This is a genomic window from Streptomyces rubellomurinus (genome assembly GCF_000961885.1).
GTDB lineage: Bacteria > Actinomycetota > Actinomycetes > Streptomycetales > Streptomycetaceae > Kitasatospora > Kitasatospora rubellomurina.
Map to the genome: position 1 here is coordinate 1 of NZ_JZKH01000056.1, position 51855 is coordinate 51855.

The following is a 51855-nucleotide window of genomic DNA, read 5'->3' on the forward strand; positions in this document are numbered from 1 at the left end:
ATCCGATAAAACGCGCACACCGAATAAGCACCCTGCCGCGACGCGAAAACGCAAACGCGACCCAGTGCGAACCAGGAAGTGGTGTTTCGAAGGATTGGCTACCCCGGGACCGTCCGCGCAGATGCGTGTCCGGTGCTCCCTGCCAGGCAGCTCGAAGAACTCTACGCGCTTCGGCCATCGGATGCAAACGAGGCGCAAAGGGCGCAGGCCGGGCCCCCGAGGGAGGGTCCGGCCTGCGGAGGTGCGGCTCAGCTGTTGGTGGGGAAGCCGAGGTTGATGCCGCCGTGGGACGGGTCCAGCCAGCGCTGGGTCACGGCCTTGCCCCGGGTGAAGAAGTGCACGCCGTCCGGCCCGTACGCGTGGGCGTCGCCGAACAGGGAGGCCTTCCATCCGCCGAAGGAGTAGTAGGCGACCGGAACCGGGATCGGCACGTTGATACCGACCATCCCGACCTCCACCTCGAACTGGAAGCGCCGGGCCGCGCCGCCGTCGTTGGTGAAGAGGGCCGTGCCGTTGCCGTACGGGTTGGCGTTGATGAGCGCCACGCCCTCCTCGTAGGAGGCGACCCGCACGACGGAGAGGATCGGGCCGAAGATCTCGTCGTTGTAGACGGACATGCCAGGCTTCACGTGGTCGAACAGGGTGGGGCCGAGCCAGAAGCCGTCCGCGGTGGGGGTGCCGTTCGCGTCCTCGGCGGTGACGGGGTGCTTGCGGCCGTCCACGGCGAGCTCGGCGCCGTCCGCGATGCCGGACTCGACGTACGAGGTGACCTTGTCCCGGTGCTGGCCGGTGACCAGCGGGCCCATCTCGGAGTCGCCGTTGCAGCCGGGGCCGACCTTGAGGGTCGCGATCCGCTGCTTGATCTTGTCGACCAGTTCGTCGCCGATCGGGTCGACCGCGACCAGCACGGAGACGGCCATACAGCGCTCGCCGGCCGCGCCGAAGCCGGCGTTGACGGCGGCGTCGGCGGCGAGGTCGAGGTCGGCGTCCGGCAGGACGAGCATGTGGTTCTTGGCGCCGCCCAGAGCCTGCACGCGCTTGCCGTACCGCGTGCCGGTCTCGTAGACGTAGCGGGCGATCGGGGTGGAGCCGACGAAGCTGACGGACTTGACGTCGGGGTGCTCCAGCAGGCGGTCGACGGCCACCTTGTCGCCGTGCACGACGTTGAAGACGCCGTCCGGCAGGCCGGCCTCCTTCCACAGCTCGGCGAGGAAGTTGACCGCGGACGGGTCCTTCTCCGAAGGCTTCACCACGACGGTGTTCCCGGCCGCGATGGCGATCGCGAAGAACCACATCGGCACCATGGCCGGGAAGTTGAACGGCGAGATGATCGCGACCGGGCCGAGCGGCTGGCGGATCGAGTAGACGTCGATGCCCGTGGAGGCCTGCTCGGTGAAGCCGCCCTTGATGAGCTGCGGGATGCCGCAGGCGTACTCGACGACCTCCAGACCGCGGGCGATCTCACCGAGCGCGTCCGAGTGCACCTTGCCGTGCTCGGACACGATGATCGCGGCCAGCTCGTCGCGGCGTGCGTTCAGCAGCTCGCGGAAGGCGAAGAGCGCCGTGGTCCGCCGGGCGACCGAGGCGGTGCGCCAGTCGGTGAAGGCGGAGGCGGCGGCGGCCACGGCCTGGTCGACCTCAGCGGTCCCGGCGAAGTCGACGTGGCCGGCGACCTGGCCGGTGGCCGGGTCGAAGATCTCACCGCGACGGGGCGCGGCACCGGCGGTGGCGACGGGCTTGCCGCCGATCCAGTGGATGATGTGCTTGCTCAAGGTCCGTCTGCCTCCGAAGTCCCGGGCGGCGTCCTGCCTCCGGTCCGGCGCCGCCGACTCGTGGGCCGGTCGGCGGGGGTTCGCGGGGCCACCGCGCTCGTCTCCCAGTCTGGTCGCCGCCCCGGCTCGGCTCAACGAACAGGCTGACGGAGATCAGGGATTCAGCCTTACAGGTCGTCCGGTCGGCTCAGGACTCCTCGTCCTCCAGGTACGGGTCGTGCAACCCGTCCGCCGCCTCCTGGGTCTCCAGCAGGTCCAGCCGCAGGTCCTGCGCCCACTCCAACGCCCACCGCTTCAACCCGTCCACCTGCCCGGCCGGAACACCCCGGGCACGGAACCGGCCGTCCGCCGCCTCGGCCAGCGTCTCCAGCCGGTCGGCGAGCGCGGAGGGCTGGAAATCCGGGTCCAACTCCCGTGCCATCGCGAGAAGTTCGCCCTCCCGGTAACAGGCGGTGAGGGCCCGGACGTCGACCAGGTCGCGCGGCATGCCCCGGTCGACGAGCAGCGTGGTGGTGAGCGCCGCCGCGTCCTCCAGGGCGACGACCGGCAGCGTCACCGCGTCGTCGTCCGGCCCGGGGGCGCCGAGGTCGAGCCGGACGGGCTGGTGGCCGAGCGGCTCCTTCCGCAGCTCGACCGAGTGCGTGCGCGCGCCGAGCGCCAGCCGCACGGTGAGCTGTTCCAGCCGGGGCGTGCCAGGGCGCTCGGCGACGCCGCCGCCGGCCGCCCGGTAGGCCTCGGCCAGCGCGGCGGCCACCTCCGGCAGGTCGGCCCCGCCGGTGGCCAGGGTCAGTCCGTCCTGCGCGCACGCCGTCACGCCGTGGGCGCGCAGCGCGTGCCCACCGGCCAGCGCGAGCCCGTACCGCTCGCAGACGGGCGCGGCGAGGGCGGCGAGGCGCAGCTGGGCCGGGCCCGGGCGCAGGGACGGGTCGACGGCGTGCGGGGCGGTGGTCACGCCTCCAGTCTGACGCGACCGCCCGCTCCGCGCGCCGCCGGACGATCGCCGCCGCCGGTCGGGCGCGCGGCGATCGGGCGCGCGGCGATCGGGCGCGCGGCGATCGGGCGCGCGGCGGCGGGCGACCCGGCCGGACTCAGCGGCCGCAGAGACCGGCCGCCGCCTCGTGCAGCGCGAGCTCCAGCAGCGCCGGGTCGGTGAGCCGGCCGGACCCGTCCGGCGGCACCAGCCACCGCACCCGGCGCCTGACCCGCCCGGGGTGCGGGACGACGATCCAGGTGCCCTCCCCGGAGCCGCGTACGCCGGTGCCGACCCAGCGGGCGGCGGTGCCGACCGGCACCAGGAAGCTGACCAGGTCCTCGTCGAAGTCGGCGAGGACCGGGCCGCACGGGCCGGCGTCCATGATGTCCACGGTCGGGTGCCCGAGCTGCCCGGGTACGGAGAGGACGTCCCAGCACCGGCCGGCCGGCATCGGCATCAGTCCCAGTCCGCTGCGCTGCCAGTGCGCCCGGAAGGCCGCCGGGTCCGGCATCACCTGGGTGAGCCAGTGCAGTCCGGTGTTCGCCATGTCGTTTCTCCCCGCTTCTCGCCACTCGTACCGATCGGGTGCGGCGGGGCGTTCGCGACCCGCCGCACCAGGGAGAGGCGGGCGGCCGGTGTCTCTTACACAGGTCCGGGAGGGCGGTCCCCCCGGGACGACGGTCGGACGACAGGTCGTCGCCGGGAGGGATGATTCACCTGACACCTTGTTCACCTCCCCCGCTCCCGCCTGGAGGCCCGCGATGCTCCCCACCGTCGCCCGCGTGCTCGACCTGGAGGTGATGCGGCGCGGCCTGCCCCTGGTCGTGGCCGGCGGCGACCACCTGGAGCGGCCGGTCCGCTGGGTCCACGTCATCGAGCTGCCCGACGTCGCCGGCATGCTGCGGGGCGGCGAACTGGTGCTGACCACGGGCATCGCGCTGCCGGAGGACCGCGACGGGCTGTCCCGGTACGTCCGGGACCTGGACGAGCTCGGCGTGGCCGGGCTGGTGGTCGAGTACGGCCGGCGCTACCTCGACGCGCTCCCCCGCGCGCTGGTGCACGCCGCCGAGCAGCGGGGGCTGCCGCTGGTCGCCCTCCGCCGCGAGGTGCGGTTCGTCGCCGTCACCGAGGCCGTGCACGCCCTGGTGGTGAACGCCCAGCTGGAGCAGCTGCGGATCTCCGAGTCCGTCCACCAGGTGTTCAACGAGCTGGTGGTGGAGGGCGCCGAGCCCCCCGAGGTGATCCGCCAGGTGGCCCGGATGGCGGGTGCGCCGGTCGTGCTGGAGAACCTGGCGCACCAGGTGCTCGCCCACGACACCGCCGGGCGCCCGGAGGCGGAGGTGCTGGAGGACTGGGAGCGCCGCTCGCGCGGGGTCCGCCCGTCCGGCCGCACCGGTCACGACCCGCGCAGCGGCTGGCTGGTGACCGCGGTCGGCGCCCGCGGCCAGGACTGGGGGCGGCTGGTCCTCGTCCAGGAGCCCGGCCCGCTGCCCGGGGGCGAGCCGCACCCGCACGCCATGCTGCTGGAGCGCGGCGCGTCCGCGCTGGCGCTCAACCGGCTGGTGGTGCGCGACCGGGAGAGCCTGGAGCGGCAGACCCACCGCACCCTGCTCTCCGGCATCCTCACCCACGCGCTGACCGTCTCCGAGGTGGCGCTGCGCGCCCAGGCGCTCGGCGTGCCGCTGGAGGGCCGCCGGCTGGTCGGGGTGGTGCTGCGCCGGCGGCACGGGCCGATCCCCGCCGCGCTGGAGGCGCAGGCCCGGTTGCGCGACTTCACCGAGCTGGCGGCCGGCGCCGTCCGGGCCTGCGGGCTGTCCGCCCTGGTCGGTTCGCTGGACGACGAGGGCGTCGGCCTGCTGATCGCGCTCGGCGCGCAGCAGGACGAGCACGCGGCGCTGGACTCCTTCTCGGCCGCGCTGCGGCGGATGTCGGCCGAGGCCGGGTGGGCGGAGGGCGGGGCCGCGGGCCCGGTGGTCGCGGTCGGCTCCTCGGTCGGCGCGGTCCGGGACGCCCGGCGCACCCTGCTGGAGGCCACCCAGGTCGCCGACGCCGCGCTGCACGACGCCCCCGGCGGCGCCCGGGCCGCCTCCTACTACCGGCTGCCGGACGTCCGGCTGCGCGGCCTGCTGCACCTGCTGCGCGACGACGCCCGCCTGCAGACGTACGTGGAGCGGGAGTTGGGGCCCCTGCTGGCCCACGACGCCGAGCACAACGGGCAGTTGGTGCAGATGCTGCGGATCTACCTGGAGCAGGGCCGGAACAAGTCGGCGGCGGCCGACGCCGCGCACCTGTCCCGCCCGTCCTTCTACGACCGGCTGCACAAGGTGGAGCGCATCCTCGGCGTGGACCTCGACCAGGTGGAGTCCTGCCTGTCCCTGCACGTCGCGCTGCTGGCCCTGGACGCCGTCCGCCGGTAGCGCGGAGCGCGCCCGGGCCCCGGGCGAACGAGCGCGCCCGGGGCCGGAGGTGACGAATCGTCAGACCGTGTGCGCGTCGGTGAGCGAGAGCACCTCGTCGAGCACCGCGAGGCCCGCCTTCGCCTCCTCCTCGGTGACGGTGCACGGCGGGACGACGTGGAAGCGGTTCATGTTGACGAACGGCCACAGCCCGCGCCGCTTGCAGGCGGCGGCCAGCTCGGCCATCGGCGCGTTGTCGGCGCCGGCCGCGTTGTACGGGACGAGCGGTTCGCGGGTCGCCCGGTCCTTCACCAGGTCGAGCGCCCAGAACACGCCGAGCCCGCGCACCTCGCCGATCGAGGGGTGCCGTTCGGCCAGTTCGCGCAGTCCGGGGCCGAGCACGGTCTCGCCGATGTGCGCGGCGTTCTCGACGATGCCCTCCTCCGCCATCGCGTTGATGGTGGCGACGGCCGAGGCGCAGGCGAGCGGGTGCCCGGAGTAGGTGAGCCCGCCGGGGAACGGCCGCTCGGCGAAGTCGGCCGCGATCTCGGCGCTGATCGCGACGCCGCCCAGCGGCACGTAGCCGGAGTTGACGCCCTTGGCGAAGGTCAGCAGGTCCGGGGTGACCCCCCAGTGGTCGGCGGCGAACCACGCGCCGGTGCGCCCGAAGCCGGCCATCACCTCGTCGAGGATGAACACGATGCCGTACCGGTCGCAGATCTCCCGCACCCCGGCCAGGTAGCCCGGCGGCGGGACGAGGACGCCCGCGGTGCCGACCACCGTCTCCAGGATGATCGCCGCGACGGTGCCGGCGCCCTCGAAGGCGATCACCTGCTCCAGGTGCGCCAGCGCGCGCTCGCACTCCTGCGCCTCGTTCTCCGCGTGGAAGTTGGAGCGGTAGGGGTACGGCCCCCAGAAGTGCACCACGCCGGAGACGCCGGTCTCGTTGGGCCAGCGCCGCGGGTCGCCGGTGAGGGCGATCGCGTTGGCGGTGGCGCCGTGGTACGAGCGGTAGGTGGCGAGCACCTTCTGCCGGCCGGTGTGCAGCCGGGCCAGTCGGACGGCGTTCTCGTTGGCCTCGGCGCCGCCGTTGGTGAAGAAGATCTTGTCCAGGTCGCCGGGGGTGCGCTCGGCGATCAGCCGGGCGGCCTCGCTGCGCGACTCGACCGCGAAGCCGGGCGCGAGGGTGCAGAGCTTCGCCGCCTGCTCCTGGATCGCGGCGACCACCTTCGGGTGCTGGTGGCCGATGTTGGTGTTGACCAGCTGCGAGGAGAAGTCGAGGTAGCGGTTGCCGTCGTAGTCCCAGAAGTACGAACCCTCGGCGCCGGCCACCGCGAGGGGGTCGATCAGCGCCTGGGCGGACCACGAGTGGAAGACGTGCGCGCGGTCGGCGGCCTTGACCGCCCGGCCGGCGGCTGGGTCAGCGGTGGGGATGCTCATGGCGGTAAGGCTAGGGAGTTCCGGCCGCCGCGGGCAGGTCCATGCTGTCAGCCGCTCGCGCGCCGGGCCGACAGGGTGCAAAGGCCGCGGGCCCGGGTCGTGTCGACCCGGGCCCGCCGCCTACTCACAAGATCATCAGATCGTCAGATCGCGGTCATGACGTGCTTGACCCGGGTGTAGTCCTCGAAGCCGTACGAGGACAGGTCCTTGCCGTAGCCCGACTTCTTGAAGCCGCCGTGCGGCATCTCGGCGACCAGCGGGATGTGGGTGTTGATCCAGACGCAGCCGAAGTCCAGGCGGCGCGACATCCGCATGGCCCGGGCGTGGTCCTTGGTCCACACCGAGGAGGCCAGCGCGTACTCGACGCCGTTGGCGTACTCGACGGCCTGGTCCTCGTCGGTGAACTTCTGCACGGTGATGACCGGGCCGAAGACCTCCTGCTGGATGATCTCGTCGTCCTGGTTCAGGCCGGAGACGACGGTCGGGGCGTAGAAGTAGCCCTTGTCGCCGACCCGGTGGCCACCGGTCTCGACCTTGGCGTGGGCGGGGAGGCGCTCGATGAAGCCGGCGACCTGCTTCAGCTGGTTGGCGTTGTTCAGCGGGCCGTACAGCACGTCCTCGTCGTCGACGCCGCCGGTCTTGGTCTCGGCCGCGGCCTTGGCCAGCGCCTCGACGAAGGCGTCGTGGATCGACTCGTGCACCAGCACGCGGGTGGCGGCGGTGCAGTCCTGGCCGGCGTTGAAGAAGCCCGCGACCGAGATGCCCTCGACGGCCTCGGCGATGTCGGCGTCCTCGAAGACCACGACCGGGGCCTTGCCGCCGAGCTCCAGGTGGACGCGCTTGACGTCCTTGGAGGCCGACTCGGCGACCTGGATGCCGGCCCGGACGGAGCCGGTGATGGAGGCCATCGCCGGGGTCCGGTGCTCGACCATCAGCTTGCCGCTCTCGCGGTCGCCGCAGATGACGTTGAAGACGCCGGCCGGCAGGTCGAGCTCCTTGAGCACGCCGCCGATGATCTCGGCCAGCAGCACGGTGGAGGCCGGGGTGGTGTCCGAGGGCTTCAGCACCACGGTGTTGCCCGCGGCGATGGCCGGGGCGAACTTCCAGACCGCCATCATCATCGGGTAGTTCCACGGCGCGACCTGGGCGCAGACGCCGACCGGCTCGCGGCGGATGATCGAGGTCATCCCGTCCATGTACTCACCGGCGGCCTTGCCCTCGAGCAGGCGGGCGGCGCCGGCGAAGAAGCGGATCTGGTCCACCATCGGGCCGATCTCCTCGGAGAGGGTCAGCCCGCGCGGCTTGCCGGTGTTGCGCACCTCGGCGTCGACGATCTCGTCGGCCCGGGCCTCGACGGCGTCGGCGATCTTGAGCAGCAGCTTCTGGCGGGTGCTCGGGGTGGCGTCGCGCCAGATCGGGAACGCGGCGGCGGCCGAGGCCATGGCGGCGTCCACGTCAGCGGCGCCGGACAGCGGCGAGGTCGCGTACACCTCGCCGGTGGTCGGGTCGACGATGTCGAGCGTGCGGCCGTCGGCCGCGTCGACGAACTCACCGTTGATGTAGTTGCGCAGCGTGCGAAGGTCGCTCACGGATCTTCTCCTCGGTCTGGGCCTGCGGCATTGCAGATTCCGGCGCCATGGTACGTCGGCGGGTCCGCCGTACGAAGGGGGCCGAGTGGCCGGGCCTGGGGCGTCGCGGTCCACTGGTGGCGGTACGCGCGCGATGCCGCGGGGCGGCGCGCGTACCGTGCCAGAGTAACCGCACGACTGCCGTGATCGACAGGCCGAGTCCGGGATGGCGATGAAATCCGTACGGGTTTTCCGAGATATCGACGAAATCAGCAGTTTCCGCGCTTGCGAACGAGGGAACGATCGGGCACAGTGGCCGCGTGGCCAACCGCGACCGGAACGCGAGTGTTCCCCTCGACGCCGCCTCCAAGGCGATCATCGAGCAGCTCCAGGAGGACGGGCGCCGCCCGTACGCCGCCATCGGCAAGGCCGTCGGCCTGTCCGAGGCTGCCGTGCGTCAGCGCGTCCAGAAGCTGCTCGACCAGGGCGTGATGCAGATCGTCGCCGTCACGGACCCGCTCACCGTCGGCTTCACCCGCCAGGCGATGGTCGGGATCCGGGTCGAGGGTGACATCGAGCCCGTCGCCGACGCGCTGGCCGCCCTCGACGAGGTCGACTACGTCGTCTGCACCGCAGGCTCGTTCGACCTCCTGGCCGAACTGGTCTGCGAGGACGACGAGCACCTGCTCGAAATGATCAACAAGCGCATCCGCGCGCTTCCCGGCGTGCGGAGCACCGAGAGCTTCGTTTACCTGAAGCTCCGGAAACAGACCTACACCTGGGGCACCCGATGACAGCCGACCCGGCGCAGAAGGACCTTTCCAAGACCGCCTACGACCACCTGTGGATGCACTTCACCCGCATGTCGTCGTACGAGAACTCCCCCGTGCCGACCATCGTCAAGGGCGAGGGCACCTACATCTGGGACGACAAGGGCCGGAAGTACATCGACGGCCTCGCCGGCCTGTTCGTCGTGCAGGCCGGTCACGGCCGCACCGAACTCGCCGAGGTCGCCGCCAAGCAGGCCAAGGAACTCGCGTTCTTCCCGATCTGGAGCTACGCGCACCCCAAGGCCGTCGAGCTGGCCGAGCGCCTGGCCAACTACGCCCCGGGCGACCTGAACAAGGTCTTCTTCTCCACCGGCGGCGGCGAGGCCGTCGAGACCGCCTGGAAGCTGGCCAAGCAGTACTTCAAGCTGATCGGCAAGCCGACCAAGTACAAGGTGATCTCCCGCGCGATCGCCTACCACGGCACCCCGCAGGGCGCGCTGTCCATCACCGGCCTGCCGGGCCTGAAGGCCCCGTTCGAGCCGCTGGTGCCGGGCACCCACAAGGCCCCGAACACCAACATCTACCGCGCCCCGCACTACCTGGAGGGCCCGGACGGCACCGTCGACCCCGAGGCCTACGGCCGCTGGTGCGCCGACCAGGTCGAGGAGGCCATCCTCTTCGAGGGCCCCGAGACCGTCGCCGCCGTCTTCGTCGAGCCGGTGCAGAACGCCGGCGGCTGCTTCCCGCCGCCGCCCGGCTACTTCCAGCGCCTGCGCGAGATCTGCGACCGCCACGACGTGCTGCTGGTCTCGGACGAGGTCATCTGCGCCTTCGGCCGCCTCGGCACCATGTTCGGCGCCAACAAGTTCGGCTACGTCCCGGACATGATCACCTGCGCCAAGGGCATGACCTCGGGCTACTCCCCGATCGGCGCCACGATCATCTCGGACCGCATCGCCGAGCCGTTCTACAAGGGCGACAACACCTTCCTGCACGGCTACACCTTCGCCGGCCACCCGGTCTCCTCGGCCGTGGCGCTCGCCAACCTCGACATCTTCGAGCGCGAGGGCCTCAACCAGCACGTGCTCGACAACGAGTCCGCCTTCCTGGGCACCCTCAGCAAGCTGCGCGACCTGCCGATCGTCGGCGACGTCCGCGGCAACGGGTACTTCTACGGCATCGAGCTCGTCAAGGACAAGGTCACCAAGGAGACCTTCAACGACGAGGAGACCGAGCGCGTGCTCTACGGCTTCCTCTCGAAGGCCCTCTTCGACAACGGCCTGTACTGCCGCGCCGACGACCGTGGCGACCCGGTCGTCCAGCTGGCCCCGCCGCTGATCTCCGACCAGTCGACCTTCGACGAGATCGAGCAGATCCTGCGGACCAGCCTCACCGACGCGTGGGCGAAGCTCTGATCCCCTGAGGATCCCCGAGCCCTCTTCCCCACCCTCCGCCGAAGGGCGGTCCCGCTTCCCGCGGGGCCGCCCTTCGGCGTTCGCGGCGGACCCCGCCGCCCGGCGGCACGGCCCCAGGACGGCCCCGGACGGCCCCGGACGGCCCCGGACGGCAGCACCCCGGGATCACCCGGGATCACCGTCTGATCACAGTCGTACGACCAAACATGCCTGAATGCGGGTGATTTGCCCGTGATGGACCAGAGCGCCGCAACCGCGCCCGTCCCCGGTCGTTCTAATCTGACGACTGTCATATCCCTGCGGCCACCCAGGATGGAACCCCATGCCAGCGGCACCGCCCGACAACGACGTGCTGTGGGCCCGAGGGATCGTCAAGTCCCACGACGGCACCCCCGCCCTGCGCGGCATCTCGATCGGCGTCCGCGAGGGCGAGGTGCTCGCCGTCACCGGCCCGCGCGGCTCCGGCAAGAGCACCCTGCTCGGCTGCCTCTCCGCCCAGCTCCCGGTCGACGAGGGCGAGGTCTGGTTCAACAGCGCCCCCGTGCACACCCTCGGCCGGACCGGCCGCGAACGGCTCCGCCGCGACCGCTTCGGCTTCGTCGGCTCCGAGCCGCACCTGGTGCCCGAACTGACCGCCCGGGAGAACGTCGCCCTGCCGCTGCTGCTCGCCGGCGCCGGTCACAAGGCCGCCTACACCGCCGCCGGCGAATGGCTGGAGCGCCTCGACGTCGGCGACGCCGCCCGGCACCGCCCCGACCGGCTGGTCCAGAGCCAGCGCCAGCGGATCGCCGTCGCCCGCGCGCTGGCCCCGCTGCCGCCCGTCGTCTTCGCCGACGACCCCACCGCCCCGCTGCACCGCGAGGCCGCCGACCAGGTCCTGCGGATACTGACCAGCGCGGCCCGCTCGCACCAGCTCACCCTCGTCCTGGCCACCCACGACCCCGAGCTCGTCCGGTTCGCGGACCGCGCCGTCGCCCTCGTCGACGGACGGCTCACCGCGCCCGCCGCCCCCGTCCCGCGCGGCGCCGCCGCTCCGGGCACGGCCGGGGCGTCCGCCGTCACGGCCACCCGCCGCTGACCGCACCGAACCGCCGAGCCGACGAGCCGCCGGCGCCGAGCCGCTGAAAGAGTCGCCGTGTTCTACCTCCGCCTGGCCCGGGGCTACCGGGTGTCCGACCTCGGCCGCTGGCTGCTCACCACGCTGGCCGCCGGCCTGGTCGCCGCCTTCCTGCTGCGCTCCCTCGGCCGGGCCATGAGCGACCCGCACGGCGGCGCCGACCCGCTGGTCCGGCTGCTCTGGTGCCTGCCGCCACTCGTCGCCGTCGCCTGGTTCGCCGCCGTCGCCGCCCGCTCGGTACCCGCCCGGCGGCCCGCCCGGATCGCCGGACTCACCGCCGCCGGCGCCGGCTCCGGCCGCATCCGGGCGCTGATCGCCGGCGAGGTCGCCCTCGCCTGCACCCTCGGCAGCGTGCTCACCCTGCTGCTCTTCCTGGTCCTGCGCAACGACATCGCCGGGCCCTCGCTCGCCCCCGACCTCGGCATGGGCGTCCCGCTGCCGGCCGCCGCGCCCGTCACCCTGCTCGCCCTGGTGCCGCTCACCTCCGGGATCGCCGCCGCCTGCGCGGTGCCGCACCCCGCGGCCATGCCCGGCGCCCGCGTCCACGACCGCACCGGCTTCGCCGCCTGGCGGATCGCGCTTCCGGTCGGACTCGTCGTGATCGGCGCCGCCCTCGAACTCATCGCCCTGCGGCCCGGCGCCGCCGAGGACGGCCGCCCCATCCACCTGCCCGCCGGGCTCGGCTCCACCAGCACCGCCGCCCTCGGCGGCTGGGCCGCCAGCGCCCTCGGCCTCGCCCTGCTCACCGGCCCGCTGCTCGGCTGGACCGGCCGGCTGCTCGCGCTCGGCCGGCCCACCCCGCTGCGACTGCTGGCCGGCCGCGGGCTCACCGCCCAGGCCCGCCGGCTCGGGCCGCCGCTGGCCGTCCTCACCCTCGTCCTCGCGGTGGTGCTCACCACCATCCGCTACTGGATCGGCACCCCGGACAGCGCCGACGCGCTGCCCGCCGTCGAGGCCTGCCTGGTGCTCGGCTGCGCGGCCGCCGCGGTGGTCGCGCGCCTCGCCGAGGTCCGCACCGACCGCCGGGCCGTCACCGGCGCGCTGCTGCGCCTGGGCACCTCGCCCCGGCTGCTGGTCGGCGCGGTCGCGCTGCGCACCCTGGCGGTCGGCACCACCCTGCTGCTCACCGGCGGGGCGACCGCCGCACTGGCGGCCGCCGGGCTGCGGTAGGGCCCGGCTCCGCTCAGCCGGCCGCGGCGAGCTGACCGCAGGCGCCGTCGATCTCCTGGCCGCGGGTGTCGCGGACGGTGGTCGGCACGCCGTGCGCCTGCAGCCGGCGGACGAACTCGCGCTCGTCCTCGGGCCGCGAGGCCGTCCACTTGGAGCCGGGCGTCGGGTTCAGCGGGATCAGGTTCACGTGCACCCGCTTGCCCTTGATCAGCCGGCCGAGCAGGTCCGCGCGCCACGCCTGGTCGTTGATGTCCTTGATCAGCGCGTACTCGATGGAGATCCGGCGGCCGGACTTCTCCGCGTAGTTCCACGCGGCGTCCAGCACCTCGGCGACCTTCCACCGGGTGTTCACCGGCACCAGCTCGTCGCGCAGCTCGTCGTCCGGGGCGTGCAGCGAGAGCGCCAGGCGGCAGCTCAGGCCCTCGTCGGCGAAGCGGTGCATCGCCGGCACGAGGCCGACCGTGGAGACGGTGATGCCGCGCTGGGACAGGCCGAAGCCGTCCGGCGCCGGGTCGGTCAGCCGGCGGATCGAGGCCAGCACCCGGTTGTAGTTGGCCAGCGGCTCGCCCATGCCCATGAAGACCACGTTCGACAGCCGCGCCTCCCCGCCGGGGACCTCCCCGGTCTTCAGGTCGCGCATCCCGGCGGCGATCTGCTCGACGATCTCCGCGGTGGACAGGTTGCGGGTCAGCCCCGCCTGGCCGGTCGCGCAGAACGGGCAGTTCATGCCGCAGCCGGCCTGCGAGCTGATGCACATGGTGACCCGGTCCGGGTAGCGCATCAGCACGGACTCGACCAGCGTCCCGTCGAACAGCCGCCACAGCGTCTTGCGGGTCGCGTCGTCGTCGCAGGAGACGTGCCGGACGACCTTCATCAGCTCGGGCAGCAGGCTCTCGGTGAGCTTCTCCCGGCTCGCCGCGGGGATGTCCGTCCAGCTCGCCGGGTCGTTCGACATCCGGCCGAAGTAGTGGTTGGAGAGCTGCTTGGCGCGGAACGGCTGCTCGCCCAGCTCGGCGACGGCCTCCTTGCGCTCGGCGGGGCTCAGGTCGGCGAGGTGTCGCGGGGGCTTGGCGCCGCGCGGCGCGACAAAGGTGAGTTCTCCGGGCTTAGGCATGGTTCATCCAGTGTCGCAGACGCGCGAGGGCCCCGGACGCCGTGCGTCCGGGGCCCCGCCGTGATCGGTGCCTCAGCTGCCGACGAAGGCCGCCAGCAGCAGCCAGACCACCGGGGCGGTCGGCAGGAGCGAGTCCAGCCGGTCCATGATCCCGCCGTGGCCGGGCAGCAGCGTGCCCATGTCCTTGATCCCGAGGTCGCGCTTGATCATCGACTCGCCCAGGTCGCCCAGGGTCGCGGTGACGGCCGCGCAGCCGCCCAGGATCAGGCCCTGCCACCAGCTGCCGTCGTCGATGATCAGCTGCATCAGCAGGGCGCCCGCCAGCATCGACAGCGCGATGCCGCCGGCCAGGCCCTCCCGGGTCTTGCCCGGGCTGATCGTCGGGGCCAGCTTGTTCTTCCCGAACTTGTAGCCCACCGCGTAGGCGCCGGTGTCGCTGCAGATCGTGACGATCAGGAACAGCACGATCCGCTGGGGGCCGTCCTCGGCCGCCAGCATCATCGCCACGAAGGTCGCCAGGAACGGCACGTAGAAGGCGGTGAACACGCCTGCCGTTATGTCGCGCAGGTAGTTCTCCGGCGGCGCGGCCATCCGCCAGACCATCACCGCCAGCCCGGTCAGCGCGAGCGAGGCCGCCGCCCACTGGACGCCGGCCCAGTAGCCGGTGGCGACCATGGCGACGCCGCCCACCACCAGCGGCACCAGCGGCGCCTTGATCTGCTTGCGCTCGGAGAGCCGGCTGGTCAGCTCCCAGACGCCGACCGCCACGGCGGCCATCACGACGACCAGGAACAGCGCCTTCACCACGAACAGCGAGGCGACGATCACCGCGCCGAGGCCGACCCCCACGCCTATGGCGGCCTGGAGGTTGCGGCCGCCGCGCTGCTTGCGCGGCTCCGGTTGCGGGGCGGGCTGGGCGGCCACGGGTGTCTCCTGCCCTGGGTGGGACGACGGCGCGAAAGCGGGCTGCCCGGCCGCCGGGTGGCTCGGCGGCGGCGCGGGATGCACCGGAGCCCCCGGGTGCGGCGGGGTGCCGTGGCCGGGGGCGGGGGTGGCGTCGCCGGTTATCGCGCGCAGCACGACGGTCTCCGACCCGCCGGGGGCGTCCGGACCGGACGGCTCGTCCCGGAACAGCGGACCGCTCAGCCGACCGGCCTCCCGGGCCGGACCGGAGCCGTCAGCGGCCTGCGGTCCGGGGTCGGGCGCGCCGGGGAACGGGCCGGGGTCGGCCGGTACGGGAGGCATGACCTGAGTCTCCTCCGCGTCGCCGCCCCAGTACACCGGAGGCTGCTGCGGGTGATCCGAACGGATGTCGCCGCCGCCCGGCGCGCCCGGGTGGGCCGGGGCACCGGGGTGGCCCGGGGCCGGCGCGGGAGCCGGGTACTCGCCGTACCCCGGCGCCGGGTGGGCCGGGGTACGGGGTGCCTGCGGCTGCGGCGCCGGTCGGTAGGGCTGGAACTGCTGGTCGGACGGGCCCCAGTAGCCAGGGGCGTCAGGGGCGTCGTTCATCAGACCTCGAGCAGCTCGGCTTCCTTGTGCTTCAGCAGCTCGTCGACCATGGCCACGTACTTGGCCGTGGTGTCGTCGAGCTCCTTCTCGGCGCGGCGGCCGTCGTCCTCGCCGACCTCGCCGTCCTTCACCAGCTTGTCGATGGCGTCCTTGGCCTTGCGGCGCACCGAACGGATCGAGACCTTGGCGTCCTCGCCCTTGGTCCGCGCGATCTTGATGAACTCGCGGCGGCGCTCCTCGGTCAGCTCGGGCAGCACCACCCGGATGATCGAGCCGTCGTTGGACGGGTTGACGCCCAGGTCGGAGTCCCGGATCGCCTGCTCGATGGCCTTCAGCGCGGTCTTGTCGAACGGCGAGACGACCGCCATCCGCGGCTCCGGCACCGAGAACGAGGCCAGCTGGTTGATCGGCGTGATGGCGCCGTAGTACTCGGCGACGATCTTGGCGAACATCGCCGGGTGCGCACGGCCGGTGCGGATGGCCGCGAGGTCGTCCTTGGCGACGACGACGGCCTTCTCCATCTTCTCCTCGGCCTCGAGGAGGGTCTCTTCGATCACTGTGGTCTCCCTGTCCGGTTCATCTGCTGTGGTCCCGACCGGTCCCGGCGTCGAGGCCGGTCACGGCGTCGGCGCCGTCCGGTGCGGCTGATTGCTGCTCAGGCCCGGACGGAATCCTGGCTGATGAGTGTGCCGATCTTCTCACTCTTCACCGCGCGCGCGATATTGCCCTCCGCCAGCAGTTCGAAGACCAGCATCGGGAGGTTGTTGTCCTTGCACAGCGTGATCGCGGTGAGGTCGGCGACCTTGAGGTCGCGCGCGATGACCTCGGAGTACTCCAGGGCGTCGAACTTGACCGCGTCCGGGTTGGTCCGGGGGTCGGAGTCGTAGACGCCGTCCACGCCGTTCTTGCCCATCAGCAGGACGTCCGCGTGGATCTCCAGGGCGCGCTGGACGGCGGTCGTGTCGGTGGAGAAGTACGGCATGCCCATACCGGCGCCGAAGATCACCACACGGCCCTTCTCCAGGTGCCGGACGGCTCGCAGCGGCAGGTACGGCTCGGCGACCTGGCCCATCGTGATGGCGGTCTGGACCCGGGTCTCGATGCCCTCCTTGACCAGGAAGTCCTGCAGCGCGAGGCAGTTCATGACGGTGCCGAGCATGCCCATGTAGTCGGAGCGGGCCCGGTCCATGCCGCGGACCTGCAGCTCGGCGCCCCGGAAGAAGTTCCCGCCGCCGATGACCACCGCGACCTCGGTACCGGCGCGGACGACGGTGGCGATCTCACGGGCGATCGCGTGCACGACGTCCGGGTCGACGCCGAGCCCGCCACCACCGGCGAAGGCCTCACCGGACAGCTTCAGCAGCACCCGGCGGCGCGAACCGGCCTTGGGGTCCTGCGCGGTCTCCTGCGTCTCCTGCATGGACTTCTCCTTTTTGCACCTGCTGGCTCACAGGCCCGGGCGTGCGGGGCCCCGGTCTGCGCGTACACGCGAGGAGGCCACTGCCGCGGGAACCGGTTCGGTGTCCTGCACGGCAATGGCCTCCTCGTCGTTCATGGTGCCGACGCGGGCCGCCCGTTGACGGTTGGCGCTGGGTGAGCCCGTTCGGCGTTCCTCCCGCCCCGGTCAGCGGGCGGGGGCGGTTCCCAGCCTAGAGGGGCCGGGGACCAGGGGGAACGTGGCTCAGGCGCCGACGCGGAAGCGGGCGAAGCGCTTGAGGGAGACGCCAGCCTCCTCGAGGACCTTGGCGACGGTCTTCTTGTTGTCCTTCGCGAAGGCCTGCTCCAGGACGGAGTTCTCCTTGACGAAGCCGGTGACGCGACCCTCGACGATCTTCGGCAGGGCGGCCTCGGGCTTGCCCTCCTCGCGAGCGGTGGCCTCGGCGACGCGGCGCTCGTTCTCGATGGCCTCGGCCGGGATCTCCTCGCGGGACAGGTACTTCGGCGCGAAGGCGGCGATGTGCTGCGCGACGTCCTTGGCGACCTCGGCGTTCTCCTTGTCCAGCTCGACCAGGACGCCGACGGCCGGCGGCAGGTCGGGGCTGGTCTTGTGGAGGTAGACCGCGACGAAGCCCTCGCCACCGAACTGGGCGAAGCGACGGAAGACGATCTTCTCGCCCAGGGTCGCGTTGGCCTCGTCCACGAACTGCTGGACGGTCTTGCCGGCCTCGATCTCGGAAGCCAGGGCGGCGTCCAGGTCGGCCGGGGCCGTCTTGGCGACGTGGGCGGCGATCGCGTCGGCGACCTCGACGAAGTTGTCACCCTTGGCGACGAAGTCGGTCTCGCAGTTCAGCTCGACCAGGACGCCGGACTTCTTGTCCTCGGCGATCAGCGCGGCGACGGCGCCGTTGGAGGCGTCACGGCCCTCGCGCTTGGCAACGCCCTTCTGGCCCTTGATGCGCAGGAGCTCGACGGCCTTCTCGACGTTGCCCTCGGCCTCGTCCAGGGCCTTCTTGCAGTCCATCATGCCGGCGCCGGTGAGCTCACGGAGCTTCTTGACGTCCGCGGCGGTGAAGTTCGCCATGGTGTGAATCTCTTCTCGCGTCTCGCGTGTCTGCGTGGGGATGCGCCGGGACCGTTGGTTCGGTCCCGGCGCGGGAGAGAGGGGCACCCGCCGGCTTCGTACCGGCCGGTGCCCCTCACCCTTGGTACGTCAGGCCTGCTCGGCCGGAGCCTCGGCGGCCGGGGCCTCGGCGGCGGCGGGGGCCTCCTCGGCCTTCTTCTCGCCCTCGATGAGGTCCTTCTCCCAGTCGGCCAGCGGCTGGTCGGCGCCCGGCTCGGCCTTGGCGTCGCCCTTGGCGACACCGGCGCGGGCCTTCAGGCCCTCGGCCACGGCGTCGGCGATCACGCGGGTCAGCAGGGTGACGGAGCGGATCGCGTCGTCGTTGCCCGGGATCTTGTAGTCGACCTCGTCGGGGTCGCAGTTGGTGTCGAGGATGGCGACGACCGGGATGTTGAGCTTCCGGGCCTCGCCGACCGCGATGTGCTCCTTCTTGGTGTCCACGATCCACACGGCGCTGGGAACGCGCTGCATGTCGCGGATACCGCCGAGGGTCTTCTCCAGCTTGTCGTGCTCGCGCTGGAGGACCAGGAGCTCCTTCTTGGTGAGGCCGGAGCCGGCCACGTCCGAGAAGTCCAGCTCGCCGAGCTCCTTGAGGCGCTGCAGACGCTTGTAGACGGTCGAGAAGTTGGTCAGCATGCCGCCGAGCCAGCGCTGGTTCACGTAGGGCATGCCCACGCGGGTGGCCTGCTCGGCGATGGCCTCCTGGGCCTGCTTCTTCGTGCCGACGAAGAGGACGCTGCCGCCGTGGGCAACGGTCTCCTTGATGAACTCGAAGGCGCGGTCGATGTAGTTCAGCGACTGCAGGAGGTCGATGATGTAGATGCCGTTGCGCTCCGTGATGATGAAGCGCTTCATCTTCGGGTTCCAGCGGCGGGTCTGGTGACCGAAGTGGACGCCGCTCTCCAGCAGCTCCCGCATCGTGACGACGGCCATGGCCGTGCTCCTCAGGTGTTACGGCCCGGCTGTGGCGTTCCCTCGTGGGGTGGCCGCCCTCGGCCGGGTCAGTCTCGGTTTGTCCGTGGCAGCCAGGTGACAGCCACGCCTGACGCCCCGAACGTGCCGAGCCGCTACCACCCTCCCGGTCCTGGGACCGTTCGGGCTCGGGCGGACCGAGCGGCACTCGCACCTGGCGGGGGCTGCGGTCGAACCGTGTCCGTCCACGTCCGTCCACCGGTGGCGGGGCGTGCGAAGTCGACCCGGCGGACCGGGTCGCGTGTGAAGTGTACGGGAAGCGCCGAGGGGCGGGCGACTCCGCGAGCGGCGGAGGGCCCGGGGCGGGCGCGCTCGCGGGGGCGGAAGGGGCCGCGATCGGGCCCGGCGTCTCCCGGCGGTATGCCGCCGGGACTCCCCGCGTATGCCGTTTCTACACCGGATGGCGGCGTCCGTACACCCGTTGGGGGGACGGGCGCGGGGCGGGGAGGCGGTTTGTCCACAGGAATCCGGAAGTGGGTGGAGCGGGGGGCGGGGGCGCGGTGAGCCTGGGCGCATGACTGTTCGTGCAGGGATGGTGCTGGTGGTCCTGCTGCTGCTCGCGCGGTCCGGGACGGCCGGGGAGCCGGGGGTCTCCCCGATGGGCTCTGCCGCCAGGGGTTCTGTCGCAGGGGGTTCTTTCGCAGGGGGTTCTTTCGCAGGGGGTTCTTTCGCAGGGGGTTCCGCCGCAAAGGGTTCTGCCGCGGGGGGCCGTGTGGTCGTGGCGGGCCGTGTCGCGGGCACGGCGGGCGGCGGGGGCGGGCGGGCCTGGCCGGTGGGCGGGCCCGGCAGCGTGCTGGGGCGCTTCGAACCGCCGCCGAAGCCCTGGTCCGCCGGCCACCGCGGGGTGGACCTGGCCGCCGCGCCGGGCGCGCCGGTCCGCGCGGCCGCGGGCGGAGTCGTCGCGTTCTCGGGGCTGGTGGCGGGGCGCCCGGTGGTGACCGTCACCCACCCGGGCTCCGGCAGTCCCCCGCTCCGGACCACCTACCTGCCCGTGCTGGGCGCCGTACCGGTCGGCACGGCCGTGGCCGCCGGGCAGCCGATCGGGCTCCTCGCCCCGGACGGCCGGCACTGCGCCGGACGGGACTGCCTGCACTGGGGGCTGCTGCGCGGGGGCCGCTACCTCGACCCGCTGGCCCTGTTCGGGACGGGCGCGGCACGGCTGCTGCCGCTGGGCGGTCCGGGTGGGGCGGACAGCGGGGTGGGCGGAGTGGGCGGAATGAGCGGGGTGGGCGGCTCAGGGCCGGTCGAGGCCGTGCAGAGCCAGGGCGACGGCGGCATCGGCGATCGCCTCGGGGCGCTCGACCAGGCATCCGGGCCGGCTCCCGCCGGCCGTCTGCTCGACCTGACGGACGGCCGCCTCCACGATCCCCTGCAGCAGCGCCGCGGCCAGCCGGGGCCGCTCGTGGCCCAGGTCCTCCAGCGCCTGGACGACCAGCCCGACCAGCTTCCCGTGCGCCGCGCGGATCCGCTCGCGCGCCGCCTCGTCGAGCTCCAGGGCCGAGATCGCCACGACCGCCCGGTGCCGCGGGTCGGCGGCCAGCGCCAACTGGCCCCGGACGTACGCCTCGATCCGCTCGGCCGCGGTGTCACAACTGCCCATGCCGGCCTCGATCTCGGCCGCCCAGAGCGGGAAGTCCACCTCGCACAGCGCCTCGACCACGGCGGCGCGGGAACGGAAGTACTCGTAGACCGAGGAACGCGCCAGCCCGGTGCGCGCCGCGAGGGCCGGGAAGGTCAGGGCCTCCCTGCCGCCCTCGGTGAGCAGGGTGCGGGCGGCGTCGAGGAGGGCTGCCCGCTGCAGCTGGCGATGCTCGGCCACCGTGGCCGCTCGGATCTTGGGCACGCACCCACTGTACGGAGCCCTACCTCCGGCCGGTACGGTGCCGCGCAATCGAAGGACGGAGGGGCCCGGCGGGCCGCCCCGGCGTACCGGGCGAGGGGCCGGGCGCCGCCGGAACCGGGCGCTACCGGACGTCCGACAGCTTGGCCCGCAGTTGCAGCACGGACTTGGTGTGGATCTGGCTCACCCGGCTCTCCGTCACGCCGAGCACCTGGCCGATCTCGGCGAGGGTGAGGCCCTCGTAGTAGTAGAGCGTCACCACCGTCTTCTCCCGTTCGGGGAGGGTGTTCACCGCCTGGGCCAGCAGCCGGCGCAGCTCGCGGTCCTCCGCCACCTCGACCGGGTTGTCGGCACCGTGGTCCTCCAGGGTGTCCATCAGGCTGAGCCGGTCGCCGCCCTCCCCCACCGGATGCAGCAGCTCGTCCAGGGCCACCACGTTGGCCAGCGACAGCTGGCTGAAGATGGCGTGCAGGTCCTCGATCGCGATGCCCATCTCGGCCGCGACCTCGGGATCGTGCGGCGTTCGGCGCAGCCGGGCCTCCAGGGTGGCGTACGTCCGCTCGACGGCCTTGGCCTTCTGCCGGACGGAGCGCGGGATCCAGTCCAGCGCCCGCAGCTCGTCGATGATCGCGCCGCGGATCCGGCTGATCGCGTAGGTCTCGAACTTGATGGCCCGGTCGACGTCGAACTTCTCGATCGCGTCGATGAGTCCGAAGACGCCGGAGGAGACGAAGTCGGCCTGCTCGACGTTGGCCGGCAGGCCGACCCCGACCCGGCCCGCCACGTACTTGACGAGCGGTGAGTAGTGCAGGATCAGCTGTTCGCGCAGGCGCGGGTCGCCGGTCGCCTTGTAGGCGCGCCAGAGTTCTTCGAGCGCGCTGCGGCCCTGGGCCGCGGGCTCGACCGCCTCGGGCGCGGCCGCCTCGGGCGCAGCGGTCCGGGGCACCGCCGCCTCGGGTCCGGCCCCGCCCGGCGCACGCCCACCCGGCTCGCGCCCGGTGGGCGTGCGGGCACCGGTCCGCTGCGCCCCCGGCGCCCCCGGTACCCGCGGCGCCCGTTCCCGCCGGGGCGGGGAGACCGGCGGAGGGGCCGCGTCGGGCGCCGGCGCGTCGCCGGTCGGGTGGGGCGCGCCCGCGGCGGCCGCGCCCTCCACGGCCGCGTGGCCGGCGGCGGCACCCTCACCGGCCGCGCCGTCCGCGTCCGCAGGCTGGCCTGGCACCGCCGCCGGCCGGCCGCCCTGGCGCGACAGGCCTCCCATCGTCCCCGTCTGCTTCGACGGGAACTCGGTCACGGGGCGCCGATCGGTCCTCGGCCCTCCCGAGGACCGGGCGCCACCGGTCACTCTGTGGCCGGGAATGTGTGTGGGCATGCGTAGGTCTGCGCCGTTCTGCCGGGTCATGTGCTGATAGGGAAGGCAGGTGGAGCGTAGCGTGACCGACTCGATGCAAAGCGCTACCGCCACTCGGTCGTCCCCCGATCCGGTGGCGTTCGCCCGCCGGAACCGGGCACCCGATCGGAAGAACCGGATCAGCAGGTCAGCCGCGCGATATCGCTCGGACAACCCGTGGCGGTCCGCCGTCCTGAGCCGCCCTCCGTTCTGGTCCGTCCTCCGCTCCCGCGATCACCTCCTCCGCACCACGCGCCAGTGCGCGCCGTGCCGCTCCACGAAGCCGAGCGAGCCCAACTCGTAGAGCTTCTGCAGCACTTCGTCCGGCGGCAGGCCGGACTGCCGGGCCAGCCGCTCGATCGGCGCGCCCTCGGCCGTTGCCGGGACGGCCTCCAGGACCCGGGCCACCCCCGGCTCCAGCAGGTCCCGGGGCAGCACCGGGCCGGCCTGCTGCGGCGCCAGGTCGTCCCCGATCGCCCCGATCAGCTCGGTGACCTCGGCCGCGTCGGTGACCAGGGTGGCCCCGCTGCGGATCAGGGCGTGCACCCCGGACGAGAGCTCCGAGGTCACCGGGCCGGCCACGCCCATGGTGTGGCGGTTGAGGTCGCGTGCCCGTCTCGCCGTGCTCAGGGCGCCGCTGCGCATCGCCGCCTCCACCACCACGGTGCCCCGGGTGAGCGCCGCGATGACCCGGTTGCGCAGGACGAAGCGGAACCGGTTGGGGTGTTCGCCGGGCGGGAGCTCGCTGACCAGCAGGCCCTGGACGCCGATCCGCCGGATCAGTTCGGCGTTCCCCTTGGGGTAGGCCACGTCGACCCCGCAGGCCAGCACGGCGACGGTCGTCCCGCCCACCGCGAGCGCCCCGCGGTGCGCGGCCGCGTCGATCCCGTAGGCGGCGCCGGAGACCACCACCCAACCGCGCTCGGCCAGTTCGGCCGACAGTTCGCCCGCGACGTGGGCGCCGTACGCGGTGCAGGCCCGGGAGCCGACCACCGCCACCGAGCGGAGCGCCAGCAGCCGCAGCGAGCCGGTGCCGGTCGTCCACAGCCCGATCGGGCGTCCGTCGCCCAGGTCGTCCAGTTGACTGGGCCACTCCGTGTCCCCCGGAATGATGAAGCGCCCACCCGCGTCCTGTACCCGTTTCAGGTCGTCGGCCGGGTCCGGCCCGGGGAGCCGTGCCTGGTAACCGGCGAGCCGGGCGGGGTCCAGCCCGGGGTGTGCGGGGACGGTGCCGTCCCGGATCGCCCGCACGACCTCGGTCGCGGGGAGCCGGCCGAGCCAGCGGCCGACCACCGCGTCCCCCGGCTCGCTGACCCGGTTGAGCAGGGCCCGGGCCAGGCGCTCCGGCTCGGGTTCGACCGCCGTCCGGTCCGTGCCGGGCGGTCGGGGGTTCCTCAGCGACTGGTTCACGTCTCACCGCTTCCGTTGTCGTCGATCGTTCGTCGGCGGTCGCGGGCACCGGCCCGGCCGTCGTTCGGGCCGCCGCGCTGGCCGGGGATGCCGCCGAGCCGGCCGAAGACCCGCTCGGTCAGCGGGAGGGCGCCCTGCTCCACGCCGGTGCGCAGGACCAGGGCGGTGCGCACGTCCCGCTGGTCCGGTCGGTCGCGGCCGGCGAGGTCGGCGACCGTCCAGGCCACCCGGAGCACCCGGTCCAGCCCCCGGGCGGTGAGCAGCCCCCGCTCCAGCTGGCGGGCGACGTCGTTGAGCGCGTCCGACGCGAGCTGCCACCGGGTGCGCAGCTCGTGGCCCGGCACCTCCGCGTTGGTCCGCCACGGGGTGTTGGCCAGCCGGTCCGCCGCCCGCTCCCGGGCGGCCAGCACCCGGGCCGCCACGGTCTCGGTGCTCTCCGCCGAGGCATCCCGCTCCATGAGTTCGGCCCTGGTCACCGGGGCGACCTGGACCTGGAGGTCGACCCGGTCCAACAGCGGCCCGGAGAGCCGCCCTTGGTAGCGGCTGACCATCACCGGGGTGCACTCGCAGCCCTCGCCCCGCCGCGAGTACCGGCCGCAGGGGCAGGGGTTGGCCGCCAGGCAGAGGAGGAAGCGTGCCGGGAGCCGGAGCGATCCGGCCGAACGGGCGACCACCACCTCGCCCGACTCCAGCGGCTGGCGCAGCGCGTCCAGCACCCGAACGGGGAACTCGGGCGCCTCGTCCAGGAAGAGCACGCCCCGGTGGGCCAGCGAGACCGCACCCGGTCTCGGCAGGCCGCTTCCGCCGCCGACGATCGCGGGCATCGTGGCGGAGTGGTGCGGGGCGCAGTAGGGCGCGGTGTCGATCAGCGGTCGCCCGGCCGGGAGCAGGCCCGCCACCGAGTGCACGGCGGTGACCTCCAGTGCCTCCTTCTGGGTCAGCGGCGGGAGCAGTGCGGGCAGCCGCTCCGCCAGCATCGTCTTGCCCGCGCCGGGCGGGCCCTTCAGGTACAGGTGGTGTCCGCCGGCGGCGGCGATCTCCAGGGCGCGCCGGGCCTCGTACTGGCCGGCCACGTCGGCCATGTCGAGGTGGGCCCGGTCCGCGGGCAGGCCGCGGACGCTCGCGCTGGGCAGCATCAGCCCGGCCATCAGCGGGTCCGGCCGACCGCTGATCGGATCGGGCGGTTCCTCCGGCACGGGCATCCCGGTCAGGATCGCGACCAGTTCGCGCAGGCTGCGGACGCCGATCACCGACACTCCGGGGACGAGCGAGGCCTCGGGCGCCGTCTGCTCGGCGACCACCACCCGCTCGTACCCGGCGTCGGCCGCGGCCAGCACCGAGGGCAGCACCCCGCGGACGGGCCGCACCCGGCCGTCCAGCCCCAGCTCGCCGATGAGCAGCAGGTCGGCGATGGAGGCCGGCTCCAGCCGCTCGGCGGCGGCCAGCACGGCGCAGGCCACCGCGAGGTCGAAGCCGCTGCCGCTCTTGGGCACCGAGGCGGGGCTCAGCCCGACCGTCAACTTGCGCTGCGGCCAGGCCTCCCCGCTGTTGCAGACGGCGGCACGGACGCGGTCGCGGGCCTCGGTGAGGGCCTTGTCGGGCAGGCCGACCAGGGTGAACGCGGCCACCCCGGGCTCCAGATCGGCCTGGACCTCGACGACCACGCCGTCGACCCCGACGAGGGCGACGGAACAGGTGCGGGCGAAGGCCATCTCAGACCACCCCCCGCAGGTGGTCGACCAGGGCCGCACCCCGCGCCCGGTTGACGACCGCCACCAGGTCGATCCGCACGCCCCCGGGCGGTGCGGGCGGCCACTGCGGATCGGCCGGCCCGGGCTCGTACCCGGGCCCGGCGAGCCGGGCGAAGTGGTCGGGCCAGCGCTCGGCCAGCCAGCGCTCGGCGAGGCGCCGCAGCCGGGCCGCCTTGGCCCGGTCGATGGCCTCGCTGGGCTGTTGGAAGCCCCGCTCGGAGCGGGTCTTCACCTCGCAGACCGCGACCGTGTCGCCGTCGAGGGCGACGATGTCCAGCTCGCCCTCGGCGCAGCGCCAGTTGCGGTCCAGGATGCGGAGCCCGGCCTCGGTGAGGCGGCGGGCGGCGACCCGCTCGCCGTAGCGGCCGAGCCCGTTGTTGGTGCTGCGGCCCGGGGCCCCTCGGGGGCTCCCGGCGCTCGTGGCGCGATCCGGCCCGGCCTGCTCCCGTACGGCCCGGCCCGGTTCGCGGACGTCCTGCGTGACGGTGTTCCGCGTGTTCTGCACGACGGTGTGCTGCATGGTGACCACCTCCGCCGAGGAGGCTGCACCGTCGCGCACGATCAGGCCGGGGAATTTCGCTCCCCTGTGGATAACTCGGGCCTGTGGAAAACCTCTGTCACCCTCAGGAGTGAGAAGCCCCGTTCACGCGAAATTCGGCTGGACAACGCGGGCCCGAGTCGTTCAACGTCAGTTCCCGAAGCCGGACTCGTCCGAGGGCAGCTCCAGATCGCTCTTCGCGAGTTCCTCGATGTTCACGTCCTTGAAGGTCAGCACCCGGACCTTGCGGACGAACCGGGCCGGCCGGTACATGTCCCAGACCCACGCATCCGCCATCGACACCTCGAAGAACACCTCGCCCTGGACCGAGTGCACCTGCAGCTCGTAGTCGTTGGTGAGGTAGAACCGTCGCTCGGTCTCGATCACGTACTTGAACAGGCCGACGACGTCCCGGTACTCCCGGTAGAGCTTGAGCTCCATCTCGGTCTCGTACTTCTCGAGATCTTCGGCACTCATCCAGGCGTCCCCTCAACTCGTCACGTCCACCCATTGTGGACCACCGCACCCACGCTCAGAGCCGTTCCGGATCGACCGGCGGGCCCTCCCTGAGCAGTCGCTCCAGGAAATCCGCCAGTCCGGCCGGATAGACCGTCTCGGCCGTCGACCTCAACTCGTCGACCGTCCACCAGCGCGCCCCGAGCAGTTCGGCGTGTTCGTCCTCGCCCATGCCCGAGTGGTCCAGATCCGTCTCGGCGGTCCGGGCCAGGTGGAACCACTGCTCCTGCTCGTAACGCTGCCCCCGAAAGGAGAACGACACCGTGCCGTACGCCACCAAGGGCCCCAGGTCCACGCCCCGCAAGCCCGTCTCCTCCGCGAGCTCCCGCTCCGCGGCCTCCCGGACGTCCTCCCCCGCTTCCAAGCCGCCGCCGGGCGTGAACCACCACGTCTCGCGGGGTTCGGCCGGGTCGGCGCCCAGGAACAGGAGGATGCGGTCCAGTCCGTCGAGCAGCAGGATCCGCGCGGCCTTCCGCCGTTGTGCTGTCATGGCCGCGCTCCACGCTCCTTCCGTCCGCATCGGTGGCGCTTCCGATCCTGCCACCCGGCGCGGCCGTCCGGGGCGATGTTCGGCAGAGCGGCCCGCCCCGCGACGCTCCCGGTCAGGAGGCGGCGTCCTCCCGGCGGAACCGGCGCGCCAGACCCGCCACCCCGCTCACCGCGCACACCACGATGATCAGCGCCGCGCCGCCAACGGTCGCGTACGCAGCCGGCGCGAGCGGGCCGGGCGAACCGGCCTTCGGGCCGGCGAGGCCGTCGAAGGCGGCCGTCCGGTCCAGCAGGCCGGTGCGGCCGAACGGAAGGAGAGTGGCCTCGACCCTGGCCTCCACCCCATCGGCCGGGACGGTCCCGCCGTCGACCTCCAGGTGGGTGCGGGAGTCGAGCGAGCCCTGCCGGTTGTCGCCGAGCAGGAACAGGCGGCCCGGCGGCACCGTCACGCTGAAGGAGTCGCCGCCCTTCGGGCCCTGGTCCGCCAGGTAGGGCTCGTCCACCGGCTGGCCGTTGACGGTCAGCCGGCGGTCCTCCCTGGTGGTGGCGACGGTGTCCCCGCCGACCGCGACCACGCGCTTGACCATGAGCTGGCCGCCCCAGGCCTGGTCCCGGAAGACCACCACGTCGCCCCGGCCGACCGAGCCGCCGTCGACCTTGCGGGCGAGCACGGTGTCCCCGACCTGGAGCGTGGGGGACATCGAGGCGGTGGGGATGTCGTAGGGCCGGTAGTCGACGGCGATCAGCACGAAGCCGCCGATCATCAGCACCAGCCCGAGCGCGATCGCCACGCCCTGCAGCACCGCGGAGACCCGGAGGCGCGGGCGGGCGGGCGCGGCCGCGCGGTCGTCGGCCGTCTGTTCCACCACACCGCTCATAGCAACCGTCCACCTCTGGCCGACCGGAGAACGCCACTGGCGCGCCGGGGTCACGGGCGCGAAAGCCGGCGGGCCGTGGCACGTCCGAGCAGATTACTCGTCGGTACCACGGCCCGCGCAAGAGCTGGGGAGAACCCCGTCGACCTCAGGACTCCTTCCGGCGCCCCACCCGAGCCCGCACCCGACGCACCAGCGGGAGCAGGACGACCGCACCCACCGCACCGGCCACGGGAGGCGCCAGCGGCGCGCCCGCCGCCAGGCCCTTCTGGTCGAAGGTGTCCGGCACCGGGAGCGTCGACCAGTGGCCGACCGGCCAGGCCACCACGAAGGCGCGCCCGATCACGTTGTCCACCGGAACGGCCCCGCCGCCCGGCTGGTCCATGTGGTAGCGGGAGTCCAGCGAGTTGGAGCGGTGGTCGCCCATCACCCAGATACGGCCCTTGTCCACCTTCACCGGGCCGAAGGGCAGGGTGCCGCACGCGGGGTTGCCCTGAAAGACGTAGGGCTCGTTCAGGGCGACGCCGTTGACCTTCAGCGGGCCGTTGCCGTCGCACTCGACGGTGTCCCCGCCGACCGCGACGACCCGCTTGATCAGGTCCTTCTCGTTGGCGGAGGGCATCAGGCCGACGAAGCTCAGCACGTCCTGGACGCCACGGACGAAGGAGTTGTCGCTCTGCTGGGCCGGCTCGTCGTTCAGCCAGCCGCCCGGGTCGTGGAACACCACGACCTCACCGCGCTCGGGCTCGGCCCCGAACCAGGGGGTCAGCTTGTCCACCAGGACGCGGTCGCCGACCTGCAGCGTGTTCTGCATCGACTCGGAAGGAATGGAGAACGCCTGGACGAAGAAGGTCTTGATCACGAGCGCGAGGACCAGCGCGATGCCGACCAGGATCGGCAGCTCCTTCCAGAAGGAGCGCTGCTTGCGCGGCTTGTCCGACGCCTCCGGCTCCGCGTCCTCCGCCGGCTCGGAATCCGGCCGTTCGGGCTCCGGCCGCTGGGAGTCGGGCCGCTGGGAGTCGGGCCGCTGGGGCTCTGCCGAGCCCTCCATGCCGTCACCGTGCTCGTCCGCGGTCTGGGCCGCCGCGTCCTCGACCGAGGCCGAGGCCGCCGTGGACTCGGCGGACCGGGCCACTCGGCGGCCGGAGCCCTCGGGCTCTCCGGCGCCTGAGCGGGCGCCGATCACCACATCCCCCACAACGTCTCCTCCCTGCTGTGCGGACGCCCGCGCGCCCGCTCTCACAGTGCCGCACAGCGGGCACCACGCCGACCGATGGCCATGAACGCCTCAGGGCTGCCCACAGCGGGCTCCCCTGACACCAGCACGGCCACGGCACGCGGCCGGGACCTCCGGCCGCACCTGCACTTCTCTATCACTCCGAGGCATCCGGCTCGCGATCCCACACGCGCGGCCCGGCCGGTCGAGCGCGGGACGCGGCTCACTCCGGGGGCCGCCCCGGCCGGCGAACGACGAGCGGAAGGATGCCCAACACACCCATAACGAGCGGGGGTTCTACGGGAAGCGGCCCAACCGCCACCAAATCCGGCGCAGTTCCGTCAGCCCGCGCGGCCCGCGCGAGAGAGGAGAGTGAACTCGGCTCATCGAGTTGATGCATGCGGCCCAGCGGCCAGGTGATCGCGAACGCGCGACCGACCACGCGGCTCAGCGGGATCGTCCCCTGGCCCGGATTCCCCATGTGGAAGCGGGAGTCGGCGGAGACGTCCCGGTGGTCGCCCATGACCCAGAGCCGCCCCGCCGGCACCTTCACCTTGAACGGCTGCCGGGACGGCGGGTTGCCCGCCGCCAGGTAGGGCTCGCTCACCGGCGTGCCGTTGACGCTCAGCCGCCCCTGCGCGTCGCAGCACTCGACGGTGTCCCCGCCGACGCCGATGACCCGCTTGATCAGATCCTGCTCGTCGCTGGACGGCAGCAGCCCGACGAAGGTGAGGACCTGCTTGGACGCCCGCAGCACCGGGCCGTCGTCCGACGCCTTGTGGTCCTGCTCCAGCCAGCCGCCCGGGTCCTTGAACACCACCACGTCGCCGCGCTGCGGCTCACTGCCGAACCAGGGGGTCAACTTGTCCACCAGCACCCGGTCCCCGACCTGGATGGTCTGCTCCATCGAGCCCGAGGGGATCACGAACACCTGGATCAGGCAGGTCTTCAGCACCAGCGCCACCACCAGGGCGACCAGGATGATCAGCGGGAACTCGCGCAGCAGCGAGCGCCTGCGGCGACGAGCGGCGCGCCGGGCACTGCGGCGGCGCTCGGCCCGGCCCCGGCCCGACGGGGCGGTGTCGGGCCCGGCGCCCCCGGGCCCGGCGCCCCCGGGCCCGGCCTCGGCCGGTTCCCCGGCCGGACGGTCGGCGACCCGTCCCCTACCTCTGGTCCCCATGACCACCCGTCCCCGCGAGGGCGGTGAAGGCGGCCGGGCGGTCCAGGCTCGTCCAGCGGGAGAACGGGTAGACCACCCAGTCGGCCCGGCCGATCACCTTGTCCTCGGGCACGAAGCCGCCGCCGGGCTCTCCGAGGTGGTCGCGCGAGTCGCGGGAGGCGCTGCGGTGGTCGCCCATCACCCACAGCTCTCCCGCGGGGACGACCACGTCGAAGGCCACGCTCGACGGGTCGTCGCCCGGGGCCAGGTAGGAGGTCTCGTCCAGCGGCACGCCGTTGACGGTGAGCGGTCGGCCCGGGCCGGTGCTGGTCACCCGGTCCCCGCCGACGCCGATGACGCGCTTCACGAAGACCGTGTCCCCCGCCGGGACCAGTCCGAGGTCCCGGCCCACCGAGCGCAGCTCGTCCCCGATCCCGGGCGGCTGCTCGGACTCCCGCAGGAAGGAGCCCGTACCGTCGAAGACCACGACGTCGCCCCGCTGGGGGTGACCGCCGAAGGCGTAGGCGAGCTGGTTCGCGATGATCCGGTCGCCGGGGCGCAGGGTGTCCTCCATCGACCCGGAGGGCACCGCGTACGGGCGCGCGACGAAGGCGTTCACCAGCAGCAGGGTGAGCAAGCAGATCCCCGCGAGCATCAGCAGGTCCCAGGAGCGCGACCGGCCCGGCTCCTCCTCGGCCTCCCCGGCCTCCTCGCCGCCGCCCTCGGCCTCCTCGCCGCCCTCGACGACGTCGACGCCCGCGCCGCCCTCGACGTCCCCGGGCCCCCCGGCGCCCTCGGGGGAAACGACCGCGGACCGCGACAGCGGCTCCGCACCGGTGGGTGCGGGACTGCCGTCGCGGTCCGCGGGTGGCTCGTGCGTGCTCATCGGGGGCTGAGCTTACCGTGTGGTCGGCCCCGCCCCCCGAGCGCTCCGGTCCCCGGCCGGGCCGGGGGTCGGAGATCAGTTGTCGCGCTTCTCCTTGATCTTCGCGGCCTTGCCGCGGAGGTCACGCAGGTAGTACAGCTTGGCGCGGCGAACGGCACCGCGGGTGACGACCTCGATCTTCTCGACGACCGGGGTGTGCACCGGGAAGGTGCGCTCCACGCCGACGTTGAAGCTGACCTTGCGGACGGTGAAGGTCTCGCCGACACCGGCGCCGTGGCGGCGGATGACGACGCCCTGGAAGACCTGGACACGGGAGCGGTTGCCCTCGATGACCCGGACGTGGACCTTCAGGGTGTCACCGGCGCGGAAGGCCGGGATGTCGGTGCGCAGCGAGGCCGCGTCGACAGCAGCGAGCTTGTTGCTCATGATGCTCTCCATCGCAGGCGCCACGGGCCGCCCACGGAAGTTCGTCGCAATGGGGTCTGCTGCGGGCCGCATCGGCTGGCGGCGATCCCCCCGTGGCGGGGGCGCCGGTCCACGTAGCTCCTACGGAAGGAGCCCAGCGACAGACAGCAGCGGCCTATTCTTCCACACCACCGGCCACGGACCGAAATCGGCCGAGCCGCTCGTCCCAGGCCAGGCCGAGGACGCTGAGCGCCTCCCGCTCCTTCTTGTCGAAGTCGCCCTGCTGCCAGCGCGCGACGAGGTCGGGCCGGTTGGCCAGGGTGCGCGCGAAGGCCTGCTCGCGCCGCCAGCGGGCGATCTTGCCGTGGTTGCCGCTGAGCAGCACCTCCGGCACCTCCCGGCCGCGCCACTCGGCGGGCTTGGTGTAGACCGGGCCCTCCAGCAGGTCGGCCATGGCGCCGGGCGCGAAGGAGTCGTCCCGGTGGGACTCGGCGTTGCCGAGCACGCCGGGCAGCAGCCGGGCGATCGCCTCGACCATGACCAGCACCGCGACCTCGCCGCCGGCCAGGACGTAGTCGCCGATCGAGGCCTCGACCACCGGCATCCGGGTGGCCGCCTCCTCGATCACCCGCCGGTCGATGCCCTCGTACCGGGCGGGGGTGAACGCGAGCCAGGGGCGCCCGGCCAGCTCCTGGGCCAGCTCCTGGGTGAACGGGCGGCCGCTCGGGGTGGGCACCACCAGGGTGGGCAGTTGGCCCTCGGGGCCGCCGGCGATCACCGCGTCCAGCGCCTCGCCCCACGGCTCGGGCTTCATCACCATGCCGGGGCCGCCGCCGTACGGGGTGTCGTCCACCGTGCGGTGCACGTCGTGCGTCCACTCCCGCAGGTCGTGGACGTGCACGTCCAGCTGGCCGCGGGCGCGGGCCTTGCCGACCAGCGAGATGTCCAGCGGTTCCAGGTACTCCGGGAAGATCGTGACGACGTCGATCCGCATCCCGCTCTGGACGGTCGGCGCGGCAGGCGCGGTCTGGACGGCCGACACGGCCTGTGCGGACGGCGCGGACGCCTGCGGCACTTCCTGGAAGGGCTGCTCGACGGTCACTCCGACTCCTCCGCAGCCACGTCGGATCCCGAGCCCGAACCCGCGCCCTCGCCCGACTCCTCCGCGGTCTCGCCGCGCGAGCCCGCGACCTCGGCCTGCTCCGGGTCGATGAGCCCGGCCGGCGGGGTGATCACGGCGCGCTGGTTCTCCAGGTCGATGGTCGGCACGATCTGGCTGACGAAGGGCACCAGCACCTCCGTCCCGTCCGCCTTCTTCACGGTGAGCAGGTCCTGGTACGGCAGGTGGACGACCTCGGTCAGCTCGCCGACCAGGGTGCCGTCGAGCAGCACCACGTCCAGCCCGATCAGCTGGTGGTCGTAGTACTCCTCCGGGTCCTCGGGGCGCTCCTCGGGGTCGACCTCCGAGATGAGCAGGGTGCCGCGCAGCGCCTCCGCCGCGTTGCGGTCCTTGACGCCGGCGAAGCGCAGCAGCAGCCGGCCGCTGTGCACCCGGCCGGACTCGACGGTCAGCGGTCCGACGGACGCCGGGTCGGTCAGCACGACGGCGCCCGGGCCGAGCCGGAGCTCCGGCTCGTCGGTGCGGACCTCGACGCTGACGTCCCCCCTGATGCCGTGGGCACGGCCGATCCTGCCGACGACGAGCTGCACGGTGATCGTTCTCCTGGAGTTCCTGTACCGATTCGGATTGCGCGCCGGCGCCCGACGCGCCGGGATGCGAAAAAGGCCGACCGGGACGACATGCGTCCCGGTCGGCCTCAAGCCCCTGACGGCTGCACGAGCAGCTGCGTCAGCGAATGTTGTCCACGTCGACCAGGTCGACCCGGACGTTGCGACCGCCGAGGGCGCCGACCACGGTGCGCAGAGCGCGCGCCGTGCGGCCGCCCCGGCCGATCACCTTGCCGAGGTCATCGGGGTGCACCCGCACCTCGATGGTGTTGCCCCGACGCAGGTTGCGCGAGCGCACCTGCACCTCGTCGGGGTGCTCGACGATGCCCTTCACCAGGTGGTCGAGGGCGTCCTCGATCACGATCAGGCCTCGGCGGCGGCGTCGGCCTCAGCCTCGGCCTTGTCCGACTTCTTGGCCTTCGGGGTGATGGCGACGCCGGTGGTGGCGTCCTCGAAGCCGGCGACGGCCTTGGCGAACAGGTGCGAGAAGTCCTCGACCTTCGGCTCCGCGACCTTCAGCGGGGCCGGAGCCGGCAGGCCCTTGAACTTCTGCCAGTCGCCGGTCAGCTTCAGGATGGCGAGCACCGGCTCGGTCGGCTGGGCGCCGACGGACAGCCAGTACTGGGCGCGGTCGCTGTCGACCTCGATCTTCGAGGGGTTGTAGGTCGGCTGGTAGATGCCGATCTCCTCGATCGCGCGACCGTCACGCTTGGTGCGGGCGTCGGCGACGACGATGCGGTAGTGCGGGGAGCGAATCTTGCCGAGACGCTTGAGCTTGATCTTGACTGCCACGGGAGTGGATTCTCCTGGTGTTGACGTGGGTGAGCGACCGCGCCGTCCGCGTGGGGTTGCGGGGCGCAGCGTTCAAGGGACACGCCAGCCGTAGGAGAGAGGGGTCCTGCTCGGCTGCCGAGTACTCAGCTGTCCATTCTGCCATACCGGCGCGAACCGCCTTCACCCGGCCGTAAACCTCCCCGGCGCGCGCACCTCCGTGCCGCCCGCCGCCCGGGGCTCGACCGGGAGCCCCCGCTCCCGGTCCAGCCCTTGGAGACCCACCGTCCGACCGCTCGGCCCGCCGACTGCCCGCACAGTCGCCGACCGTTCTCCGGTTCCCCCCGGTTTCGAGCGGTCCCGGCCCGGATTACGCGATCTTGAACGGTTGCTGGCACGCACCGCAGACGATGGACGCCTGCGCGAGCACCGACGGCACGACGCGGACGTTGCGCCCGCAGCCGCAGACCGCCTTGACCCGGACGCCGCCCCCGGAGGAGCCGTGCCGGGCGGCCGGTCCGCGGAAGGCCCGCGTCCCGCCCTCGCCGGCCACCGCTTCCTGGTGCGCGCCCAGGGCGCGGTCCAGGCGCTCGATGGTCCCGGCGTAGCGCTCCTGGGTCTCCTTGAGCATGGTCACCTGGGAGAAGCCGCTGCTGGCGTGCGGCTCCACCGGGTGCGCCAGGCCGAGCTCGGAGGCAAGCATCAGGAAGCGCCGGTTGTGGTAGCGGCCGGCCCGCGAGGTGTCCCGGATGTCCCGGGCCGCGGCCAGACCGTGGGCAGCCTCGTGGAGGAGCCGCTCGAAACCGAGCCGCGTGCCACAGGCCGAGGAGGACTCGCCGATCAGGGCCTCGGGCGAGGCCAGGTCGGGGAGGTCCTGGTGGTAGGCCTGGATGTCGCTCCAGGCGGCGGCCAGTTCGGCCGCGAGAACGAGGGGCTGTGTCGTGCTCACGCTAGACCAACGATGGAGTGCGAGCCGATGTTCCGCATGTTCCCGTTCTCCGGGAATTCCCAGGGAACTCCCAGGAATGCAAGGCCGCGCGCGAATTGCGCGTTCCGGATCTGACGCAAGACCAACCCCCTGCCGGTTTCGGCGCGCCGCGAGGTCGACGTGCCTGGTGAATTCCGTCCTGGGGCGGGCTGTCGCCGACAGGACGTACGGCCCGTGAGCCCTGCCGAGTTGACAGGGCCACGGGCCGTACACCGTACCGCTATTCCGTTAATGCCGGGAGTTGACCGGTCAGTAGCAATCCGGGCCGCCGGTGCGGCCGGGAAGAGTTACCGATTTCTTACCCCGCCGCATTACGGGCAAATGTCGCCCGAGCCGGTCGACAACCTCACCCGATCGGGCGCGGAACACGATCCGTACACCCGATCGGACCACGATCAATGCGGCCGATCGGGTGACCCGGTCAGTACGCGCGCGCGACGATCGCGACGTTGCCGTCCTGGTCGTCCGACGCCGGCACCGAGCCGTCCGCCGCGACGATGCAGCGCACCGTGACGCCCTGCTCGGCCAGCTTGGCCTCGCCCTCCGCGCCGAGGTCCGCCCAGGAGATCCGGCCCCAGCCGGTGGCGGCGGCCTCGACGGCCTCGTCGATGGTCTTGACGTCCACCGTACGGGCCTCGCGGCGCTCGCGGGACTGGCGCAGCAGCAGCGCCTGGTCCTCCTCCAGGACGCCCGGCAGCAGCGCGGCCAGCGCGTCGATGGCGACCGGCTCCTTGCCGCCCGGGATGCGGCGGGCCAGCATCGCGGTGCCGTTCTCCAGGTCGCGCGGGCCGACCTCGATGCGCAGCGGAACGCCCTTGAGCTCCCAGTCGACGGCGCGGCGGCCGAACGGGGTGTCGGTGCGGTCGTCGACCACGACCCGGATGCCGGCGGCCTCCAGCTGGGCGCCGATCTCGCGGACCTTGGCGATGACGGCGTCGTCGCCCTTGATCGCGAGCACGACGGCCTGGACGGCGGCCAGGCGCGGGGGCACCCGCAGGCCGTTGTCGTCGCCGTGGGACATGATCAGGCCGCCGACCATGCGGGTCGAGACGCCCCAGGAGGTCTGCCAGACGTGCTCGCGCTCGGCGCCCTGCAGCTGGTAGGTGGTGTTGAACGCCTTGGCGAAGTTCTGGCCCAGCTCGTGGCTGGTGCCCAGCTGCAGCGCCTTGCCGTCGCCCATCATGCCCTCGAGCGTGAGGGTGTTGATGGCGCCGGCGAAGCGCTCCTTGGCGGTCTTGCGGCCGAGCACGACGTCGATGCCGAGCACGTTCGTCATGAAGTCGCCGTAGACGTCGGTGTGGATCATCGACGCGTACGCGCGGGCGTCCTCGTAGGTGGCGTGGGCGGTGTGGCCCTCCTGCCAGAGGAACTCGGTGGTGCGCAGGAAGACGCGCGGGCGCAGCTCCCAGCGGACCACGTTGGCCCACTGGTTGATCAGCAGCGGCAGGTCGCGGTGGCTCTGGACCCACTTGGAGAAGTACTCGTTGATGATCGTCTCGGAGGTCGGCCGGACGACGACCGGCTCCTCCAGCTGCTTGCCGCCGCCGTGGGTGACCACCGCGAGCTCGGGCGCGAAGCCCTCGACGTGCTCCGCTTCCTTGGTCAGGTAGGACTGCGGGATGAACATCGGGAAGTAGGCGTTCTGCGCGCCGGCCTTCTTGATCCGGGCGTCCATCTCCTGCTGCATCCGCTCCCACAGGCCGTAGCCGTACGGTCGGATGACCATGGTGCCGCGCACCGGACCGTTGTCGGCCAGCTCGGCCTTGTTGATGAGGTCCTGGTACCAGCGCGGGAAGTCTTCCGCCTGGGGGGTGAGAACGGGTGCCTTAGCCATGGGCGGAATGGTACGGGGGGTGGCCGCCCGACTTCGAATCGGTTCACACCCGCGTCAGCGGATCACCGCCCGCAGGGGGCGCACGACCGCGACACGCGCGCACCACCCCGCACCCCTCTGGACGCCGGGCCCGACCCGCTGTTCGCTGGAGTGGGGCGGGACTTTGGGGGAGCCGTAGCAGCACACCGAAGGACCGGATGGGAGGCCGCGATGGCTTCAGCTCGGACGACCGGCAGGACCGGCACGAGCGGCACGGCCGTACGACCGACGGGCGCCCGGCAGACGGGCGCGCGACCAGCGGACGCACGCCCGCCGGACGCACGCCCGCACCACCCGCTCCCGGGGGCCGCCGGGCCCGCACGGGCGCGCGACTGGGCGGAGATCCAGGAGCGCATGCTGGTGCCGCTCTACGAGGCCGTCCACGACCGGCTGGAGGTCGGCCCGGCGAGCAGCGTGCTGGGGCTGGGCTGCCGCTCCGGGCTGGCGCTGCTGCTGGCCGCCGGGCGCGGCGCCCAGGTGGCCGGGCAGGAGCCGCTGGACGAGCTGCGCGAGCTGGCCCGCGGACGGCGGCTGCGGGTGTGCGCCGGGTCCCGTCCGGCCGCCGCCGTCCCCCGCTCGGCCCATTCGCTGGTGACGGTTTTCGAGCAGTTGCCGGGCGCGGCCGATCCCGGCGCGGTGGTCGCCGAGGCGGCCGGGCTGACGGTGCCGGGCGGGCACGTGGTGCTCGCCGTCTGGGGCCCGCCGGAGCGCTGCGAGAGCGCGCCGGTGCTGGACGTGGCGCGCCGGCTGGCGGGCCGGACCACCGCGCGCGACCCGTTCGAGCTGAGCGTGCCCGGCGCGCTGGAGGACCTGCTCGCCCCGGCCGGCCTGCGCCCGGCCGGCAGCGGGCGGGTGGCCTGCCCGTTCGCCTATCCGGACCTCGACAGCGCGGTGCGCGGGCTGCTCTCCACCGGGCTGTTCGAGGCGGCCGAGGAGTTCTCCGGCGCCACGCTGGTGGCCAAGGAGCTGGAGGAGGCGCTGCAGCCGTACCTGCGCCCGGACGGCTCGGTGCGGATGGAGAACGTGTTCCGCTACCTGATCGCCGAGCGGCCGCGCTGAACCCGCGCGGCAGCGCCGGAGCGCCGAGACCGGGGGCGCCCGCCACCACGGCGGGCGCCCCCGGCCTCCGACCTCACGCCTCCCCTGCCCTCCGACCTCGCGCCTCCCCGGCCCTCCGGCCCCTCACGCCTCCTCGGCGCCCTCCCGCGGCACCCCGGCCGCCCGGTAGGCCTGCTCCTCGTCCAGCGTCTCCGCCTCCAGCAGCGCCGCCGCGAGCGCGTCCAGCCGGTGCCGCTGCTCGATCAGCAGCCGCACCGCCTCGTCGTAGCACTCGGAGACGATCCGCCGGGCCTCCTCGTCCACCGCGTCCAGCGTGGTCGGCGCGGCCGACAGCCCGTACGCGCCCTGCGGGTCGCTGGGCACGGCGGTGAGCCGGCCGACCCGCTCGCTCATCCCCCAGCGCCCGGCCATCCCGCGGGCGATGTTGGTGACCTGCTCCAGGTCGCTCTCCGCGCCGGTGGTGATCACGCCGTAGACCACCTGCTCGGCCGCCATCCCGCCGAGCGCGCCGATGATCCGGCCGCGCAGGTAGGGCTCGGTGTACGAGTAGCGGTCGTTCTCCGGGGTGGAGAGGGTGACGCCGAGGGCCCGGCCGCGCGGCACGATGGTGATCTTGCGGACCGGGTCGGCGCCCGGCTGGAGCATGCCCAGCAGGGCGTGCCCGCTCTCGTGGTACGCCGTCCGCTCGCGCTCCTCCTGCGGCATCACCAGCGGCCGTACGGCTCCGAGTTGGACCTTCTCCAGGGCGTCCGAGAGGTCCCGCTCGTTGACCGCGTCCTGCTGCCGCTTGACGGCCAGCAGGGCGGCCTCGTTGACCAGGTTGGCGAGTTCGGCGCCGGTCATCCCGGGGGTGACCTTGGCCAGTTGGGTGAGGTCGGCGTCGCCGGACAGCGGGACGGTCCGGGTGTGGATGCGCAGGATGGCGGCGCGGCCGTCCCGGTCGGGCGGGCTGACGGTGATCCGCCGGTCGAAGCGGCCGGGGCGCAGCAGCGCCGGGTCGAGCACGTCGGCGCGGTTGGTCGCGGCGATCACGATGACGCCCTCGGAGCCGCTGAAGCCGTCCATCTCGGTGAGGATCTGGTTGAGCGTCTGCTCGCGCTCGTCGTGCCCGCCCATGCCGCCGCCGGCGCCGCGCTGGCGGCCGATGGTGTCGATCTCGTCGATGAAGATGATCGCCGGGGCCACCTTGCGGGCCTCGGCGAACAGTTCGCGGACCCGGCTGGCGCCGACGCCGACGATCATCTCGATGAACTCGGAGGCGGAGGCGGAGAAGAACGGCACGTCCGCCTCGCCGGCCACGGCCCGGGCGAGCAGGGTCTTGCCGGTGCCGGGCGGGCCGCTCAGCAGCACGCCGCGCGGCATCTTGGCGCCGAGCCTGCGGTACCGGTCGGGGTTCTTCAAGTAGTCGACGACCTCGGTGAGTTCGGCCTCGACCTCGTCGATGCCGGCCACGTCGGCGAAGGTGGTGCGCTTGCCCTGCTCGGCGGTGACCGGCTTGGGCGGGGCCTTGCGGCCGAGCGGCCCGCCGCCGAGGCCGCCGGCCATCCGGCGGGCGAGCAGCACCCAGATGAAGACCAGCAGCAGCATCGGGGCGAGCGAGAGCAGCAGGTTGGTGAGGAAGCTGCGCTGCTGGACCGGCGAGGTCGCGGTCACCTCGACGCCCTGCTGCTGCAGGGTGGTCCACAGGTTGTCGCCCGCGAACGAGGGCCGCTGGGTGTCGAACTCGGTGTAGTTCCCCTTGCCGCCGTCCGGTTTGGGCTGGGCGCTCTTCAGGGTGCCCTCGATCGCGTCGCCCTTGGCGTAGATCTTGGTGATGTTGCCCTTGTTCAGCTGGTTGTTGAACTCGGTGTAGGAGATCGTGGTGGCGCCCTCGTTGCCGAAGAACGACAGCAGCAGGTCGGAGATCAGGAACACCACGAGGGCGGTGAGGACGAGGCCCGTCCAGCCGCCGGGCATCCGGCGGCGGGGCGGCGGCGGGGGCGGGGCGCCCTCGGACCGCCAGGGCTGGTCGGGGGTCTGGCGCGGCGGCACTGGTTCGGTCACCCACCGGACGATACGGACAGGCGCTCGGACGAGCCAACCGCAACGCCGCGCCCGGACCCCCGCCGCGGGCCTCGGGGCCCGCCCTACCCGCCGGAGCCCGGCCACTCCTCGGCGGTCAGCGCGAAGCGCTCGTGGTCGCGCCAGTCGTCCTGCAGGTAGAGCATCCGCGGGGTGTAGCCCTCGTGCCGGAAGCCCAACCGCTTGGCCATCGCGATCGAACGCTCGTTCTCCGGCTGCACGTTGATCTCCAGCCGGTGCAGGCCCAGCCCGCCGGCGGCGGCCGGGGCGAAGCAGCGGTCCAGGACGAGCCGCAGGCCCTCGGTCATCCGCCCGGTGCCGGCGAACGGCAGGTACGCGTCGTAGCCGAGCGTGGCGTTGCAGAAGCGGCCCATCACGATGTTGGCGACGTTCACCTTGCCGACCATCCCGCCGGACTCCCGGTCGAAGATCAGGAAGGTCCGCAGGCCCGCCCCCTGGCGCTTCAGCAGGTCCGGCAGGCCGTCCGGCTCGACCGGGTTCCACCGCCCGATGTGGTCGGCGGAGCGGCGGACCGCCTCGGCGTAGGGCGCTTTGTCCTCGGGCCTCGGGGCCCTGATCATCACTCGCACGGCAACATCATCGGACATGCGAGCGGCCCGCCGCCCGGAATACCGGGCAACGGGCCGTGCGGCCACGAGAACCGGCGAGGACCGGTTCTCGTGAGGACTACAGCAGGTCCTTGAACTCCTTGGGCAGCTCGAAGTCGGCCGGGCCCTTGCCCGCGCCGAGCCCGAACGCGCCGCCGTCGGCCGGGGCCTGGGCGCCGCCCGGGCCGAGCGCGCGGCGCTCGGCGGCCGCGGCCTCCTCCTGCGCGCGCTTCAACGGGTTGCCGCTCTTGCGCTTGCCCTTGGCCTGCGGGGCCTTCTTGCCGGACTTCTTCGCGCCGCCGCCCATGCCCGGGATCCCCGGCATGCCCGGGATGCCCTTGCCGGAGGCCATCGCGGACATCATCTTGCGGGCCTCGAAGAACCGCTCGATCAGGTTCTTCACCTCGCCGACCTGGACGCCCGAACCCTTGGCGATGCGGGCCCGGCGGGAGCCGTTGACCAGCTCCGGCTCGGCGCGCTCGGCGGGGGTCATCGACTTGATGATCGCGCCGACCCGGTTGACGTCCTTGTCGTCGATGTTGTTGATCTGCTCGCGGATCTGGCCCATGCCGGGCAGCATGCCGAGCAGCTTGGAGATCGAGCCCATCTTCTGGACCTGCTCCAGCTGCGACAGGAAGTCGTCCAGCGTGAACTGCTTCGGGCCGCCGCGCAGCTTGGCGGCGATCTTCTCGGCCTCGGCCTGCGAGAAGGTCTGCTCGGCCTTCTCGATCAGCGAGAGGACGTCACCCATGCCGAGGATGCGCGAGGCCATCCGGTCCGGGTGGAAGGCGTCGAAGTCGTCGACCTTCTCGCCGTTGGAGGCGAACATGATCTGCCGGCCGGTGACGTGCGCCACCGACAGGGCGGCACCGCCGCGGGCGTCGCCGTCGAGCTTGGACAGCACGACACCGGTGAAGTCGACGCCGTCGAGGAAGGCCTGCGCGGTGGTGACCGCGTCCTGGCCGACCATCGCGTCGACGACGAACAGGACCTCGTCCGGGTTGACGGCGGCGCGGATGTCCGCGGCCTGCTGCATCAGCTCGGCGTCGATGCCGAGGCGGCCGGCGGTGTCGACGATGACGACGTCGTACTGCTTCTGCTTGGCGTACTCGATGGAGTCGCGGGCGACCTGCACCGGGTCGCCGACGCCGTTGCCCGGCTGCGGGCCGTAGAAGGCCACGCCGGACCGCTCGGCCATCACCTCGAGCTGGGTGACGGCGTTCGGGCGCTGGAGGTCGCAGGCGACCAGCAGCGGGGTGTGCTTCTGCTTCTTCAGCCAGTGGCCGAGCTTGCCCGCGAGGGTGGTCTTACCGGCACCCTGCAGACCGGCGAGCATGATGACCGTCGGGCCGTTCTTGGCGAACCGCACCCGGCGGGTCTCGCCGCCGAGGATCGCGATGAGCTCCTCGTTGACGATCTTGATGATCTGCTGCGCGGGGTTCAGCGCGCCCGAGACCTCGACGCCGAGCGCCCGCTCCTTGACCTGCTTGATGAAGGCCCGGACGACCGGCAGCGCGACATCCGCCTCCAGCAGCGCGATGCGGATCTCGCGGGCGGTGGCGTCGATGTCCGCCTCGCTCAGGCGGCCCTTGCCCCGGAGGTTCTTGAACGTCGCTGCGAGGCGATCGGAAAGGGTGTCGAACACGTCGGCGCGGGTCCTCTGCGGCATCGGAATCGGTACGGTCGTCGCCCACAAGGGTATCCGGCCGCCCCGGCAACGGTCTCCACCCCTGCACGACCGCCGCCGGCACGGCCGTTCAGCCCAGCGCCGCGCGCACCGCCGCCGCCACCTCCCCGGCCCGCTGGGCGGCCAGCGGGCGGCCCGCCGGGTCGGTCAGGTAGAAGGAGTCGACGGCCTCCGCGCCGAGCGTGGAGACGTGCGCGGTGCGCACCCGCACGCCCGCCCCGTCCAGCGCCCGACCGATCCGGTGCAGCAGCCCGGGGGCGTCGTGCGCGCGCACCTCCAGCACCGTCGCGGTCGCCGAGGCCACCGCGGGCGCCACCGCGACCAGCGGCGGCGGGGTGGGGATGCCCTTGCGGCGCGGGGCGGCGGCGTCCCGCTCGGCGAGGCGCCGGGCGACGTCCAGCGAGCCGTCCAGCGCCCGGCGCAGGTCGGCGCGCAGCCGGGCGGCCTCCGGCAGCTCGCCGAACTCGGCGGCCACCCGCCAGGCGAGCAGCAGCACCGGCCCGGCGCCGACCGGGTCCAGCTCGCGCAGGCTCGCCGAGCGGACGGTCAGCCGGTGCAGCGCGAGCACCCCGGCGACGGTGCCGAGCAGCCCGGGCCGGTCCGGGACGGCCAGGTTCAGCTCGACGCCCATCGGCTCGGCCCCCGGGTCGGCCCCCGGGTCGGCACCCGGGTCGTCCCCCTGCGACGACGCCCGCAGTCCCCCGGTCCGCAGCGCCTGGGCCCGCAGCGCCAGCGCCGGCCCGCCGGTGCGGGCGGCCTCGACGGCCAGCCGCTCCTGCTCCGCGGTCGGCGCGGCCTCGACGACCGGGCTGCCGGCCCCGGCCAGCCGGTCGGCGACCCGGGCCACCAGGCCGTCGACCAGCGAGGCCCGCCAGCCGCTCCACGCCGCCGGGCCGGTGGCCAGCGCGTCGGCCTCGGTGAGCGCGTGCAGCAGTTCCAGCTCGGGCAGCGTGCCGATCACCTTGGTGATCGCCTCCACGGTGGCCGGGTCGTCCGGGTCCCGCCGGGTCGCGGTGTCGACCAGGGTCAGGTGCTGGCGGACCAGCACCGCGAGGGTCTGCACGTCCTCGGGCGGGAAGCCCATCCGGGCGGCGAGGTCGCGGACGATCACCTCGCCTGCCTCGCTGTGGTCGCCGGGCCAGCCCTTGCCGATGTCGTGCAGCAGCGCGGCGACCAGCAACAGGTCGGGCCGGGCCACCCGGCGGGTCATCGCGGCGGCCCGCACCGCCGTCTCCACCAGGTGCCGGTCCACCGTCCAGCGGTGCACGGCGTTGCGCTGCGGGCGGCAGCGGACCCGCTCCCAGTCCGGCAGCAGCCGGGTGACCAGCCCCTCCGCCTCCAGCGCCTCCCACACCGGGACGGCCGCCTCCCCCGCACCGAGCAGGGTGACCAGCTGCTCGCGCGCCTCGTCCGGCCAGGGCACCGGCAGCGGGCGGCACTCGGCGGCCAGCCGGCGCACCGTCGCGTACGAGACGGTCAGGCCGTTCTGGGCGGCGGCGGCCGCGGCGCGCAGCGGCAGCACCGGGTCGGCGGCCGGCCGGGCGCCCTGGGCGAGCACCGCCTCGCCGTCCTGCTCGACCACGCCCTCGGCGAGCGGACGGCGCTCGACGGCGCCGCGGGCCACCGCGCCGCCGCCGCGGCCGGCGCCGGTGAACGGGATGGCCAGCCGACCCACCCGGCGGCCCCGGCCGGAGCGGGCGGCCAGTATCCGGTCGACGGCCCGCCAGGTGACGTCGCTCGCGTAGGCGACGGTGCGGGCGGCCTCGTAGACCTGGCGCAGCAGGGTGTCGGCGTCCAGCACGCCGAGCCGCTCGGCGACCTGGTCCTGGTCCTGGAGGCCGAGCCGGTCGGTGGCCCGGCCGGTGGCCAGGTGCAGCGCGTCCCGGACGTCGGCCAGGCGCTGCGCGGCGGCGTCCAGGCCGTCCCGGGGCGCGTCGGCGAGCCAGGTGGCGGCGATCGCGTCGAGCGCGACCAGGTCGCGCAGGCCGCCGCGGGCCTCCTTGAGGTCGGGCTCCAGCAGGAAGGACAGTTCGCCGTGCCGCTCGGCCCGCTCCCGGCCCAGCTCGCGCAGCTCGGGCAGCCGGGCGGGGGCGCTCGCGCGCCAGTCGGTGAGGACGGCGGAGCGCAGCGCGGCGGTGAGCGCGCCGTCCCCGGCGAGGTGGCGGGCGTCGAGCAGGCCGAGCTGGGCCTTGAGGTCGGCGGCGGCGACGGTACGGGCCTCGGCGACGGTGCGCACCGCGTGGTCGAGCTTGGCGCCCGCGTCCCAGACCGGGTACCAGATCCGCTCGGGCAGCTCGCGGGTGATCGGGCCCTCGTGCAGCAGCAGGACGTCCAGGTCGCTGCGCGGGGACAGTTCGCCGCGCCCGTAGCCGCCGACCGCGACCAGCGCGACCCCGGAGGCCGGGGCGCCGGCGGCGGCGAGCAGTCCGGCCAGCCAGTCGTCGGTGAGCCCGGCGAGCGCGGTGCGGCGCGGGCGGCCCGCCGGGCCGGGGGCGTCGAGCAGCGCGGCCCGGGCGGCGGGGTAGTCCTGCGGGGCGGAAGGACTGCTGGGGGTGCTCATGCGCGTGGGTCCCGTCCGTCGTGCCGGGGCTTGTCGGACAAGCCCGAGGGGGAAACGCCACCGGCGGGCCCGTTCCCCCGAAGGGGTGACGGGCCCGCCCGGGCCGGATCAGAGGGCGTCGGGGCCGCGTTCGCCGGTGCGGACCCGGACGGCGGTGTCGACCGGGACGCTCCAGACCTTGCCGTCGCCGATCTTGCCGGTCCTTGCGGCCTTGACCAGGACCTCGATCAGGTCGTCGGCGTCCTCGTCCTCGACCAGGACCTCGATCCGGACCTTCGGGACCAGGTCGACGGTGTACTCGGCGCCCCGGTAGACCTCGGTGTGGCCGCGCTGGCGGCCGTAGCCGCTGGCCTCGGTGACGGTCAGGCCGTGGACTCCGAAGGCCTGCAGGGCGGCCTTCACCTCGTCCAGGCGGTAGGGCTTGATCACGGCGGTGATGAGCTTCATCGGGCGTCGACCTCGGTCTTCTCGGCGGGCTTCACGGCGGTCCTCTCGGCGGCGGCTCCGGTCAGGCCGGTGACGGCCCGGGCCAGTCCGGCACCCACGGCGCTGAAATCGTAGGCGGACTCGGCGTGTTCGGCCTGGTCGATGCCGGCCACCTCGACCTCCTCGGCGACCCGGAAGCCGACCGTCCTGTCGATCGCCTTGGCCAGCAGCCAGGAGACGGCGAAGGAGTACGCGGCGACCACGGCCACGCCCATCGCCTGCTTGCCGAGCTGCTCCAGCCCGCCGCCGTAGAACAGGCCCTTGGCGGCCTGGCCGACCCCGCCGGTGGCGAACAGGCCGATCAGCAGCGAGCCGATCGCACCGCCGACCGCGTGCACGCCGACCACGTCGAGCGAGTCGTCGAAGCCCCAGCGGTACTTGAGCGAGACGGCGGCGGCGCAGACGACGCCCGCGATCAGGCCGATCGCCACCGCGCCGAGCGGGCTGACCGAGCCGCAGGCCGGGGTGATCGCCACCAGGCCGGCGACGGCCCCGGAGGCGGCGCCCAGCGTGGTGAACGAGCCGTGCTTGAGCTTCTCGTAGGCCAGCCAGCCGATCAGCGCCGCACCGGTGGCGACCTGGGTGTTGACGAAGGCCATCGCGGCGACGCCGTTGGCGGCCAGCGCCGAGCCGGCGTTGAAGCCGAACCAGCCGAACCACAGCAGGCCGGAGCCGAGCATCACCAGCGGCAGGCTGTGCGGGCGCATCGGGTCCTTCTTGAAGCCGACCCGCTTGCCCAGCACCAGGCAGAGCGCGAGGCCCGCGACGCCGGCGTTGATGTGCACGGCCGTCCCGCCGGCGAAGTCGATCACGCCGTTGCGGTCGCCCAGCCAGCCGCCGTTGCCGTTGTCGGTGAAGAACACCCAGTGCGCGACGGGGAAGTAGACGATGCTCACCCAGAGCGCGACGAACAGGCCCCAGGCGGCGAACTTGGCCCGGTCCGCGATGGCGCCGCTGATCAGCGCCGGGGTGATGACCGCGAACATCAGCTGGAACATCGCGAAGGCGGTGACCGGGATGGTCCCGTTGAGGTCGTTCAGCCCGATGCCGCGCATCCCGAGGAAGTCCAGGTTGCCGATCAGGCCGGCGAAGGAGTCGGGCCCGAAGCTGAGCGAGTACCCGTAGAGGACCCAGAGCACGGTGACGATGCCGAGCGAGAGGAAACTCATCGCCAGCATGTTCAGGGTGCTCTTGGCCCTGACCATGCCCCCGTAGAAGAAGGCCAGGCCCGGGGTCATCACCATGACCAGGGCCGCACTGATGAGCACGAAGGCGGTGTCGCCCGCGCTGAAGCCGTCCGGCATCGGCGTCTCCTCTGCGTGAAAACCGATCCACACCCGGGTCCTGTCCCGTGCCACCCGGGGTGTCGGCGATGAGGAGGAGCGTGCCGAAGGCTGGTTTCGGCTGGTGCGGCCGGTTGTTTCACGGCCGTGAAGCGTGCGACGCACGGGTTACGGCCGCGTGAACGCCGCCGTGCCGCCCGGCCGGACGGGCTAGGGTCCGCCGTCGAGTTCCCGGCGGGCGCACGAACGCCACCGACCGTGACGGCGGCCGGTGGCGTTCACGGCGGAGGGGCCGGGCTCAGACCACCGACACGTACTCGGGGATGTCCTGGACGACGCGCTCCTTGAGCCGCGACACCGCGTCCACGCCCTTGAACCGCTCGGCCGCGGCCTCGGTGGTCTTGCGGACCCGCGAGTTCAGCCGCTCCGAGCGCACCTTGGTGGCGATCTCGACGGCCTGCTCGGCCATCACCACGGCCTGCTCGGCCTCCTTCTGCAGCAGGTGCACGCTGGCCATGCCGATCAGGTTGAAGGCGTACGAGCGCACGTGGTCGTCGTCCTGGCGGAACAGGTCGACGGCGCGCTCCATGACCGGCGCGGAGAGCGAGGCGTACAGCTCGGAGTTGTCCGAGTGGTACGCGAGGTCGCGGAAGGAGTGCGCGTTCTCCGCGTTCAGCTCGGCCGGCGAGAAGAACTTCAGCCAGTCCGGCTCCTCGTCCCCCTCCCGGATGTCGGTGAAGGTGTCCTCGGACAGCCGGATCGCCCGGGCGCAGCGGTTCACCTCGCCGATGGTGGCGTAGGCGCGCGCCTCCATCGCGTACAGCAGGGACTGCTGGCGCGGGGTGGCGGTGTCCCGGCTGCCGTACTGGGCCAGGTGGATCAGCTCCAGGGCGTCCTCGCCCCGGTTGAGGTGGATCATCTGGCGGCTCATGTCGGTGAGGATCAGCGCGCCGAACGGGCGGTCGCCGGCCTCCTTGGCCGCGTGCAGGGCGAGCACGTAGTACTTCTGCGCGCTGGGGTGCATGCCGACGTCGTAGGACATCCAGCCGGCCAGGTGGGCGAGTTCGGCGGTGAGCCGGAACAGCCGCTTGGTGGTCAGCTCCGGGTACGTCTCCTGGAGCAGGTCGGTGACCTCGTGCAGCTGGCCGACGACGGCCTTGCGGCGCAGGCCGCCGCCGTTCTGCGCGTCCCACTGGCGGAACATGACCGTGGTCTGCTCCAGCAGTTCCAGCTCGGGCTCGGAGAGCCGGCCGGTGAACGGCTCGCCGCCGTTGGCCGCGGTGAGGATCGGGGTGGGGACGCCGGTCGGGCCGGGGGCCAGCCAGCGCTGCATCGGCTCGATCAGCGCGGCGCCGGCGGTCAGTGCGAGCGAGGTGCCGAGGAAGCCGCGGCGGTTGAGCATCAGGTCGCTGCGGGAGTAGTCGCTGATCAGCTGGACGGTCTGCGGGCCGCTCCACGGCAGGTCGACGCCGCCGCCCACGGTGGAGACCGGGATCGCGGCGCGCAGGCCCAGGTCCTCGATGGAGACGACCGAGCCGAACCGCTCCGAGAACAGCTCCGACATGATCTTCGGGATCGGCTCGCGCGGCTGCTCGCCGTCCAGCCAGCGGCGCACCCGGGAGGTGTCGGTGGACACGTGGAGGGCGCCGATCTGCCGGGCCCGGCGGTTGACCTGGCGGGCCAACTCCCCCTTGGACCAACCGCTGCGGGCGAACCACGTGGTCAGCTTCTCGTTGGGTTGCTTCTCTGCCATGGGAACGTCCCCATCCCGCCCGGCCCCTGCGGGGCCCCCGATCGTGACCGCCCGACGGTTGCGGGCTCTTGCCAGACGTGCCGTGCCTGTGGTGAACAACGCTTCTTCGCACTGGCGTGCCATCCTCGCGGACGGTCCGTCAGATCCCCAACTCCCGTTTCCTGTCGGCCCGGAGTCGACGCTTCGAGAACGCCCGCATGCTGAACGTAACGCCCGGCGCGGCACCGATGGGAGCGGCCCTGGCGAAACGCCACCTTTCGCCACCCCCGGGAGGGAACCGAAGCAGAGGGGCACGCGCTTGACTGGGAGCTCCGAACGGTCCGGCATATGCGGGCCGCCAAGTCCTCCGGTGCACCCCGGCAGCTCCGACAGACCCGGCAATCCACCGAAGCCACAGGCGAGTTCACCGACCACTCGGGTCGGCAACCGACTCGCGCACCCGACGATCCGGCATCCGCGCCGCCCGCACAAGGCGGCGCCCGAGGCGCACCACCGCAACAGGCGCACGCCGCGTGGCGCGCGCCGCCACCGCACCACGCACCACGCAACGGACAATCAACACACAGTCACCATCCCGTAACCACCGGCAACGAGAACCTGTTGGGGGAGGCATGGACAACCTGTTCGGCGAACTTCGGCTGGGACACCTGCGCCTGGCACCGCTGGGCGTGCGCCGCCGCACCAAGGTCACCGCGTCCCAGGCCGCCGCGGAGTACACCGGCCGCTGGGGCTGGGCCGTCGCCACCGGCGAACCGGCCGGCGGTGACGCCGCCCCGACCCGCTGTCCCTGCGGCTCCGTCCGCTGCGCCGCCCCCGGCCTGCACCCCGTCCCGGGCACCGAGAGCCGGGCCCGCACCGCCGGCGCCGAGGCCTCGGTGCTGTTCCCCACCGGCCGCGCCTTCGACGTCCTCGACGTCCCCGAGCAGGCCGGCCTGCAGGCGCTGGTCCGGCTGGAGCGGATGGGCACCCAGGTCGGCCCGGTGCTGGCCTCCCCCACCGGCCGGCTGCAGTTCCTGGTCGCCGCCGGCACCGCCCGCCGGCTGCCCGACCTGCTGTACCGGATGGGCTGGGACGACGCCGCCCTCGACCTCACCTGCCACGGCGAGGGCAGCTACGTCGCCGCCCCGCCCACCGTCCTCGGCGGCCTCGGCCCGGTCCGCTGGCTGCGCCGCCCCACCCGCGACAACGCCGGCTGCCCGCCCGAGGCCCGGCTGCTGCTCGGCACCCTCGCCTACGCCTGCCACCGCGGCCGCGAGCGCACCGCCGAGCCCGCGTGGATCGCCTCGTAGGTCTCGTAGGACTCGTAGGACCCGCAGGAACGGCTCAGGGCAGGCGAAAGGGCCCGCCCCCCACGGGAGCGGACCCTTCACCGGACGGGAAGCCTCAGTCCCCGATCAGCGCGTCCACGAACGCACCCGGCTCGAACGGCGCCAGGTCGTCCGCGCCCTCGCCGAGGCCGACCAGCTTGACCGGCACGCCCAGCTCGCGCTGGACCGCGATCACGATGCCGCCCTTGGCGGTGCCGTCCAGCTTGGTCAGCACGATGCCGGTGATGTCGACCACCTCGGCGAACACCCGGGCCTGGATCAGCCCGTTCTGGCCGGTGGTGGCGTCCAGCACCAGCAGCACCTCGTCCACCGGGCCGTGCTTCTCGACGACCCGCTTGACCTTGCCCAGCTCGTCCATCAGGCCGGTCTTGGTGTGCAGCCGGCCGGCGGTGTCGACCAGCACGGTGTCCGCGCCCTCGGCGATGCCCTCCTTGACCGCGTCGAAGGCGATCGACGCCGGGTCGCCGCCCTCCGGACCGCGGACGGTACGGGCACCGACCCGCTCGCCCCAGGTCTGCAGCTGGTCGGCGGCGGCGGCACGGAAGGTGTCGGCCGCGCCGAGCACCACCTTGCGGCCGTCCGCGACCAGGACGCGGGCCAGCTTGCCGGTGGTGGTCGTCTTGCCAACGCCGTTGACGCCGACGACCAGGACGACGGCCGGGCCCTCCTCGTGCTTGGTGGAGTGGACGGTGCGGTCGGCGTCCGTGCCGATCAGCTCGACCAGCTCCTCGCGCAGCAGGCCGCGCAGCTCGTCCGGCGTCCGGGTGCCGAGCACCTTGACCCGGGTGCGCAGCCGCTCGACCAGCTCCTGGGTGGGGGCGACGCCGACGTCCGCGGTGAGCAGGGTCTCCTCGATCTCCTCCCAGGTGTCCTCGTCCAGGTGCTCGCGGGAGAGCAGCGAGAGCAGGCCCTTGCCGAGCGAGTTCTGCGAGCGGGAGAGCCGGGAGCGCAGCCGGACGAGCCGGCCGGCGGTGGGTTCGGGGACCTCGACGGCGGGAGCGGCCTCGGCCTCCTCGGGGGCCTCGACCTCGACGGCCTCGGGCGCCTCGGGGAGCTCGACCTCCTCGACGGTGCGGCGCGGCTCCTCGGTCGGCGGCGCGGCCTCCTCGCCGACCTGGGGTTCCTGCGGCGTGGGCTTCGGCGCCGTGATGACCGGCGCCTGCGACTTCGGGGGCAGCTGCTGGCGTCGTCTGCCGGAAACGACGAGGCCGGCGATCGCGCCGATGGCGACCACGGCGATGACTACGGCAAGAATCACGAATTCCATAACGCGTCCCAGTATCCGTGACCGGAGCCCGAAAGGACCGCAGCGGGACTACACGGATACCGCTCGGGGCCGCTCGCGGTGCTCGTCCCGCAGCCGCTGGCTGATCACCTGCGAGATGCCGTCGCCCTTCATGGTCACCCCGTACAGGGCGTCGGCGGACTCCATGGTGAGCTTCTGGTGGGTGATCACGATCAGCTGGGAGCTCTCCCGCAGCTCCTCCATGATCCCGACGAGCCGGCGCAGGTTGGTCTCGTCCAGCGCCGCCTCCACCTCGTCCATCACGTAGAACGGGCTGGGCCGGGCCTTGAAGATCGCCACCAGCAGCGCCACCGCGGTCAGCGAGCGCTCGCCGCCGGAGAGCAGCGACAGCCGCTTGACCTTCTTGCCCGGCGGCCGGGCCTCCACCTCGACGCCGGTGGTGAGCATGTTGTCCGGGTCGGTGAGCACCAGCCGGCCCTCGCCGCCCGGGAACAGCCGGGCGAAGACGCCCTCGAACTGGGCGGCGGTGTCGTGGTACGCCGAGGTGAACAGCTGCTCGACCCGCACGTCCACGTCCCGGACGATGTCCAGCAGGTCGCGCCGGCTGCGCTTGAGGTCGTCCAGCTGCTCGCCGAGGAACCGGTGGCGCTCCTCCAGCGCGGCGAACTCCTCCAGCGCCAGCGGGTTCACCTTGCCGAGCTGCTGGTATGCCTTCTCGGCGGCCCTGAGCCGCTTCTCCTGCTCGGCCCGGACGTACGGGTACGGCTCCCCCGGCTCCCCGCCGTCCTCCGGGGGCGAGGGCGGGACGAGCCGGTCCGGCCCGTACGAGGCCAGCAGCTCGCCGCCGTCGATGCCGAACTCCTCCAGCGCGCGGGCCTCCAGCTGCTCGATCCGCAGCCGCTTCTCGGCCCGCAGCACCTCGTCCCGGTGGCCGGCGTCGACCAGCTTGTCCAGCTCCTCCTTCAGCCCCCGCCCGTGCTCGCGGTGCTCGCGGAGCTCCTGCTCGCGCTCGGTGCGGGCCTGTTCGACGGCCGCGCGCCCGGCGTCCGCGCGGGCCAGCGACACCTCCAGGCAGGCCAGCAGCTGCCGGGCGCCGGCCGCGACGGCGGTCGCCACCGCGGCGTCGTGCGCGGCGCGCCGGCGGCGCTCGGCCGCCCGGGCCCGGGCCTCGCGCTC

45 protein-coding genes and 1 pseudogene are annotated in these 51855 nt (G+C 73.2%); 8 read left to right on the plus strand and 38 right to left on the minus strand.

Translation table 11 applies throughout. The annotated features are described in order from the left end of the window. Window positions 1-248 precede the first annotated feature (248 nt). The 3 genes from VM95_RS24305 to VM95_RS24315 form a co-directional block, all read right to left on the minus strand. The gene (locus VM95_RS24305) at window positions 249-1772 is read right to left on the minus strand and encodes a CoA-acylating methylmalonate-semialdehyde dehydrogenase (protein ID WP_045700202.1); all 1524 of its coding nucleotides are present in this window, start codon (window positions 1770-1772) and stop codon (window positions 249-251) included. Window positions 1773-1959: 187 nt separating this feature from the next. After that, window positions 1960-2724: a hypothetical protein gene (locus VM95_RS24310; protein WP_045700203.1), complete on the minus strand. Its 765-nt coding sequence runs from the start codon at window positions 2722-2724 to the stop codon at window positions 1960-1962. A gap of 136 nt (window positions 2725-2860) precedes the next feature. Continuing rightward, on the minus strand, window positions 2861-3292 hold the full coding sequence (locus tag VM95_RS24315) for a hypothetical protein (RefSeq protein ID WP_045700204.1): 432 nt from the start codon (window positions 3290-3292) through the stop codon (window positions 2861-2863). Between the two features lie 214 nt (window positions 3293-3506). Here VM95_RS24315 and VM95_RS24320 point away from each other — a divergent pair, with 214 nt between their 5' ends. Beyond that, a complete protein-coding gene (locus VM95_RS24320) occupies window positions 3507-5162 on the plus strand; it encodes a PucR family transcriptional regulator (protein WP_045700205.1) in 1656 nt (551 codons plus the stop codon). Between the two features lie 60 nt (window positions 5163-5222). Here the strand turns inward: VM95_RS24320 and VM95_RS24325 are convergent, their stop codons facing one another. Together VM95_RS24325 and VM95_RS24330 are read right to left on the minus strand one after the other, a co-directional pair. Beyond that, the gene (locus tag VM95_RS24325) at window positions 5223-6581 is read right to left on the minus strand and encodes an aspartate aminotransferase family protein (protein ID WP_045700206.1); all 1359 of its coding nucleotides are present in this window, start codon (window positions 6579-6581) and stop codon (window positions 5223-5225) included. Window positions 6582-6724: 143 nt separating this feature from the next. After that, a complete protein-coding gene (locus VM95_RS24330) occupies window positions 6725-8170 on the minus strand; it encodes a gamma-aminobutyraldehyde dehydrogenase (RefSeq protein WP_045700207.1) in 1446 nt (481 codons plus the stop codon). Between the two features lie 299 nt (window positions 8171-8469). On the opposite strand from VM95_RS24330, the gene VM95_RS24335 reads away from it, so the two are divergent. The 4 genes from VM95_RS24335 to VM95_RS24350 all read left to right on the plus strand — a co-directional run bounded on the left by VM95_RS24335 (window position 8470) and on the right by VM95_RS24350 (window position 12621). Next, a complete protein-coding gene (locus tag VM95_RS24335; RefSeq protein WP_030306695.1) occupies window positions 8470-8943 on the plus strand; it encodes an Lrp/AsnC family transcriptional regulator in 474 nt (157 codons plus the stop codon). Then, complete coding sequence (locus VM95_RS24340; RefSeq protein ID WP_045700208.1) at window positions 8940-10334, plus strand: aspartate aminotransferase family protein; 1395 nt, start codon at window positions 8940-8942, stop codon at window positions 10332-10334. Before VM95_RS24335 ends, VM95_RS24340 begins: the two co-directional genes overlap by 4 nt. Window positions 10335-10656: 322 nt before the next feature. Then, entirely contained in the window at window positions 10657-11412 is a 756-nt protein-coding gene (locus tag VM95_RS24345; protein WP_045700209.1) for an ABC transporter ATP-binding protein, read from the plus strand. A 57-nt stretch (window positions 11413-11469) separates the two neighbouring features. After that, window positions 11470-12621: a hypothetical protein gene (locus tag VM95_RS24350; protein WP_052706617.1), complete on the plus strand. Its 1152-nt coding sequence runs from the start codon at window positions 11470-11472 to the stop codon at window positions 12619-12621. A 13-nt stretch (window positions 12622-12634) separates the two neighbouring features. Here VM95_RS24350 and rlmN read toward each other — a convergent pair whose 3' ends face one another. The 6 genes from rlmN to rpsB all read right to left on the minus strand — a co-directional run bounded on the left by rlmN (window position 12635) and on the right by rpsB (window position 18737). Then, window positions 12635-13735, minus strand: a complete 1101-nt coding sequence (gene rlmN / locus VM95_RS24355; protein WP_045700210.1) for a dual-specificity RNA methyltransferase RlmN — start codon at window positions 13733-13735, stop codon at window positions 12635-12637. A 72-nt stretch (window positions 13736-13807) separates the two neighbouring features. Continuing rightward, entirely contained in the window at window positions 13808-15244 is a 1437-nt protein-coding gene (locus VM95_RS39730; protein WP_045700211.1) for a phosphatidate cytidylyltransferase, read from the minus strand. Then, a complete protein-coding gene (gene frr / locus VM95_RS24365) occupies window positions 15244-15801 on the minus strand; it encodes a ribosome recycling factor (RefSeq protein ID WP_045700212.1) in 558 nt (185 codons plus the stop codon). Before frr ends, VM95_RS39730 begins: the two co-directional genes overlap by 1 nt. Before the next feature lie 98 nt (window positions 15802-15899). Further along, window positions 15900-16664, minus strand: a complete 765-nt coding sequence (gene pyrH / locus VM95_RS24370) for a UMP kinase (protein WP_030056790.1) — start codon at window positions 16662-16664, stop codon at window positions 15900-15902. A gap of 261 nt (window positions 16665-16925) precedes the next feature. Continuing rightward, window positions 16926-17765: a translation elongation factor Ts gene (gene tsf / locus VM95_RS24375; protein ID WP_045700213.1), complete on the minus strand. Its 840-nt coding sequence runs from the start codon at window positions 17763-17765 to the stop codon at window positions 16926-16928. Window positions 17766-17894: 129 nt separating this feature from the next. Next, window positions 17895-18737 (minus strand): 30S ribosomal protein S2, encoded by an 843-nt coding sequence (gene rpsB, locus VM95_RS24380; protein WP_045700214.1) that lies wholly within the window; start codon window positions 18735-18737, stop codon window positions 17895-17897. 637 nt (window positions 18738-19374) lie between these two features. Between rpsB and VM95_RS40605 the strand changes: the two are divergent. Beyond that, window positions 19375-19893 (plus strand): annotated as a pseudogene (locus tag VM95_RS40605) (murein hydrolase activator EnvC family protein); the annotation flags it as partial. 117 nt (window positions 19894-20010) lie between these two features. On the opposite strand, the gene VM95_RS24385 reads toward VM95_RS40605, so the two are convergent. From VM95_RS24385 to proS, 18 genes are all read right to left on the minus strand, one after another. Then, window positions 20011-20595: a TetR/AcrR family transcriptional regulator gene (locus tag VM95_RS24385; protein WP_045700233.1), complete on the minus strand. Its 585-nt coding sequence runs from the start codon at window positions 20593-20595 to the stop codon at window positions 20011-20013. Window positions 20596-20740: 145 nt separating this feature from the next. Further along, on the minus strand, window positions 20741-21562 hold the full coding sequence (gene whiG / locus VM95_RS24390) for an RNA polymerase sigma factor WhiG (protein WP_045700234.1): 822 nt from the start codon (window positions 21560-21562) through the stop codon (window positions 20741-20743). A gap of 675 nt (window positions 21563-22237) precedes the next feature. Continuing rightward, a complete protein-coding gene (dprA, locus tag VM95_RS24395) occupies window positions 22238-23413 on the minus strand; it encodes a DNA-processing protein DprA (RefSeq protein ID WP_208615527.1) in 1176 nt (391 codons plus the stop codon). Then, on the minus strand, window positions 23410-25125 hold the full coding sequence (locus VM95_RS24400; RefSeq protein WP_078860458.1) for a YifB family Mg chelatase-like AAA ATPase: 1716 nt from the start codon (window positions 25123-25125) through the stop codon (window positions 23410-23412). Before VM95_RS24400 ends, dprA begins: the two co-directional genes overlap by 4 nt. Before the next feature lies 1 nt (window position 25126). Then, window positions 25127-25669, minus strand: a complete 543-nt coding sequence (locus VM95_RS24405; RefSeq protein ID WP_425265351.1) for a YraN family protein — start codon at window positions 25667-25669, stop codon at window positions 25127-25129. Window positions 25670-25852: 183 nt separating this feature from the next. Continuing rightward, window positions 25853-26179, minus strand: a complete 327-nt coding sequence (locus tag VM95_RS24410) for a DUF2469 domain-containing protein (RefSeq protein ID WP_030056781.1) — start codon at window positions 26177-26179, stop codon at window positions 25853-25855. Window positions 26180-26234: 55 nt separating this feature from the next. Beyond that, on the minus strand, window positions 26235-26708 hold the full coding sequence (locus VM95_RS24415; RefSeq protein WP_045700238.1) for an NUDIX hydrolase: 474 nt from the start codon (window positions 26706-26708) through the stop codon (window positions 26235-26237). 112 nt (window positions 26709-26820) lie between these two features. Continuing rightward, window positions 26821-27585: a signal peptidase I gene (gene lepB, locus VM95_RS24420; protein WP_045700215.1), complete on the minus strand. Its 765-nt coding sequence runs from the start codon at window positions 27583-27585 to the stop codon at window positions 26821-26823. Window positions 27586-27730: 145 nt separating this feature from the next. Beyond that, entirely contained in the window at window positions 27731-28771 is a 1041-nt protein-coding gene (lepB, locus tag VM95_RS24425; RefSeq protein WP_425265352.1) for a signal peptidase I, read from the minus strand. Window positions 28772-29021: 250 nt separating this feature from the next. Continuing rightward, window positions 29022-29978: a signal peptidase I gene (lepB, locus tag VM95_RS24430; RefSeq protein WP_045700216.1), complete on the minus strand. Its 957-nt coding sequence runs from the start codon at window positions 29976-29978 to the stop codon at window positions 29022-29024. After that, window positions 29962-30843, minus strand: coding sequence for a signal peptidase I (gene lepB, locus VM95_RS24435; protein WP_045700217.1), 882 nt, complete (start codon window positions 30841-30843; stop codon window positions 29962-29964). Before lepB (VM95_RS24435) ends, lepB (VM95_RS24430) begins: the two co-directional genes overlap by 17 nt. A gap of 75 nt (window positions 30844-30918) precedes the next feature. Continuing rightward, the gene (gene rplS / locus VM95_RS24440) at window positions 30919-31269 is read right to left on the minus strand and encodes a 50S ribosomal protein L19 (RefSeq protein ID WP_033824618.1); all 351 of its coding nucleotides are present in this window, start codon (window positions 31267-31269) and stop codon (window positions 30919-30921) included. 154 nt (window positions 31270-31423) lie between these two features. Next, window positions 31424-32242: a tRNA (guanosine(37)-N1)-methyltransferase TrmD gene (trmD, locus tag VM95_RS24445; RefSeq protein WP_045700240.1), complete on the minus strand. Its 819-nt coding sequence runs from the start codon at window positions 32240-32242 to the stop codon at window positions 31424-31426. Window positions 32243-32346: 104 nt separating this feature from the next. After that, entirely contained in the window at window positions 32347-32958 is a 612-nt protein-coding gene (rimM, locus tag VM95_RS24450; RefSeq protein ID WP_045700218.1) for a ribosome maturation factor RimM, read from the minus strand. Between the two features lie 139 nt (window positions 32959-33097). Further along, complete coding sequence (locus VM95_RS24455; RefSeq protein ID WP_030056773.1) at window positions 33098-33337, minus strand: RNA-binding protein; 240 nt, start codon at window positions 33335-33337, stop codon at window positions 33098-33100. A gap of 2 nt (window positions 33338-33339) precedes the next feature. Beyond that, window positions 33340-33768, minus strand: coding sequence for a 30S ribosomal protein S16 (rpsP, locus tag VM95_RS24460; RefSeq protein ID WP_045700219.1), 429 nt, complete (start codon window positions 33766-33768; stop codon window positions 33340-33342). Window positions 33769-34117: 349 nt separating this feature from the next. Next, complete coding sequence (locus tag VM95_RS24465; RefSeq protein ID WP_045700220.1) at window positions 34118-34696, minus strand: hypothetical protein; 579 nt, start codon at window positions 34694-34696, stop codon at window positions 34118-34120. A gap of 460 nt (window positions 34697-35156) precedes the next feature. Further along, a complete protein-coding gene (gene proS, locus VM95_RS24470) occupies window positions 35157-36569 on the minus strand; it encodes a proline--tRNA ligase (protein WP_045700221.1) in 1413 nt (470 codons plus the stop codon). 393 nt (window positions 36570-36962) lie between these two features. On the opposite strand from proS, the gene VM95_RS24475 reads away from it, so the two are divergent. Further along, a complete protein-coding gene (locus VM95_RS24475) occupies window positions 36963-37667 on the plus strand; it encodes a class I SAM-dependent methyltransferase (RefSeq protein ID WP_045700222.1) in 705 nt (234 codons plus the stop codon). 123 nt (window positions 37668-37790) lie between these two features. Here VM95_RS24475 and ftsH read toward each other — a convergent pair whose 3' ends face one another. The 7 genes from ftsH to nsdA all read right to left on the minus strand — a co-directional run bounded on the left by ftsH (window position 37791) and on the right by nsdA (window position 48147). Further along, window positions 37791-39710 (minus strand): ATP-dependent zinc metalloprotease FtsH, encoded by a 1920-nt coding sequence (gene ftsH, locus VM95_RS24480; RefSeq protein ID WP_045700223.1) that lies wholly within the window; start codon window positions 39708-39710, stop codon window positions 37791-37793. 83 nt (window positions 39711-39793) lie between these two features. Beyond that, window positions 39794-40336: a GNAT family N-acetyltransferase gene (locus tag VM95_RS24485; protein ID WP_045700224.1), complete on the minus strand. Its 543-nt coding sequence runs from the start codon at window positions 40334-40336 to the stop codon at window positions 39794-39796. A 79-nt stretch (window positions 40337-40415) separates the two neighbouring features. Further along, a complete protein-coding gene (gene ffh, locus VM95_RS24490; protein ID WP_045700241.1) occupies window positions 40416-41981 on the minus strand; it encodes a signal recognition particle protein in 1566 nt (521 codons plus the stop codon). 112 nt (window positions 41982-42093) lie between these two features. Then, complete coding sequence (locus VM95_RS24495; RefSeq protein WP_045700225.1) at window positions 42094-44583, minus strand: [protein-PII] uridylyltransferase; 2490 nt, start codon at window positions 44581-44583, stop codon at window positions 42094-42096. Between the two features lie 108 nt (window positions 44584-44691). Then, window positions 44692-45030, minus strand: coding sequence for a P-II family nitrogen regulator (locus VM95_RS24500; protein WP_045700226.1), 339 nt, complete (start codon window positions 45028-45030; stop codon window positions 44692-44694). After that, window positions 45027-46373 carry an ammonium transporter gene (locus VM95_RS24505; RefSeq protein WP_045700227.1) on the minus strand — a complete coding sequence of 449 codons (1347 nt, stop codon included), beginning with the start codon at window positions 46371-46373 and terminating at the stop codon, window positions 45027-45029. The genes VM95_RS24500 and VM95_RS24505 overlap by 4 nt, the downstream gene beginning before the upstream one ends. A gap of 277 nt (window positions 46374-46650) precedes the next feature. After that, the gene (gene nsdA / locus VM95_RS24510) at window positions 46651-48147 is read right to left on the minus strand and encodes a transcriptional repressor NsdA (RefSeq protein WP_482259815.1); all 1497 of its coding nucleotides are present in this window, start codon (window positions 48145-48147) and stop codon (window positions 46651-46653) included. A 569-nt stretch (window positions 48148-48716) separates the two neighbouring features. Here nsdA and VM95_RS24515 point away from each other — a divergent pair. Further along, window positions 48717-49394 (plus strand): bifunctional DNA primase/polymerase, encoded by a 678-nt coding sequence (locus VM95_RS24515; RefSeq protein WP_045700229.1) that lies wholly within the window; start codon window positions 48717-48719, stop codon window positions 49392-49394. A 94-nt stretch (window positions 49395-49488) separates the two neighbouring features. On the opposite strand, the gene ftsY is transcribed toward VM95_RS24515, so the two are convergent. Both ftsY and VM95_RS24525 read right to left on the minus strand, forming a co-directional pair. Then, window positions 49489-50700, minus strand: coding sequence for a signal recognition particle-docking protein FtsY (ftsY, locus tag VM95_RS24520; RefSeq protein WP_045700230.1), 1212 nt, complete (start codon window positions 50698-50700; stop codon window positions 49489-49491). Window positions 50701-50748: 48 nt separating this feature from the next. Further along, window positions 50749-51855: AAA family ATPase (locus tag VM95_RS24525; protein WP_045700231.1), on the minus strand; the 1107-nt coding region annotated here is incomplete at its 5' end.

Excerpts from the sequence above, each read along its gene's own strand:
- VM95_RS24500 (WP_045700226.1), bottom strand. The coding sequence starts at position 45,030 with ATGAAGCTCATCACCGCCGTGATCAAGCCCTACCGCCTGGACGAGGTG.
- lepB (WP_045700216.1), bottom strand. The coding sequence starts at position 29,978 with ATGGGGACCAGAGGTAGGGGACGGGTCGCCGACCGTCCGGCCGGGGAA.
- VM95_RS24340 (WP_045700208.1), top strand. The coding sequence starts at position 8,940 with ATGACAGCCGACCCGGCGCAGAAGGACCTTTCCAAGACCGCCTACGAC.
- lepB (WP_045700217.1), bottom strand. The coding sequence starts at position 30,843 with ATGAGCACGCACGAGCCACCCGCGGACCGCGACGGCAGTCCCGCACCC.
- VM95_RS24485 (WP_045700224.1), bottom strand. The coding sequence starts at position 40,336 with ATGTCCGATGATGTTGCCGTGCGAGTGATGATCAGGGCCCCGAGGCCC.
- VM95_RS24400 (WP_078860458.1), bottom strand. The coding sequence starts at position 25,125 with ATGGCCTTCGCCCGCACCTGTTCCGTCGCCCTCGTCGGGGTCGACGGC.
- VM95_RS24315 (WP_045700204.1), bottom strand. The coding sequence starts at position 3,292 with ATGGCGAACACCGGACTGCACTGGCTCACCCAGGTGATGCCGGACCCG.
- VM95_RS39730 (WP_045700211.1), bottom strand. The coding sequence starts at position 15,244 with ATGAACGACGCCCCTGACGCCCCTGGCTACTGGGGCCCGTCCGACCAG.
- trmD (WP_045700240.1), bottom strand. The coding sequence starts at position 32,242 with ATGCGGATCGACGTCGTCACGATCTTCCCGGAGTACCTGGAACCGCTG.
- VM95_RS24475 (WP_045700222.1), top strand. The coding sequence starts at position 36,963 with ATGCTGGTGCCGCTCTACGAGGCCGTCCACGACCGGCTGGAGGTCGGC.
- rplS (WP_033824618.1), bottom strand. The coding sequence starts at position 31,269 with ATGAGCAACAAGCTCGCTGCTGTCGACGCGGCCTCGCTGCGCACCGAC.
- pyrH (WP_030056790.1), bottom strand. The coding sequence starts at position 16,664 with ATGCAGGAGACGCAGGAGACCGCGCAGGACCCCAAGGCCGGTTCGCGC.
- VM95_RS24415 (WP_045700238.1), bottom strand. The coding sequence starts at position 26,708 with ATGACAGCACAACGGCGGAAGGCCGCGCGGATCCTGCTGCTCGACGGA.
- VM95_RS24410 (WP_030056781.1), bottom strand. The coding sequence starts at position 26,179 with ATGAGTGCCGAAGATCTCGAGAAGTACGAGACCGAGATGGAGCTCAAG.
- ftsY (WP_045700230.1), bottom strand. The coding sequence starts at position 50,700 with ATGGAATTCGTGATTCTTGCCGTAGTCATCGCCGTGGTCGCCATCGGC.
- proS (WP_045700221.1), bottom strand. The coding sequence starts at position 36,569 with ATGGCTAAGGCACCCGTTCTCACCCCCCAGGCGGAAGACTTCCCGCGC.
- VM95_RS24515 (WP_045700229.1), top strand. The coding sequence starts at position 48,717 with ATGGACAACCTGTTCGGCGAACTTCGGCTGGGACACCTGCGCCTGGCA.
- VM95_RS24325 (WP_045700206.1), bottom strand. The coding sequence starts at position 6,581 with ATGAGCATCCCCACCGCTGACCCAGCCGCCGGCCGGGCGGTCAAGGCC.
- VM95_RS24320 (WP_045700205.1), top strand. The coding sequence starts at position 3,507 with ATGCTCCCCACCGTCGCCCGCGTGCTCGACCTGGAGGTGATGCGGCGC.
- VM95_RS24345 (WP_045700209.1), top strand. The coding sequence starts at position 10,657 with ATGCCAGCGGCACCGCCCGACAACGACGTGCTGTGGGCCCGAGGGATC.
- tsf (WP_045700213.1), bottom strand. The coding sequence starts at position 17,765 with ATGGCGAACTTCACCGCCGCGGACGTCAAGAAGCTCCGTGAGCTCACC.
- VM95_RS24505 (WP_045700227.1), bottom strand. The coding sequence starts at position 46,373 with ATGCCGGACGGCTTCAGCGCGGGCGACACCGCCTTCGTGCTCATCAGT.
- VM95_RS24495 (WP_045700225.1), bottom strand. The coding sequence starts at position 44,583 with ATGAGCACCCCCAGCAGTCCTTCCGCCCCGCAGGACTACCCCGCCGCC.
- lepB (WP_045700215.1), bottom strand. The coding sequence starts at position 27,585 with ATGAGCGGTGTGGTGGAACAGACGGCCGACGACCGCGCGGCCGCGCCC.
- rlmN (WP_045700210.1), bottom strand. The coding sequence starts at position 13,735 with ATGCCTAAGCCCGGAGAACTCACCTTTGTCGCGCCGCGCGGCGCCAAG.
- rpsB (WP_045700214.1), bottom strand. The coding sequence starts at position 18,737 with ATGGCCGTCGTCACGATGCGGGAGCTGCTGGAGAGCGGCGTCCACTTC.